36 protein-coding genes and 6 tRNA genes (2 of these 42 only partly in view) are annotated in these 57,671 nt (G+C 37.0%); 25 read left to right on the forward strand and 17 right to left on the reverse strand.

Annotation, left to right across the window (positions count from 1 at the left end; genetic code table 11):
* Positions 1-743 carry the 3' portion of a hypothetical protein gene (locus K4L44_14330; GenBank protein ID QZE13727.1) on the forward strand. It extends 373 nt beyond the left edge of the window, so only the last 743 of its 1,116 coding nucleotides appear in the window; its start codon lies beyond the left edge, outside the window; the stop codon is at positions 741-743.
* Positions 744-1,144: 401 nt separating this feature from the next.
* Here K4L44_14330 and dnaK read toward each other — a convergent pair whose 3' ends face one another.
* Positions 1,145-3,043, reverse strand: a complete 1,899-nt coding sequence (dnaK, locus tag K4L44_14335; GenBank protein ID QZE13728.1) for a molecular chaperone DnaK — start codon at positions 3,041-3,043, stop codon at positions 1,145-1,147.
* A gap of 358 nt (positions 3,044-3,401) precedes the next feature.
* Between dnaK and panB the strand changes: the two genes are divergently transcribed.
* Entirely contained in the window at positions 3,402-4,217 is an 816-nt protein-coding gene (gene panB / locus K4L44_14340; protein ID QZE13729.1) for a 3-methyl-2-oxobutanoate hydroxymethyltransferase, read from the forward strand.
* A 77-nt stretch (positions 4,218-4,294) separates the two neighbouring features.
* On the forward strand, positions 4,295-4,975 hold the full coding sequence (locus K4L44_14345; GenBank protein ID QZE13730.1) for an RNA pseudouridine synthase: 681 nt from the start codon (positions 4,295-4,297) through the stop codon (positions 4,973-4,975).
* Here K4L44_14345 and cdd read toward each other — a convergent pair.
* Positions 4,972-5,460: a cytidine deaminase gene (gene cdd, locus K4L44_14350; protein QZE13731.1), complete on the reverse strand. Its 489-nt coding sequence runs from the start codon at positions 5,458-5,460 to the stop codon at positions 4,972-4,974. The two genes, K4L44_14345 and cdd, sit on opposite strands and share 4 nt — an antisense overlap.
* A 281-nt stretch (positions 5,461-5,741) precedes the next feature.
* Here cdd and K4L44_14355 point away from each other — a divergent pair, with 281 nt between their 5' ends.
* The 3 genes from K4L44_14355 (at position 5,742) to K4L44_14365 (ending at position 13,291) form a co-directional block, all read left to right on the forward strand.
* Positions 5,742-6,869 carry a hypothetical protein gene (locus tag K4L44_14355; protein QZE13732.1) on the forward strand — a complete coding sequence of 376 codons (1,128 nt, stop codon included), beginning with the start codon at positions 5,742-5,744 and terminating at the stop codon, positions 6,867-6,869.
* A 445-nt stretch (positions 6,870-7,314) separates the two neighbouring features.
* On the forward strand, positions 7,315-11,832 hold the full coding sequence (gene gltB / locus K4L44_14360; protein ID QZE13733.1) for a glutamate synthase large subunit: 4,518 nt from the start codon (positions 7,315-7,317) through the stop codon (positions 11,830-11,832).
* A 49-nt stretch (positions 11,833-11,881) separates the two neighbouring features.
* A complete protein-coding gene (locus tag K4L44_14365) occupies positions 11,882-13,291 on the forward strand; it encodes a glutamate synthase subunit beta (GenBank protein QZE13734.1) in 1,410 nt (469 codons plus the stop codon).
* 468 nt (positions 13,292-13,759) lie between these two features.
* Here K4L44_14365 and K4L44_14370 read toward each other — a convergent pair whose 3' ends face one another.
* From K4L44_14370 to K4L44_14380, 3 genes are all read right to left on the reverse strand, one after another.
* Positions 13,760-14,131 carry a PEGA domain-containing protein gene (locus tag K4L44_14370; protein QZE13735.1) on the reverse strand — a complete coding sequence of 124 codons (372 nt, stop codon included), beginning with the start codon at positions 14,129-14,131 and terminating at the stop codon, positions 13,760-13,762.
* A gap of 938 nt (positions 14,132-15,069) precedes the next feature.
* Positions 15,070-15,531: a hypothetical protein gene (locus K4L44_14375; GenBank protein ID QZE13736.1), complete on the reverse strand. Its 462-nt coding sequence runs from the start codon at positions 15,529-15,531 to the stop codon at positions 15,070-15,072.
* A 726-nt stretch (positions 15,532-16,257) separates the two neighbouring features.
* Entirely contained in the window at positions 16,258-17,562 is a 1,305-nt protein-coding gene (locus K4L44_14380; protein ID QZE13737.1) for an NCS2 family permease, read from the reverse strand.
* Positions 17,563-17,990: 428 nt separating this feature from the next.
* On the opposite strand from K4L44_14380, the gene K4L44_14385 reads away from it, so the two are divergent.
* Both K4L44_14385 and K4L44_14390 read left to right on the forward strand, forming a co-directional pair.
* Positions 17,991-19,103, forward strand: coding sequence for a carboxypeptidase-like regulatory domain-containing protein (locus tag K4L44_14385; protein QZE13738.1), 1,113 nt, complete (start codon positions 17,991-17,993; stop codon positions 19,101-19,103).
* A 165-nt stretch (positions 19,104-19,268) separates the two neighbouring features.
* Complete coding sequence (locus K4L44_14390) at positions 19,269-20,033, forward strand: hypothetical protein (GenBank protein QZE13739.1); 765 nt, start codon at positions 19,269-19,271, stop codon at positions 20,031-20,033.
* A gap of 123 nt (positions 20,034-20,156) precedes the next feature.
* Here K4L44_14390 and K4L44_14395 read toward each other — a convergent pair.
* Both K4L44_14395 and K4L44_14400 read right to left on the reverse strand, forming a co-directional pair.
* A tRNA-Gln gene (locus K4L44_14395) sits at positions 20,157-20,229 on the reverse strand.
* Between the two features lie 137 nt (positions 20,230-20,366).
* Positions 20,367-20,439: transfer RNA gene (locus K4L44_14400), tRNA-Gln, on the reverse strand.
* A 140-nt stretch (positions 20,440-20,579) separates the two neighbouring features.
* On the opposite strand from K4L44_14400, the gene K4L44_14405 reads away from it, so the two are divergent.
* Positions 20,580-23,612, forward strand: a complete 3,033-nt coding sequence (locus K4L44_14405) for a DUF2723 domain-containing protein (GenBank protein ID QZE13740.1) — start codon at positions 20,580-20,582, stop codon at positions 23,610-23,612.
* 69 nt (positions 23,613-23,681) lie between these two features.
* Here the strand turns inward: K4L44_14405 and K4L44_14410 are convergent, their stop codons facing one another.
* Positions 23,682-24,566, reverse strand: a complete 885-nt coding sequence (locus tag K4L44_14410; protein ID QZE13741.1) for a hypothetical protein — start codon at positions 24,564-24,566, stop codon at positions 23,682-23,684.
* A 246-nt stretch (positions 24,567-24,812) separates the two neighbouring features.
* Here K4L44_14410 and K4L44_14415 point away from each other — a divergent pair, with 246 nt between their 5' ends.
* The 10 genes from K4L44_14415 to K4L44_14460 all read left to right on the forward strand — a co-directional run bounded on the left by K4L44_14415 (position 24,813) and on the right by K4L44_14460 (position 40,218).
* On the forward strand, positions 24,813-27,929 hold the full coding sequence (locus K4L44_14415; protein ID QZE13742.1) for a DUF2723 domain-containing protein: 3,117 nt from the start codon (positions 24,813-24,815) through the stop codon (positions 27,927-27,929).
* Between the two features lie 1,253 nt (positions 27,930-29,182).
* Positions 29,183-29,890 carry a polysaccharide deacetylase family protein gene (locus K4L44_14420; protein QZE13743.1) on the forward strand — a complete coding sequence of 236 codons (708 nt, stop codon included), beginning with the start codon at positions 29,183-29,185 and terminating at the stop codon, positions 29,888-29,890.
* Positions 29,891-30,041: 151 nt separating this feature from the next.
* On the forward strand, positions 30,042-31,313 hold the full coding sequence (gene purD, locus K4L44_14425; protein ID QZE13744.1) for a phosphoribosylamine--glycine ligase: 1,272 nt from the start codon (positions 30,042-30,044) through the stop codon (positions 31,311-31,313).
* A gap of 96 nt (positions 31,314-31,409) precedes the next feature.
* Positions 31,410-32,411 carry a hypothetical protein gene (locus K4L44_14430; GenBank protein QZE13745.1) on the forward strand — a complete coding sequence of 334 codons (1,002 nt, stop codon included), beginning with the start codon at positions 31,410-31,412 and terminating at the stop codon, positions 32,409-32,411.
* A gap of 12 nt (positions 32,412-32,423) precedes the next feature.
* Entirely contained in the window at positions 32,424-34,091 is a 1,668-nt protein-coding gene (locus K4L44_14435; GenBank protein ID QZE13746.1) for a hypothetical protein, read from the forward strand.
* Positions 34,092-34,499: 408 nt separating this feature from the next.
* On the forward strand, positions 34,500-35,201 hold the full coding sequence (locus tag K4L44_14440; protein ID QZE13747.1) for an ABC transporter ATP-binding protein: 702 nt from the start codon (positions 34,500-34,502) through the stop codon (positions 35,199-35,201).
* Positions 35,198-36,439: an ABC transporter permease gene (locus tag K4L44_14445; protein QZE13748.1), complete on the forward strand. Its 1,242-nt coding sequence runs from the start codon at positions 35,198-35,200 to the stop codon at positions 36,437-36,439. Before K4L44_14440 ends, K4L44_14445 begins: the two co-directional genes overlap by 4 nt.
* 20 nt (positions 36,440-36,459) lie before the next feature.
* Complete coding sequence (locus K4L44_14450) at positions 36,460-37,722, forward strand: ABC transporter permease (GenBank protein QZE13749.1); 1,263 nt, start codon at positions 36,460-36,462, stop codon at positions 37,720-37,722.
* A 25-nt stretch (positions 37,723-37,747) separates the two neighbouring features.
* Positions 37,748-38,839, forward strand: coding sequence for an efflux RND transporter periplasmic adaptor subunit (locus K4L44_14455; protein ID QZE13750.1), 1,092 nt, complete (start codon positions 37,748-37,750; stop codon positions 38,837-38,839).
* A gap of 35 nt (positions 38,840-38,874) precedes the next feature.
* Positions 38,875-40,218, forward strand: a complete 1,344-nt coding sequence (locus tag K4L44_14460; GenBank protein ID QZE13751.1) for a TolC family protein — start codon at positions 38,875-38,877, stop codon at positions 40,216-40,218.
* Between the two features lie 525 nt (positions 40,219-40,743).
* On the opposite strand, the gene K4L44_14465 is transcribed toward K4L44_14460, so the two are convergent.
* The 8 genes from K4L44_14465 to K4L44_14500 all read right to left on the reverse strand — a co-directional run bounded on the left by K4L44_14465 (position 40,744) and on the right by K4L44_14500 (position 52,924).
* Positions 40,744-41,727: a type IX secretion system membrane protein PorP/SprF gene (locus K4L44_14465; GenBank protein QZE13752.1), complete on the reverse strand. Its 984-nt coding sequence runs from the start codon at positions 41,725-41,727 to the stop codon at positions 40,744-40,746.
* Positions 41,728-41,747: 20 nt separating this feature from the next.
* Entirely contained in the window at positions 41,748-43,184 is a 1,437-nt protein-coding gene (locus K4L44_14470; GenBank protein QZE13753.1) for a gliding motility-associated C-terminal domain-containing protein, read from the reverse strand.
* Positions 43,185-43,211: 27 nt separating this feature from the next.
* Entirely contained in the window at positions 43,212-43,943 is a 732-nt protein-coding gene (locus K4L44_14475) for a hypothetical protein (protein ID QZE13754.1), read from the reverse strand.
* Between the two features lie 22 nt (positions 43,944-43,965).
* Positions 43,966-44,937 (reverse strand): hypothetical protein, encoded by a 972-nt coding sequence (locus tag K4L44_14480; GenBank protein ID QZE13755.1) that lies wholly within the window; start codon positions 44,935-44,937, stop codon positions 43,966-43,968.
* 94 nt (positions 44,938-45,031) lie between these two features.
* Entirely contained in the window at positions 45,032-46,099 is a 1,068-nt protein-coding gene (locus tag K4L44_14485) for a hypothetical protein (GenBank protein ID QZE13756.1), read from the reverse strand.
* Between the two features lie 32 nt (positions 46,100-46,131).
* Positions 46,132-46,854: a hypothetical protein gene (locus K4L44_14490; GenBank protein ID QZE13757.1), complete on the reverse strand. Its 723-nt coding sequence runs from the start codon at positions 46,852-46,854 to the stop codon at positions 46,132-46,134.
* A 907-nt stretch (positions 46,855-47,761) separates the two neighbouring features.
* Positions 47,762-49,315, reverse strand: a complete 1,554-nt coding sequence (locus K4L44_14495; GenBank protein QZE13758.1) for a PglZ domain-containing protein — start codon at positions 49,313-49,315, stop codon at positions 47,762-47,764.
* Between the two features lie 66 nt (positions 49,316-49,381).
* Positions 49,382-52,924: a tetratricopeptide repeat protein gene (locus tag K4L44_14500; GenBank protein ID QZE13759.1), complete on the reverse strand. Its 3,543-nt coding sequence runs from the start codon at positions 52,922-52,924 to the stop codon at positions 49,382-49,384.
* A gap of 218 nt (positions 52,925-53,142) precedes the next feature.
* Between K4L44_14500 and cysS the strand changes: the two genes are divergently transcribed.
* On the forward strand, positions 53,143-54,612 hold the full coding sequence (gene cysS / locus K4L44_14505; protein ID QZE13760.1) for a cysteine--tRNA ligase: 1,470 nt from the start codon (positions 53,143-53,145) through the stop codon (positions 54,610-54,612).
* Positions 54,613-54,731: 119 nt separating this feature from the next.
* On the opposite strand, the gene K4L44_14510 is transcribed toward cysS, so the two are convergent.
* A complete protein-coding gene (locus K4L44_14510) occupies positions 54,732-55,712 on the reverse strand; it encodes an adenosine kinase (protein QZE13761.1) in 981 nt (326 codons plus the stop codon).
* A 139-nt stretch (positions 55,713-55,851) separates the two neighbouring features.
* Here K4L44_14510 and K4L44_14515 point away from each other — a divergent pair.
* From K4L44_14515 to K4L44_14535, 5 genes are all read left to right on the forward strand, one after another.
* A tRNA-Asn gene (locus tag K4L44_14515) sits at positions 55,852-55,925 on the forward strand.
* A 35-nt stretch (positions 55,926-55,960) separates the two neighbouring features.
* A tRNA-Asn gene (locus K4L44_14520) sits at positions 55,961-56,034 on the forward strand.
* 45 nt (positions 56,035-56,079) lie between these two features.
* Positions 56,080-56,153: transfer RNA gene (locus K4L44_14525), tRNA-Asn, on the forward strand.
* A 35-nt stretch (positions 56,154-56,188) separates the two neighbouring features.
* Positions 56,189-56,262: transfer RNA gene (locus tag K4L44_14530), tRNA-Asn, on the forward strand.
* 945 nt (positions 56,263-57,207) lie between these two features.
* Positions 57,208-57,671 carry the 5' portion of a PorT family protein gene (locus K4L44_14535; GenBank protein ID QZE13762.1) on the forward strand. It continues 58 nt past the right edge of the window, so the window shows 464 of its 522 coding nt (coding positions 1-464); the start codon lies at positions 57,208-57,210; the stop codon falls past the right edge of the window.

Consider the following 57,671-nt stretch of genomic DNA (forward strand, 5'->3'; position numbering starts at 1 on the left):
GTTTCTTTTTAAATGTAGGTACCGCAGAGCAGTCGTATAATCCTAGTGATGTTCCAATGTATAGTGTGATTGGAAATAATCTAGGTGTTTATAAGACGGGTGCTACTTTTCAGTATACCACCAATACAAAACAGTCTTTTGGGCTTCAAGTGGTCAATGCTGATAATCCCGATTATGAGCAAAATATGGAGTATAACATATATTGGTATGGGCATATTTTGCCTGATAAGATTTTAACCTATATGAGTTTTACTACGATCCAAAACAGCGAGGTTTCTAGAACTCCATATGCAGTAAACCTTGGATTACAGTGGCTATTTGGGGATATTGCTATCGATACAGATTATGCAAGGGTAAAGAATATGACCAACTTCTATACTGATGCAACCTATACCAGTGTACCTATCAAACTTGCTTACAATGGTCGTCATTTTAGGCCTTATTTAAAGTATATTTATAATGAAGTAGATTTTGGGGATGAATCTTTTGATATTGAGCTAGAGGATGGAACAAGCCAGACCATCGTAAATACAGCTGCACATACTATTGAGCTTGCACTTCAATATTATCCTTTCGATAATAAAAACTTTAGGTTTCATCTAGTGGGTGGATATACTTCTGATGGTAATATCTCAGTATCTGCTCCGGAAGGATCTGCAAATAACTCTCGTCAGCACTATAATGCAAAATACCAGATCTTGGCAGGAATATGTGTTAATTTCGATCTTCTCAAAGGATGGTAGTTTTCTTGTATTGTCTTTTAGAATAAAAGAGCTATATCTCCATCTCTCTATTGTATGAAGGTGATTGCATAATATCAAATTAAATGTGTTTATTGGATAATAATATGGAGTAGATCAATATTCTTGACAAGTCTATTTAAGAGAGCCTTTCGAAATCTTCATAAAGTTTTGTTGATGAGGGGATCTATGGGCTTTAAGACAATACTAATACTTTGTCTAACTTGAAGTAGGAGTCTAGTTAAACCACAGATGTTACTCCTCGTAAATGCAGGGAAGATTTTTATCCATAGAAGTGCCCGTAATTCCAAGTAAAAATGTATGATAACAAAAGGAGCGTAATTCACAGAATTACGCTCCTTGTATATTTAAAATAGTCGTTAGACTATTGTAAGATCTGTATCTTACTTCACCTCCTCAAAGTCAACGTCTGTTACCTCGTCATCTTGTGCCCCTTGGTTTGGTTGCGCTTGTTGTGCCCCAGCATTAGGATCTTGACCAGCCCCAGCATTATACATGTCTTGAGATGCTGCTTGGAAAACAGTATTTAACTCCTCAGTTGCTGCATCTATCGCTGCAACATCCTCTGCTTTGTGAGCCTCTTTCAATTTCTCTAGAGCAGCATCAATTGGCGCTTTTTTATCAGCAGGAATCTTATCACCAAACTCTTTTAGTTGTTTTTCCGTTTGGAAAATCATACTATCTGCTTGGTTTACTTTATCGATTTTCTCTTTTGCTAATTTATCTGTTTCAGCATTTGCTTCAGCCTCATCCTTCATTCTTTGGATCTCCTCATCACTTAGACCAGAAGAAGCTTCAATCTTAATTGACTGCTCTTTACCTGTTGCTTTATCTTTTGCTGAAACACTAAGGATACCATTTGCGTCAATATCGAAAGTTACTTCAATTTGTGGCTCTCCACGACGTGCTGGTGGAATATCAGCCAATTGGAAACGTCCAATTGTCTTGTCATCTTTTGCCATTGAACGCTCTCCTTGAAGAACATGGATATCTACTGCAGGCTGGTTGTCTGCTGCTGTAGAGAATACCTGTGATTTCTTTGTAGGAATGGTTGTATTTGCTTCGATCAATTTTGTCATTACTCCACCCATCGTCTCAATACCAAGAGATAGAGGAATTACGTCTAATAGAAGTACATCTTTTACCTCTCCAGTCAATACACCACCTTGGATTGCAGCACCAACAGCTACTACCTCATCAGGGTTAACCCCTTTAGATGGAGCCTTTCCGAAGAATGACTGAACTTTCTCTTGAATAGCTGGGATACGAGTAGATCCACCAACAAGAATTACTTCATCAATATCAGAAGCACTCAAGTTTGCATTTTTCAATGCATTTTGACAAGGAACAATTGTTCTTTGAATTAGGCTGTCAGCCAACTGCTCGAATTGTGCACGAGTAAGTGTTCTTACCAAGTGTTGTGTTACATTATTTACAACGAATATATATGGTAAGTTGATCTCAGTAGATGTACCACTAGACAACTCAATTTTTGCTTTTTCAGCAGCTTCTTTCAGACGTTGGTGAGCCATAGGATCTTTGCGGATATCTACCCCGTGCTCCTTTAGAAACTCATCAGCCAACCAGTTAATGATCACATCATCAAAATCATCTCCACCAAGGTGTGTATCACCATCAGTAGATTTTACTTCGAATACACCATCACCAAGCTCAAGGACTGAGATATCGAATGTTCCACCACCAAGGTCGAAAACCGCAATCTTTCTATCCTCATCTTTTTTATCCATACCGTATGCAAGTGCTGCTGCAGTAGGCTCGTTGATGATACGTCTTACTTTCAATCCTGCAATTTCTCCTGCCTCTTTAGTTGCTTGACGCTGTGCATCATTGAAATATGCTGGAACTGTAATTACTGCTTCACTAACCTCTTGTCCTAGGTAGTCTTCTGCAGTTTTCTTCATTTTCTGAAGCGTAATAGCCGAAATCTCTTGTGGAGAATATTTACGGTCATCGATTACCACGCGAGGAGTGTTATTGTCTCCTTTTACTACGTTGTAAGGTACGCGATTGATCTCTTTTGCAACTTGATCAAAAGTCTCACCCATGAAACGCTTGATAGAGAAGATAGTTTTCTCAGGATTAGTGATTGCTTGACGTTTTGCTGGATCACCGATCTTTCTTTCTCCATTCTCTACAAATGCAATTACAGATGGTGTAGTTCTTTTACCTTCGTTGTTGATGATTACAACTGGTTCGTTACCTTCCATTACAGAAACACAAGAGTTTGTTGTTCCTAAGTCAATACCAATAATCTTTCCCATTATATTTATTTTTTAATTTGTTTCTAACCAATACGGTTCAGTAAAATACCAAAACCTTTATATTTAATTTGAATGCTATATGTTTTTGCGATGTCATTCTACATTATTGCATTCGATAGGATAAATATCAAATGGTGTGCCAAAAATAATTTCCCCTTAGAATATGTAATATTGGCAGAAAAAAATGAAAGAGTCCAAATGTCGGCCTATTTTTAGATGTCAAAATGACTTATCTTACTACTCTTGCGGCATTGTGTCAGCTATCTCTAACTTCTGCCAAGATATTATCACTCTTTTTATGATGATTAATAAAATCTTATTTCATAATTTTGTGGCTCTATAATCAAAAATATAGGTAATGTCTGTACATAAAGAGATAAAAAAGGTTACAACCCATGTGCTTTCAGAAATGAAGCTTAAAGGGGAAAAGATTGCGATGCTTACAGCATATGATTATAGTATTGCAAAGTTAGTTGATCAAGCTGGAATCGATGTTATTTTGGTTGGGGACTCTGCTTCCAATGTGATGGCAGGTAACGAAACAACACTTCCAATTACTCTTAATCAAATGATCTACCATGGTAGTTCTGTCGTAAAAGCAGTGAACCGTGCTCATGTAGTGGTTGACCTTCCTTTTGGATCATATCAAGGAAATTCGAAGGAGGCTCTCTCTTCTGCTATTCGTATTATGAAAGAGACTCATGCTGATTCTGTGAAGATGGAAGGTGGAGAAGAGGTTATTGAATCTGTAAAACGTATTCTATGCGCAGGAATTCCTGTGATGGGACACTTAGGATTGATGCCTCAGTCTATTCATAAATATGGTACTTATACTGTTCGTGCGAAGCAGGATGAGGAAGCAAGCAAACTTCTTGCTGATGCAAAGCTACTAGAAGAAGCTGGTTGTTATGCGATTGTACTGGAGAAGATTCCTGCATCTTTGGCTGCAAAGGTTGCTGCTGAAGTGAAAATACCAGTAATTGGTATTGGAGCGGGTAGTGACGTGGATGGTCAAGTATTAGTTGTCCACGATATGCTTGGGATCACTCAAGAGTTCTCTCCAAGGTTCTTACGTCGTTATCACAATTTGGGTGCTGAGATTATTGGTGCTGTTGGAAATTATGTAAATGATGTGAAAGCCGTTGATTTTCCAAACGAAAGAGAACAGTATTAATATATCCATGTTATGCATGGTATAAATTAAGGACAATCAGATCATCAAAGATTTGATTGTTCTTTTATTTTAGTCTTATGTATCCAATTCTATTAGAAGACAATCATCTTATTGCGATAAACAAACCTTCTGGTGCTATCGTTCAAGGAGATCAAACGGGTGATACGCCAATCACTGATGAAATGAAAGAATTTATTAAGAAACGTGATAATAAGCCTGGTAATGTATATCTTGGTTTGCCTCATCGTTTAGATAGACCTACTTCCGGGGTTCTACTTCTTTCAAAGACATCGAAAGCATTAACGCGTCTGAATAAGATGTTCCAAAGTAAAGCGGATATTCAAAAGACTTATTGGGTTGTTGTAGATAAGAAACCCAAAGTCCTTGAAGCCACTTTGGAGCACTATATGGTAAGAAATACCAAGCAGAACAAATCATATGCTTATCCTAATAATCGAACAGATTCCAAAAAGGCTTCTTTGACTTATCGTTATCTGGATGCATCCCAAAAATATTTCTTGTTAGAGGTGGAGCTACATACAGGAAGACACCATCAGATACGTGCCCAATTGGCAGCTATCGGATTACACATAAAAGGAGATTTGAAATATGGAGCTTCTCGTTCTAATGAGAGTGGAGGAATCCATCTTCATGCTCGCAAGCTCCATTTTGCTCATCCTGTTACAAAAGAACCAACAACGATTATCGCTCCAACTCCTGAGGATCCTGTTTGGAACTATTTTGAAACAAGGAGCTAAATATTTTTTAGTTCTTCCCCTGAGAATCTAAATGGGAGTAGATTATTTACTCCCTCAATAACCTCAATCTGATCTTGTCCATCTAAGATGACTGTCATGATGTTTTTACTTCGTTTTTCGACCTCTGATAGTACTTGACAGCATGCACCACATGGTTTAATGGTCTCTTGTGTTAAGTTGTTTCTAAAGAACGCGGAGATAGCAATGACATTAACCGCAACATCTGGGTGTTGACTTTGTGCATAAAAAAGGGCTGTTCGTTCTGCACATAATCCAGAAGGATAAGCTGCATTTTCTTGGTTGTTTCCGCCAAAAACTGCGCCATTTTCTAGAAGTAAAGCTGCGCCTACTCTAAATTGAGAATAGGGTGCATATGATTTCTGTGTCTCTTCTCTTGCGCGAAGCACTAGTGCTTTATAACTATCTGGTAACTCCTCTATGTTGCAATATATTTTATATTGTAGTTTTTTTTCTGCTATCTTCATAAAATGACGTGGGTTTATCCTGTAATGTTATTTTATTGTCGTTAAAATTAATTATTATATGATTGCCCCGACAAAACTACTTCAAATTCTTACGGAACCGTGATATTACATCATATTTTGCAATAAAATGGTGAGTATTGTCAACTTAGCTAAAAAGCTTTCATTTTCTTGAACTGAATCTTATAGAAGTATGTTGTAATTAGTAGCCCCTATGATTAAGTTATGGCATATATATTGTATGCGTAATCTAATTCGCATATTATTATTTCAATTTTCGTATAATGAAGTACAGTTTTATATTGTTTTTTATGTTGCTTGTTTCTGGATGTTCTCTCCTTAAAATTGAAACAGAACAAGTACCCTTAACTAATTATGAAGTGAACATTCGAGAGTTATTACAACGACAAGGGGTTACCTCGATCGAATTGTTTAATAACCATTGTGATTCTCTGTTATATGCCACAAATTCCATTCAAGAAAAGCAGTCTCTGATAAGATTAAAACTTAATTTTCTCTCTGGAATAGAGTCCTCAATGTATCAAAATCCTCCTATCTATGCTTTAGTGGACACATGGATATTTATAGGTCAAGTGGATGAACTGTTGTCTTCAGACAGACTGAAATATGATGGAATAAATCATAATATGAAATTAGACTCTCTCTATCGTGGTTTTTGTGAATTCTCAAAGAGTACATTAAGAAGAGCCGATTATAAACAGAAACTTAATTTTGTCTCTGCCTATATAAAAGAGCATAAGATGACATCAATTGAACTTGATAAATCTAGTCCATTGGATGCTTATCTGCAGTCTGAGCAGATTCCAGACACTGCGTTTATTCATACCACAGGAACACTTCCTCAAGTAATGTCCGATATGAACAATAGAATTACATTTAAGAGTGGGGCTGTCACAGATAAACTACGAATGGAATCAAAACTATTAGCACTAAAAGCAGGTGTCGATTCTGTGAATGTTCAAGCGACATTAGATTCTATTCAAATTCAATTTGATCGATTTAATACACTAGTGCAACAAACACCTGATCAATTTCATGAAGAGATGCAGCATCTCATTCAAAATGTATCTCCACTATTGGTACGTATTGATAGGCAGTGGGGAAACACACTGACCCTTATTCATCATGAGCGTGTTGCTGTAGATTCACTCATCGCGCGCGAGCGATTCAATATGGATCAATTGATTGCTCGGGAAAGAGAAATCGCATATCAAAGGATCGATGATATGGCAGTCAATGTAACCAAACAGGCAATGTCTAGTGTTGAAGATATGGTCTCTTCTGTCTTAATCTATGTAATACTATTTTTTATCGTTATCCTAGTTGTTCCTTTTGCTATGGGTTTTCTTTCTGGTCGTTGGTCTGAAAAACATAAAAATAGAAAAAAGTAGACCTTTCTATATTTTTACTGTCTTCTTGCTAATTTCATAATGGGTTTCGAAATGAAAGTATGTATCTTTTATTTCGAAACCCATTTTTGTTTTTTTCTCCTTTTTGTTTAATTATCGAGTATATGTGTCATAAATTAGATGTTTATTCTGACTATTTGTAAGTATTTTATTCTTTTTGTTAACAATAATTTAATGTTGTTATAACTATCTGATTTAATGATAGTTATTATAGTCTAAGGTTGGGGTGTTCTGTGCATATTATCACTTTGATACAGGATTGTGTTTGAAATAATCTGTCTAATATGTATATTTGCTTACATATTCATGGTAAAATAGCCTTATTAGTTATTGATTGTAAGGTTCCCGATTTGTATATCACTTCCAAGAAAATGATTATCATGAATAAGTTACGTTTTCCAAAATTCAAGTAAAATACTATATAATTATGCAGAGAAGATTTCCGAAAGCTCAGGGTCTTTATGATTCTGTCCATGAACATGACGCATGTGGAATTGGTTTTGTTGCCCACATTAAAGGTCAACCCTCCCATGATATTGTTAAACGAGGTTTGGTTGTTCTTCGTAACATGGATCACCGTGGTGCGACAAGTTCAGATAATCAAACGGGCGATGGTGCAGGAATTCTCCTTCAAGTTCCACATAGTTACTATATCTCAAAAGGTTTACTAACATCCCAAAATGTAGGAACATACGGAACAGGCCTTATCTTTCTTCCTAATAATGAAGAGGAGGCTACATTATGTTGTGATGTTATGGATCGTTATGCAAAGGCTGAAGGGTTGTCTCTTCTGTCATGGCGAAATGTACCTGTGGATAGTAGTTGTGTTGGAGAGATTGCATTACGAACAGAGCCGCAGATCAAACAGGTGTTTTATACTGGTAACTTCGAACAAGATGTCATAGAGAGAAAGCTTTATCTTGTAAGAAAGCAAGCAGAAGATGAGATTAGAAAATCAACACTTGCTGAGGCGGAGGCATTTTATGTTTGTAGTCTCTCTACGAAGGTGATTATCTATAAAGGGATGTTAACACCAGACCAATTAAGAGATTACTTTTTAGATCTTAAAGATCCTGATTTTAAGAGTGCTATTGCTTTAGTTCATAGTCGTTTCAGTACCAACACTTTCCCAACATGGGATTTGGCTCAACCTTTTCGTATGATGGCTCACAATGGGGAGATCAATACAGTGAAAGGAAATAGATTATGGATGGGAGCTCGAGAAAGTCTTTTTAAATCAGAAGTCTTTGGTGAAGATATCCAGAAGCTTTATCCTGTTATAGAGCAAGGAAAGTCTGATTCTGCTTCTCTTGATAATACATTGGAATTTTTACATATGACTGGGCGCAGTCTGCCTCACTCTATGTGTATGTTAATTCCTGAGTCTTTCAACAAAAAGAATCCTATTCCTGAGAGTTTGAAAGGTTTTTATGAATACCACTCAACGTTGATGGAGCCTTGGGATGGACCCGCTTCGATTGTTTTCTCGGATGGTCGTTATATTGGTGGTACCTTAGATAGAAATGGTCTTCGTCCTTCTCGATATGTGATTACCAAGAACGACATGATTGTGATGGGATCTGAAGTTGGAGTGCAGACATTTGATGCAGAGGAGGTAAAAGAGAAAGGTCGTTTACGTCCTGGAAAACTTCTTCTAGTGGACACAAAATTAGGAATTATTATTCCAGACCATGAAGTGAAAGCCGATCTATCTCGTAGATATCCTTATGTGAATTGGTTGAAAGATAATCGCCTTATGATGGATCAACTAGAGGTAAAGCAACGTGTACCTTCTAGTATGGGAAATGAGTATCCTATCTATTCAAAGACCTTTGGCTACTCAAAAGAGGATTTAACTCAAGTGTTAAAACCAATGGCAGAAACAGGAAAAGAACCTACAGGTTCTATGGGTAATGATGTCCCATTTGCTGTTTTCTCTGATAAACCACAACGTCTATTTTCTTATTTTAGACAGTTGTTTGCTCAGGTAACTAATCCCCCTATCGACCCAATTCGTGAAGGATTAGTGATGTCGCTTACAAATTATATTGGTGCTTTGAGTACCAATATTCTTGATGATACTCCAGATCACTGTAAACTAGTTAAGTTTGATAGTCCGATTATTACCAATACAGACCTTGGTAAGATCAAAGACTTAAAGCATGACTCTTTTACCCATGCCATCATACCTATGGTATTTCCAAAAGCAGAAGGGGTAGAAGGGCTTAGTAAAGCAATCGATTTGATGCTACAAAAGGCTGAAGAGGCTGTCGATAAGAATAAAAACTTTATTATTCTTTCCGATAGACATATTAGCCCAGAGATGGCTCCAATCCCATCTTTGCTTGCCACGTCTGCCGTTCATCACTATTTGATAGAGAAGAAGAAAAGAATGCAAGTTGGATTGATTGTAGAGAGTGCTGAACCACGAGAGGTAATGCATTTTGCACTACTTGTTGGATATGGTGCTAGTGCGATCAACCCATACCTGTCTTTTGCATCTATCAATGAGATGGTGTCATCAGGAGAGCTTAATAAAGATTATGCTGAGGCTAGAAAAAATTATATCAAATCGATTGATGCAGGACTATTAAAAGTTCTTTCAAAGATGGGTATCTCTACTCTTAGGTCTTACCATGGAGCCCAACTGTTTGAAGCAGTAGGTATTTCAGATGAGATCGTGGACAAATATTTTAAAGGAACACCATCTCGTATTGGTGGGGTTTCGTATAGTGAGATATATAAAGAAGCAGTTCATTTTCATGATAATGCTTTTGAAAATACACAAGACTCTTTTAAACCGAAAAGCAGTGGGGTGTTTTCTTATCGTCAAGATGGGGAACATCATGCATGGAATCCCCAAACAATGGGACTCCTTCAGTGGTCTACAAAGGTTAATGACTATACAATGTATAAAAAGTATAGTAAACTAGTAGATGAAGAGAACTCAAAGCCTGCATTCATTAGAGGTTTATTGAAATGGAAAAAGAATCCTATTGATATAAACGAAGTGGAACCGGTAGAAAATATTCTAAAACGTTTTGTGACGGGAGCCATGTCGTATGGTTCTATCTCAAAAGAGGCTCATGAAGCATTGGCTATTGCCATGAATGCAATTGGTGGTAGAAGTAATACCGGTGAAGGTGGGGAAGATCCTGCTCGCTTTGGTAAAAATACTCGTAGTTCTATTAAGCAGATTGCATCGGGACGTTTTGGGGTGACCAATAACTACCTTGTGAATGCCGATGAACTACAAATCAAGGTTGCACAGGGTGCAAAACCAGGAGAAGGAGGTCAGCTTCCTGGCTTTAAAGTGAATAAAATTATTGCCAAAACTCGAAATTCAACTCCAGGAATTACGTTGATCTCTCCTCCTCCCCATCATGATATCTACTCTATTGAGGATCTTTCTCAGTTGATTTATGACCTGAAGTGTGTGAACCCTCAGGCTAAAATATCTGTGAAGCTTGTGTCGGAAGTGGGAGTTGGTACGATTGCTGCTGGGGTATCTAAGGCACATTCCGATCTAATCGTAATTAGTGGTTCGGATGGAGGTACTGGTGCTTCTCCAATGAGTTCTATTAAGCATGCAGGTCTTCCTGTGGAGATGGGAATTGCTGAAACGCAACAGACTTTGGTGATGAATAACCTAAGAGGTCGTGTAAAGCTTCAAGCAGATGGACAGCTTAAGAATGGTACGGATGTCGTAAAGTTAGCCCTTTTAGGAGCTGAAGAGTTTGGTTTCTCTACCTCTGCGCTTATCGTCTTAGGTTGTGTGATGATGCGTAAGTGTCACTTGAACACTTGCCCTGCAGGTATCGCAACACAAAGTGAAGAGTTAAGAAAGAGATTCTTAGGTAAGTCTCAGAATGTCATCAACTTTTTTACTTTTATTGCACAAGAGATTCGTGAGATATTGGCTGAACTAGGATTCAAAACATTTGATGACATTGTAGGTCGTGCAGATCTTCTTGAAGTAAACGATACGGTGAAGAATTGGAAGATGGATGGCATCGACCTTTCTAAATTGATTCATGTTCCTGCAGAGTCTCAAGAGTTCGATATCCATAATACACATATGATGGATAGAGACTACTCTCAATTGATAGACACGCATATGTTGAAGAATGCTGGTAATGCGATTAAGAACAAGCACAATGTGTGGTTTGATTTACCTATTAAAAATACAGACAGAACTGTAGGTGCACTCATCTCAGGGGAGGTGTCTAAAAAATATGGGGAAGAGGGTTTGCCTGACAATACAATACACTCTATTTTCCATGGTTCTGCAGGTCAAAGTTTTGGGGCTTTCTTAGCCAAAGGAATTACTTTCCGTCTACAGGGAGATTCTAATGACTACTTAGGTAAGGGACTTTCTGGAGGACGTATTATTGTGGTACCACCTTCGGCTTCTACTTTCGTTCCTGAAAATAATATTATTGTTGGTAATACAACCCTTTATGGTGCAACAAGTGGTGAAGTATATATCAAAGGAGTTGCAGGAGAACGTTTTGCCGTTCGTAACTCTGGTGCTACTGCTGTTGTTGAGGGTAGTGGGGATCACTGCTGTGAATATATGACTGGAGGTCGTGTAGTAGTACTTGGTGAAACAGGGAAGAACTTTGGTGCAGGTATGAGTGGAGGAATCGCTTACGTGTATGATGTAAATGGTGATTTTGAATACTTCTGTAATAAAGGACTTGTGGAGTTAAGTTCATTGGATGATCGTACAGATATCAATGAACTGCAGGAGATGATCAGTAATCATATGACTCATACACATAGTGCTTTAGCTGCGAAAATATTGTCTAATTGGGATGAACATTTGCCAAAATTTGTCAAAGTGATTCCATTAGAATATAAGAAAGTTTTAAATGAGATGAAGCTTGCTGAACTGAATCGAAAGCTTCAGTTAACAGAAGATGATCCTTCTAGACACGAGTAGTGTAGGGTTGTTGAAATGGTGGGTGAAACGAATTTAAATTAAAGTGATCATGGGAAATCCAAAAGGTTTTATTGAAATAGAGAGAAAAGAGGGAGGATATCGTCCTGTCCTTGAAAGAATATATGATTATGGTGAAGTGGAGCAGACACTAGATGCGAAGGATCGCAAGCTGCAAGCTTCACGTTGTATGGATTGTGGTGTGCCTTTTTGTCACTGGGCATGTCCTGTTGGTAGCAAAATGCCTGAGTGGCAAGATGCTATCTATAAAGGGAAACATCAAGATGCTTATGATATCTTGACTTCTACCAATCCTTTTCCTGAATTTACGGGCCGAGTATGTCCTGCATTGTGTGAGAAGTCTTGTGTCCTTGCGATTCATGATGAGGCTGTAACGATTCGTGAAAATGAAGCGTCGGTCGTAGAACGTGCTTTTGATGAAGGCTATGTGATTCCGAAGAAGCCCTCTTTTCGTTCTGGAAAAAAAGTAGCAGTGATCGGTTCTGGTCCTGCAGGTCTTACTTCGGCTTATTGGCTGAACCAAGCGGGACATGAAGTGACAATCTTTGAAAAAGATAGCAAACTAGGTGGTCTGTTGAGATATGGAATCCCTGACTTTAAACTGAATAAGAAAGTGATTGATCGCAGACTTTCAGTATTGAAAGCGGAAGGAATTCATTTCAAGCCAAATACGCATGTTGGTGTCGATATCAGTAAAGAAGATCTGAATCGTGATTTTGATGCCATATTGCTAGCATGTGGCGCAATGAAACCTAGAGATCTTGTTGTGGAAGGCCGTGACCTGGATGGAGTACATTTTGCGATGGACTTTCTTTCCCAACAAAATAAAGTGGTAGGAGTTGAGTCACTTAATACAACCCAGATTTCGGCTAAAGATAAAAAGGTATTGGTCATTGGAGGTGGAGACACTGGATCGGATTGTGTGGGTACATCTATTCGTCAAAAGGCCCAATCGGTAATGCAGATCGAGATCATGCCTAAACTATCAGAGAGTAGAACAGAGAATAACCCTTGGCCTTATTGGCCTAACGTTTTGAGAACCTCTAGTTCTCATAAAGAGGGGTGTGAGAGACGTTGGAGTTTGTCTACCAAAAGATTTATTGGAGAACAAGGTGTGATCAAACAAGTGGAGGTTGTTCAAATTGAATGGCAAAGTGTAAATGGTCGTATGACTCCTATTGAGGTCGAAGGAACTACTGAAATTATAGATGTAGACCTAGTGTTTTTATCAATGGGATTTGTGAGTCCTGTGCAAGAAGGCTTATTAGACTCTCTTATGGTGGATTATGACCCAAGAGGGAACGTGTTGACAGAAGAGAACATTACGAATGTAAACAAAATATTTGCTGCTGGAGATGTTACCACTGGTGCTTCTCTTGTGGTGAAAGCGATGAGAAGTGGAAGAGATGCAGCCGAGAAGATCGATGCCTTTTTCAAATAACTAACTAAGCACTTTTACTTCTAATTTATATTTCCATATAAAGGGTTGTCAAAATTATTTTTGACAACCCTTTTTGTTGATGATTTATCGTAAGAAAATGGATATTAAATCATGATCTGTTCTGTAATTTTTGTTTTCAATCATATTATCCAAAAATTATGCGAAGTGCTCTATCATGTATATTCTTTAATTTTCACAAAACAGGGTGAATGAGAATATTATTGAATCAATTTGACAATATATTCTATATGGATTTTTTCTGAAAACTAAAAATAAGAGCACTTTACTTGGCAACATAATCCATAAAGTGATAGACCTCATAAAAGGCCACAATAAGTGATCCCTTTTAGAGGTCTATAAAAAGTAAAATAATGATAGAATATTTGAATTGGTTGAGGAACCATACTCTAATTTACATACAAAGTCCTCTATTTTTAGAGAGCCCTTGTATGAGAATAATCATTTAGACTATTTTTTTTCAAGATCAACACAGATATTGCTATTCTCAAATTTCTTCCATGCTCCTGTTGTTGGATCTGTTAAGAATGCAAACCAGTTTAGACATACATCAAAGACAACCCATCCAGCTTGAACATGTGATTTTATAAGCATGTTTTCAGACTTGTATCCTTCCTTTTTTACTGTAATTGTATGTCCTGTTCTTCTTGTTACTTTTGTAACTGCATTATTTTCCCCTACCAAATTTCCATCTACATAAATCTTAGATCCATCTGTTAGAGATGAGATGTTAATGGTTTGTTTGCTTCCGTTGAATAGAAGTGCACACGATGATAGAGAGTTTAACAATAGAAAAACTACCAAGATCTTAATTAATTTCATGATTTTAGATATTAAAAGTTAAATAAGGTGCAAATATAAAAATAATAGCAATTATTAACATATAAATATAACAAATTGCATCAAAGTGTTAATTTGGTGTATTTATCATTTTACAAATAGATATTCTACCCATTATATGGAGTATGATCTTGAAAAAATTTGATATTCAGTAAACTCGGATTGATTTATATGTGAAAAACGATATTCTACTTTATGGAAATAGTTGTTCTGTATGTAATAAAACAAATGTTTGAAAAACACGAATTAGCTGTAGATCTATATAAGCCTCTTGTCTTTACCTTAGAATGGATTAGTGTGATGGTAATTTTTAGATAATTATTTTGTTTTAAGAATGATAGGATTGCTGTAATTTTAATTAGAACGGACTTTAATGGTTAAATAGAAACTTGTCATCAGATTGATTTAAGACCTTAAGTTGTATAAGATAAACAATGTGATGAGAATCTTACAATAGACTTCATAGATATGATGGAGAAGAATAGAAGTGCACAATGTTCAGCACCATTTTTTTATTAAAAGTGCTCTTTATTATAGATCTCGATTATTCTCCCTGTAATGATATGATAGTGAATTGTAATGGATGAAACTAGTTATAGATCTTTTTCATCATTTTTTTGAAAACTCAACCCATTAAATACGTATAGAGTTTATTCAAATCATAGACCTCATATAAGACTAGAAACGGTAATCTTACTGAGGTCTATAAAATGCTTTATCTGGGAAAAGAGATTTTATTGTTTGCTTTAAAATTCTTATAATCTAAACAACATGAATGTCCATTTAGATTCGGAAGGAGTAAAATATGCCTCTTACTATTTGGGCAATGTGAATCCAATTTGTAGGTCCAACTTAGAAGAGAACCCCTTGTTATAAATTTTATTTAAATCTGTAAAATACCATTGATTCTGTACTCCTGCTCAGAACTCGAAGCTAAACCGATGATAAACTCTTCGTATTCCCCACTGGCAAACACAAGATATGCGATAAGGATCACTTAAGAGTCTATGGTCTATCACAACCCCATCACTGGCAGAAAGGATATTCTGAAATCGATAGCCTACGTTGCATAAAAAGAAGTCTGCACTATTTAACTTACTTCGTTTTTCCTGATGTTCTCTTCTCAAGATATTATAGTAATATCGATACCCTGTTTGTATCTCAGGAAACAGATACCACGCACTGTAGGAGTAACTGTAATTCATCAAAGCTTTCAGTTCTACGACATCTCTTAATCCTAATTTTCTCTCCACCCCAATCGATGGATCCCGTAGTAACATCAACTTAACAATATTTTCAGTACCAATGTCTTTCTTTTTCTCTGTTGCCAATGACAGCATGGAAAGAGACAATAGTACGATTAAAATGCAATTCTTTATCATAGAAATGTGATTATTTAATATAATACAATCGTAGTTAATAAAACAAAAATAACAAGTCGAGTCTGAATTGTAAATTGATCCCTATTGTTAGGTAGTAGATTGAAATAGATTTGTTCCTATCTTGGAAGTAAGGCCGTGAATAGTCAAAAGCTTAGGCTTTCTATGCAGTTGTATGGTCTCTGGCTATCAATTTTTATGATGTTTTCATTGAAAAGTATAGGCCTTTTTAATAATAGTCTGTAATGATATGTTTTAATGATGTTATCTACTGTTATACAAGATTATACTTCTTCTTGCAATGTCATCAAATATTTTAGATCTCTTTTAAATATCTATAGCTCCCTAGTCTGTTCCTTAGATCATTTAGGGATTCGTTACCCCTTCTTTACCCTTTGGTTACCCCTAGAGTAACTAAAGGGTAACTAAAGGGTAAACGAAGGGTACGGGAAGGTAGAATGAAACCACATTAAAAAGAGCACTGAAAACAATACGATTTAAGGAGTGAAACCACAATCATATTCTCTTGAGATAAGGATAGAAATACAAGATTCGTAACGATTTACACACCTTTCATAAGTCATGTATAAGTAGTATGCGCATACAGCCACATATTTTACTGAGTTCACAAGTCTTCAGTCTACAATCCTTTTTAATGAAATAGAGATGAGCCGGCTTTCCAACGAAAACACGGCTCACCTCTAGATAAATAAGTTTATGATATTTTTTCTATGTGAATATAATCTTTAGAATAAAGACAAATGCTAGAACCCACATTGAAATAGTAGTCTCCTTCTGTCTTCCTGTAAACAACTTGATAAATACATATGAGATCACCCCAAGCATAATACCATTTACGATAGAGTAGGTTAGTGGCATCAACATAAAAGTAAAATAAGCAGGGACGGCCTCAGTAAAGTCTTTAAAATTAATCTTAGACATCTCTCCCATCATCATCACGCCAACAACAAATAGTGCTGGAGTTGTAGCTGCAGCAGGCACCATTAGAAAAAGTGGTGAAAGAAGAAGTGCAACTAATAGGAAGGTTGCTGTAACGATAGATGTCAAACCAGTTCTACCACCCTCTGCAATACCCGCAGCACTCTCCGAAACGGTAGTGACGGTTGAAACACCGAGTAAAGATCCACATACTGTTGCAATAGAGTCAGCAGTTAATCCCTTTTTAAGATTTCGTATTTCTCCATTTTCATCTACCATATTTGCACTATTTGAAACTCCAACAAGGGTTCCGATTGTGTCAAACATATCGATAAATAAAAATGCAAATAGGACAACAAGTATATCTAATGTTTTATCAAGACTACCAATCCAACTAAAATCTAGATGAAAAGCAATGGGTGCGATAGATGGGATCGAGAAGTCCCAATTGTGAGGAACTTTAGTGACACCTAAAGGCAGACCAATGATTGTACAGAGAACCATTCCAATCAAAATTGATCCTGGAACTTTCTTATAATACATCGCACCGGTGACGATAATTCCCAAAATGGCAATGATTGCAGACGGTTCAGTAAGATCCCCTAAATTCACTAAGGTCGCTTTACTATCCACAACAATACCAGCTCCTTTTAGTCCAATAAGAGTGATAAACATACCAACACCTACTGTAATCCCTTGTCTTACAGCGAGAGGTATCGCTCCAATAATCTTTTCTCGAACATTAATAAGTGTCAAAATAATAAAGAAAATTCCTTCTAAGAATATCGCAGTTAAAGCGACTTCCCAACTATAGCCCATACCAATACATACAGTAAAGGCAAAAAACGCAGTGGTACCCATTCCTGGGGCAAGTGCATAAGGTAAGTTTGCTATAAGAGCCATTAATAATGTTCCAATCACAGAAGTCAGAACAGTAGAAGTGAACAGCGCTCCTTTGTCCATCCCTGTTGCCGACAACATGCTAGGCGCTACCGACAGGATGTAGGCCATGGTCATGAAAGTTGTTAATCCCGCAAGAATCTCGTTTCTTACGCTTGTCCCGTTTTCTTTAAGCTTAAAGAGTGTCTCAAGCATTTTCTGTTAGATTTTAAAGTGGCAGTTGTAAACTTTCCCCCTCTTTAGATTTTAAAATAAAAAATTTCGGCAAAAGTAGCATTTTATAATGGGATATTAGAGTAAAATATCAATTTAGTAACATCTATTGTAAATATTTTAATGAATACATTTCGCAATAAAGAAGAACAAGCGCTTAGGATGAACGTGAGAGATTCGTCGCATCCCATGCCTTAATGCAAAAGCACAAAAAAAAAGAAATAACATAAATTACAAAAAATCAAATCAACATTAAAACAATCTCTATTTATACGATGTTGAATAGATGCCACATATAGTAAGTTGAAATTAAATTGGGATACCATCCATTTTCTTTTTTTACTTTCATCGACTCTTTGTAAATTTATCAAAATTATATTATCAGTTACGTTACTAAACAGTAGAGTAAAATGCAGAGATTCATCACACTTTTGACACTAATAATATTTGTACTTCCTGCACTAGCGCAAGAACAAATTACAATTAAAGGAACTGTAGTAAATCAGAAAACTGAAGAACCAATCCCTTATGCAAACCTAGGAATGTTAGGTACCACCACTGGAGCTGCTAGTGATATAAATGGAAAATTTGAATTTAATGTACCCAAAGACGCACAACAAAAAGATATGATTGTCTCGGCTATTGGCTACTTCAACATTAAAATTCCATGGAACAAACTAAAAACAGGTGCTATATTAAAAGTTACTTTAAAAAAACAGACTATTTCCATTAGTGGTGTAGATATCCAAGCTCAATCTCTAGTTGTATATCGTATTCTACGAACAGCAGCAAAAAACACGAGTAAATACTTTATCCAAGAACCTTATAGTTTAGATGCACGCTACGAGTATGCCCAAAAAGATAGTACAAGTCTTTTCAGTCATGAAGGAAATATTGAATACACCGACCTCTTAGGATATAAAAATATTTCGGATACAATCTTGTATAAAAACTATGGATTTAAAGTCTCTAATATCTCTTTTAACAAACCTAAAAACAGACAAATAAATCATCGAGCTATTTTTGTCAATGATCTTATTCAGTTTGATTTTGCGAAATGGAAAAGAGGGGTCTTCAACCCAAATTTCACGAAAGAGTTTAAATTAATGCTCAACAACAAAACGACACTCAACAACAACCCAGTATGGATTATCGAATACGAGCTGCCAGAACCAAATTTTGAAGTGACATTAGATCCGTATGCTAAAGACTACAAAGGAAAAGTATACATCAATATGAAGGATACTACCATCATTAAGAATGAAGTGTGGGTCAAAGCAATGAATCATTCACCGATATCAATGAGACACTTTACAAAAGAGCAAAACAATAGTCCAATTCGTTACTACGTGGCAACAAACTATTCAAAGGAAGGTGGCCACTATTTCTTAAACTCGATTCAATACTCTCAGCATATAGAAGAAGAAAGAAGTTCTGAAACAAGAACCAATCTTACGATTACAAACATTACTCTTAGACCAAAATCAAAAACACTAAACAAATACTTTTACAACTGGAAATAAGAGGTACTAGACATCATTTGTTAACAGCAAATGATGCCCCTGAAATTGTTAATATTATACAATACACATGTAAAAATGTTTACTATATTTGTAGCATAATCGACAATTTTGATATTATCTATGAGGAATAAGAATGTAATACATCTCATTTCAATACTTTGTCTCATGATGCCGATTTTGGTATCATGTAAGTACGCACCTATTAATAGCAGATCAACAGGACCTGAATATTCTAGATTAAAGTCGGTTACGGTCTCCATAGACCAAAACAACCAAACGAAGCAAACCAAGGCATTTAACGACTACAATAACGATGGATTGCTTATTCGTTCCAACACCTACGATAAATCAAACGAGCTGATCCACTACAAGTTATATTACTATAATTTAGATGGAAACATTCAAGACATTATCACCTACTTCAAGAAAAATAGCCATCAAAAACATTTTGTTGTAAAAGAGATGATAATCTATGAATACGACAAAAGAAACCATGTTACGGAGAAGATCGTCAATAGCTTAGTTTTAACCAAAAACAGAACGGTTCGTTTCTTTTATGACCAGGATGGACTATTAATCAAACAACAAGTTATTAAAGATAAAAAGATAACGAAAGAGTCAGCATACACCTATGATCATGAAGGAAAACGAACAAAGAAAAAAATAGATTTTATTTTAACAGATCACACCAATCAAATAAAATACGATTATACAGATGGGGTACTTACGAGCGAGACAACCTATAATGAAGAAGGTAAAGTTATCTCTTGTAGAAATTTCTATTACAATACCATCAACGAGCGAATATTAGAAGAGCACTATATATATAGTCCTAAACACACCTCCACTATTCGTAGACACTTTAATTACGAAGTGACAAATAAGCTATTATCTAATATGAACACAGAAGGAGAAATAGACGAACTTTAAGAAGAAGAGATATTTGTTGATTTATACCTTGTCATCCAAGAATTAGATTCCAATTGTCACATCCTATTCGTTGAATATAATATATCAAAAAAAGCCACCTTATCTTAAGGTAGCTTTTTAATGTTGACCCACCAGGGCTCGAACCTGGACTCTTCTGAACCAAAATCAGATGTGTTGCCAATTACACCATGGGTCAATCTTCATGGAATTGTCTCTTTAATTAAGACAATACAAATATAAAATCTCTTTTAATATTATCCAAATAAATATTTAAATAATTCCCATTCAATGGGATTCAATAAAAAAATCAACAATAAAATAAGAGCTTTATTGTTGACCCACCAGGGCTCGAACCTGGACTCTTCTGAACCAAAATCAGATGTGTTGCCAATTACACCATGGGTCAATCTTTAAATGTCTAATTTGTTTAAGACGGGTGCAAATGTACGCTCTTTTTTTTATTATGCAAACAATTGAATAAAAAAGTAGCGAAAAAAGATCATAAGGCTATCTTTGTGATAGTATCAAAACGAATGGGAAAGATTAATGACAAACAAATGTAAGAATACTCAAATTGGCTGGGCTCTATTCACTTTTAGTCTTATTGTATATCTCCTCACCTTATCCCCTACTGTTAGCTTCTGGGATTGTGGCGAATTTTTAGCATCCGCAAACAAATTAGAGGTGGGTCATCCACCAGGAGCTCCTCTCTATCTAATTATCTCGAGAGTATTTGCCTCTTTAGGGACCAATGCTCATAACTCCACGATTCTCATCAACGCAGTCTCTGCAGTCTCAAGTGCTGCAACAGTAATGTTTCTTTACTGGACGATTGTATTAATCTTAGATTCTGGATGTCTAGAGAATAAAAAGACATATAGAGCAAAACAGATCGGAGCTACTATAGGAGCATTAACCTTTGCCTTCACCGACACGTTTTGGTTTTCTGCAGTAGAGGCAGAGGTCTATGCTCTATCCAGTCTCTTTACGTCATTGGTATTTTGGTCCATTCTCAAATGGAGAGAATCTGGCGATACCATCTACTCAAGATGGATACTGCTCATATTCTACTTTATCGGCTTATCAATTGGCGTTCATTTACTCAACCTATTAGCTATTCCCGCAATTGTATTTGTCGTATATCAACACCATTATGAAGTTCGGTTTAAGAACTCTATCATAGCACTATTGATCTCTGCTGCGTTCGTTTTGTTCGTCAATTATGGAATCATTCCAGGAATTCCACTTATCACCTCTAAACTTGAATTTTTTGCTGTAAACACACTCTCATTACCAAAGCATACAGGTATCTTCATATTTATATCACTGTTTCTGTTATCGTTCATTTTCTTCAATAGATACAGTCTTTCAAGAGATAAGGTTAAGTTGAACCTTTGGTTTAACTCATTTGCATTAATCGTGTTAGGATATAGCTGCTATACCACTATTGTAGTTCGTACAGCAGCCAACCCTCCATTGAATGAAAATGCACCATCAGACATGTTTCGTCTTCAGGAGTATTTAAATAGAGAACAATACGGATCTCGACCACTGTTTTATGGCAATTATTATACTGCTCCCGTTATAGGACACAAAGAGGGTTCCCCTAAATATTTCTATGAATCAGGAAAATATGTAAAATATACAGGAAGTTACACCCCAAAATATGACCAAAGATTCAACACATTTTTCCCTAGAATGTATAGTTCTAGAGGGCAACACCCTAAAGTATATGAATCTTGGACTGATCAGAATGGGAAATGGCTAAACATTACAGAGTCGGGACTCACACGTAAGGTTTATCGTCCATCTCAAATAGATAACTTCACTTTTTTCTCTACCTACCAACTCGGCCATATGTACTTTCGTTACTTTATGTGGAACTTTGTTGGTCGTCAAAATGAGGTACAAGGATACGGTGATGCTCTTTATGGTAATTGGATAAGTGGCATTCCTGCTCTAGATAAACTAATGGTAGGAGAACAATCACTGAGACCAGATAATAAAAACACATCAAAGAGTCATAACACCTACCTCTTTCTTCCTTTAATATTGGGATTAATAGGACTTTACATCCAAGCGACAACGAAGAGTAAAGAGGCAAAAGACTTTAATCCTTTAGTTTTACTTTTCATCGCTACAGGTATTGCCATCGTAGTATACCTAAATCAAACACCTCTACAAGCGAGGGAAAGAGACTATGCTTACGTCGGTTCATTTTATACATTCTCTATATGGATTGGCTTAGGGGCATTTTATTTACTAGAGATCGCAACAAAGACAAAAAGTGTTCTTTATCTGTATATCACTGGCCTTCTTCTTTTATTAATCCCAGCTAGAGTATTGCAACAAAATTGGAATGACCATGACAGAAGCAGACGGTTTTTAGCAAAGAATATTGCAAAGAACACTTTAGCTCTCCTATCTAAAGATGCGATTCTTTTCACTTATGGAGACAACGATACATTTCCTTTATGGTATCTTCAAGAGGTACAAGATACACGCACAGACATACGAGTTTGCAACACAAGCCTATTGTCTACCAATTGGTATATAGAGCAGATGCAACGAAAGGTGTACGACTCCTCTCCTCTCCCAATAATCTTTATGAAAGGCAAAGGGGCTAAAGATATTCGTGATTATATTCCAGTTATTTCTCGCTTAGAAAAGCCTTTCTTGATTGATCCCCTTATGCACCAATGGATTGGATCCAAAGACATTCGTACTAAAGTTAAAATGCAATCAGGCAAACGCATAGATTATATACCATCTAAAACGGTTGCACTCCCTATTAACAAAAACGATATTCTAAAAGGATTTCTTAAAGATTACGTAAAGGGACAAGAGATAAAAGACACGCTTTTCATTCCACTCAAGGGAAATGGAATCATGAAAAGTGACCTAATGATTTTAAATATGCTCAGCAATTATCATTGGGAACGACCACTTGTTTTTGACCCAAGTGCCTTGGAGGGAATACAACTAGATCTAAAAAAACTAGTGCGTTTCGATGGACTAACCTACACACTAGTGCCTTTTAAATTCGACTCTACAGAAAAACTAGTCGGGCAATACAATGAGAAAAATCTCTTAGGAAATCTAAGTAAGTATCAATGGGAACAGCTCGGCGAAAAGGATGTGTTTTGGGATGATACATCTATAAGAACCTTGAAATCGGCAAAAGTAAAACAAGCTTATGCAAATACATTGGTAAAGTTGATGGAAAACAAATCCTCCGCTAGTGTAAAAACACTTTGGTTAGATTATAGAAAATATATTCTTGACACTCCTGGTATGATTGGAGATGAAGATACCCCATTTGCAGCAAAACTCCTTGATAAGGGATATACAGAAGAGGGGGAAGAGTTGATAAATAAAATTTTCAATCATTCTTATCAATGGATTCAATACTACATATCGCTGCCTGATTATCTATCAAATAGTTATCAGGATAGGGTGCAAAAGAACGTATCCACACTATCCAATTGTGTCCAGATAGTCAGACAACAAAACAATCACAGTAAACTTGAAAAAGAGTTAAACATGAAACTAGATTTGTTGATTCAAGAACTTGAATAAAATAAAAAGCGATATATGAAGATCCAAACTCCATATATCGCTTTGTTCTGTTGCTAGTAATCAAACACACTACTTTCTTGACAAAGAACGGTAATAGTTTGAAAGCCTTTTATTGTTGATTCGTGCATATACATTAGAAATATAAAGAGCAATAGACTTCTCTTTCTTAACTTTATATACGGATTTTAACTTTGTAAGTGCATAATTATAGTTCTTACCACTTTTCTTCAGCTCTTTCAAAAGAATCGCATAATTACGTCTTGTTTTATTTTTATTATAAGCATTCATCACTCGACTATAATGAGACTCTGCACGATTATAAGCATCCATAGCCATAATCTTTTTTGCATCATACGAGTTTGGATCTGATTGTAAGATTGTCTTTGCGACAGCCACAGACTTTTTCTCTTTTTTTAGACTAGTGCAAACTTTTAAGTATGCATTCAAAGCCCTCCCATCACTCTTGAAGGTTTCAGGAAGAGATGTCCACATAGAGTCTGCTTTTTCATAAAGTTCTGCTTCTACATTCAAAAAGAAATATCTCTCGCTCTTTTCTTTAGCATACTGACTATCCGAGTGCTTCATCAAATCATTAAGAACACGCATCTCGCGCGACATTTGATCCTCTTTCTTATATATCTGAGAAAGGTCGAATAACATCTCAGGATTATTAGCTCCCAAAGAGTATGCTATTTCGTAGAACTTTTTTGCTTTCTCCATATCAGCAGAGTGAGATGCAGCTCGACCCGCCATAAGATAAGTTTGTACCGGCACTTCTCCTCCATCTTTCCCTTGGGCTTCAATTAGAGACTCTGCATAAGTTAACGAAGCCCCATAATCTCCACTTACAAACGAAGTATCATATTTCTTTTGTAGTCCAGCAATAGGAGAACATTGGACAAAAGCAAGTGACATCAAGATCAGTCCAATGCAATAAACAAACAGTTTATTCATAAATAAAATATTAACATATTCAACACACATACAAAACAACCTCAAAAAAAAAGATCTACAAAGAATAATTTCACTATTCTTGATAAAAAGAATCTTTTTGAGTTCTTTGAGTTTATTAGTAATTGTAATTATTCATATTCGTCAATAAATTTTTTTATTTTCGTGGTGAGATGGTTTATCACAGAATAAACACGTCTAAACAAATTGAATAAAAATCAATCCATTATACTTTTTTATACAAAAAAGATGAAGCAATATAAATTTTACAATAAGATCATTGGATGGATCGTATTTGCAATCGCAGCAACGGTCTATCTCATGACTATAGAACCGACAGCAAGTTTTTGGGATTGTGGAGAATTTATAACCACCTCCTACAAATTAGAGGTAGGCCATCCACCAGGAGCTCCATTTTTCCTTCTCTTAGGTAGATTTTTCACCCTCTTTGCTTCAGGGCCATCCCAGGTAGCTATGATGGTTAATGCAATGTCTGCACTTGCAAGTGCTTTTACCATTCTATTTCTTTTTTGGACCATCACTCATTTGGCTAAAAATATTATTACAGGAAAAGAGACCCCTAGTAAAAGTGATATGATTGCAATATTTGGATCAGGAGCCGTTGGAGCACTAGCCTATACATTTTCTGATACTTTTTGGTTTTCTGCAGTAGAAGGAGAGGTATATGCAACTTCTTCACTGTTCACAGCAATCGTATTTTGGGCCATTCTTAAATGGGAAAATGAAGCCGATGACCCACACTCTAACAGGTGGCTTGTGTTCATCGCCTATATGATTGGACTTTCTATTGGAGTTCACCTATTGAATCTACTAGCCATTCCAGCAATTGGACTAGTTTACTACTTCAAGAAATATAAACCAACATGGAAAGGTGGAATAATTGCATTACTCATTTCAATGGTAATTTTAGGAACCATCATGTGGGGTATTATTCCAGGTGTTATCAAATTTGCTAGTTGGTTTGAACTTTTTGCAGTAAATAGTCTTGGACTACCATATAATACAGGAGTCATTCTTTACTCTATTCTTCTCATCGGAGGACTAGTATATGGAATACTATATACAACAAAAAAGGAGATGCCGTGGACAAACCTTATTCTTGTATCCACAACGGTTATTATTATCGGGTACTTCTCCTATGCAATGATCGTAATAAGATCGTCTGCAAATCCTCCAATGGATCAAAACAATCCGAATAATGTATTCTCTCTTTTAGACTATCTAAATCGTGAACAGTATGGTGATCGTCCTCTTTTCTATGGACAATATTACAACACTCCTTTAGATCAAGAGAAACCTTATAGCGATGCCAAGCCTAGCTATATACAAGAAGGAGAAAGATATAAAGAAGCGAAAGTAAGACAGTCACCAAACTATCAAAAAGGTGCTTGTACTTTCTTTCCAAGAATGTATAGCAATCAACCAGCACACGTCAATCAATATAAAAGTTGGGCAAATATCAAAGGTACTCCTGTTGCTGTAGATGGCGATAGAGGACAAAAGGAGCAGATAATGAAGCCTACTTTTGCTGAGAATCTCTCTTTCTTCTTCAAGTATCAAGTAAACTACATGTATTTCCGCTATTTTATGTGGAACTTTAGTGGTAGACAGAATGATATTCAAGGAAATGGGGGCATCACCCATGGAAACTGGATAAGTGGAATTCCATTTATCGATAATGTTCGTTTAGGTGATCAAACGAACCTTCCTTCTATTTGGAAAAACAATAGAGGTCACAATAAATATTATATGCTACCATTCCTTCTAGGCTTGCTCGGAATGTTCTTTCAATATAATAAAAGTGAAAAAGGAAAATACGATTTTGCTATAGTAATGATGCTTTTCATTATGACAGGATTGGCAATTGTGGTCTATCTTAACCAGACGCCTTTACAGCCAAGAGAGCGCGACTACGCATATGCAGGATCGTTTTATGCTTTTACTATATGGATTGGTTTAGGTGTACTTGGTCTAACAGACATACTTAAAAAAGTGGCTCCTTCCACAACAAGTGCTATCGTTGCAACCATCGCATCCCTAATATTAGTTCCAGGAATTATGGCTTCAGAGAACTGGGATGATCATGATAGATCGAATAGATATACTTGTCGAAGCACTGGATTTAACTACCTTAATACTTGTGATAAGAATGGGATTATCTTTACCAATGGAGACAACGATACATTCCCTCTTTGGTATTCACAAGATGTAGAAGGAGTTCGAACTGATATGCGTGTATGTAATTTGAGCTACCTACAAACTGATTGGTATATTGATCAGATGAAACGTAAAGCGTATGAATCAGAACCACTTCCTATAACATTTAAGAGAGAACAATATGTTTTAGGAACCAATGATTATTGTTATATATATGAACATCCTTCTTTCAAAAACCGTAGACTTGAACTTCGTCAAGTAATTGATGATTTCATCAAATCGACAAATAAAGCAACAAAGCTTCAAGATAATATCGCATTCTTCCCAACAAGAAAGCTCAAAATTACGGTGAATAAAGAACAGGTGATTGCTAGTGGACTTGTGGCAGCAAAAGACTCAGATAAAATTGTATCTCAAATAAATATTGACTTAAAAGGCAATATTATCACTAAAGATCAATTGATGCTTCTGGATATGATTGGTCACACAGATTGGAAAAGACCTTTTTATTTTGCAATCACCGTAGGTAGTGACAAATATCTAGGCCTTCAACAGTATTTCAGAACTGAAGGTTTTGCTTATCGTCTTGTTCCAATTAAGAACGAAAATATGCCATCAAACCAAGAGGAAGTAACCATGGTAGATACAGATAAAATGTACTACAATATGATGGAGAAATTCACTTGGGGAAATATGAATGATCCTAAAGTATATATTGATGAGAATAATGCTCGAATGGCAATGAATATCCGAAATAGTTTTGTTCGTTTAGCTGAAGCACTTCTTAACGATAGTACCAAAATGAATACAAATATTAATCAAGGAACCGAAATTGCAGTTCTTGACAACCGTTTAAAGGCTATCAAAGTATTGAATCGTTGTGAAGAGGTAATTCCATCTTCTAAAGTTCCTTATGATTATTTTGGTTTATTGATGGCACAATCTTACTTTAAAGCGAACTCTCATGAAGAGGCTAAAAAGATCTTCAAAGAGATGCTTATCAATTATACCGAGCAACTGAACTTCTTTACCAGTTTAAATGATAATGAAAAAGTTGCACTTCAGACAGATATCCGAAGGGCTTTATACATATTAAAAGAGATGAGTGATACAGCAAAACAGCATCACGAAGTTCAATTACAGGAGTCTATTGACACCATCTTTAATAGCTCGTTAAAAAGATTATAGTCATATATTTAAATCAAAAAAAAGACTCATACGGGACAGCATGTCTTGTATGGGTCTTTTTTATTTAAACGAAATAAAATAATCTACTTAAATAAATTGTCTACTGCTAGTTTAAGTTTCAAAAGTGCAAGAAGGGTATTATGGAATTACATAATACCCTAAACATATTAGAATCTTTATAATATACAATTTCTGAATATTCTGTCTTGCATATCAATTCCATCGATTCTAATATCTCTTATGATCATTCATTTTAGCTCCCCCCCACGAGAGTTCGAAAAATCTCATCGATGGAATAATCATAAAATACAACTACCTTCTACTAAATAGGTATATAGAGTATTGTGATAATGATATATCGAGAAAGATCATAATGATATTTCCTAAGATATAAGGGACAAATTCCAAGACTCATTACTTTGTTAAAACGCAAGATTCAAGGAATTTTCCTATCCTAAGAATAATATGAGGTTACTATAATTTTCATAATTATTTCTCCTAAAGGGTTCTACACCATCTCTGAAATCACACTATCATTATGATAAAAAATTCAAATCTGTCTACCACATAGTTGTCAAACAAGAATTATCAAGAGGTGAGGTCAAATTGACCTCACCTCTTTAGTAAAGGGGAAATCATTAGACTCATTACATTGTTGGCAAGTAAGAATCTAAAAACATTGGTAAAGTATTAATTTGAGGTTACTTCCATTTTGTTTAATAATAACTTTATACAAAGTTTAAATCATCACAAATATCGATAGATATCCTAGTCTGATTAATTATAAAATTACACATTACTCCATCTCAATGCAAACGCGATATGTGCAGATTCGAGAATCCACACAAAAACAGAAAAATCAACCATAACACAAAACACTAAACACCAATAGATTAACAGCAAAATGTCTTGATTCATACTTAAAATAACACATTGTATCAGGTCATCAAATGTCATAGCCTTTTATTCAAAAGAAACACTTCATTTTAATTTAGTGCAACATGAATAAGACAAGTTTTCACACACTATGACTGAATAAAGAGCTCAATTAGATATGCCTATTAGAAAGAGGTCAAAAACCCACTTTTTTGCATATAAAGTTAGAATCGTTACCTTTGAACCGTAATTTTACAGTTAAAGTCTATTAAACATCAAAATATTTTGGTCTGATTTTTGTTGACACTACCAATGTTTATCAACAAAAAATTGAACCATTAAGAGTGTTTGTGCATCTGCCAAACTCTCATTTGTGTATGAAATTTAAACTACAAGTACATCTACCAGATACGTTAACCAAATGGTTTCCAGAAGCCATTTGGAGAATGGAAGAAGAGGATAAGTGTTGTTACCTCACCTTTGACGACGGCCCTATTCCTGAAGTAACCCATTGGGTACTTGATCTTCTCGCACAATACGACATCAAAGCAACTTTCTTTGTTGTAGGGGAAAATGTATATAAATACCCCGATCTTTACAAAAGAATATTGGATGAAGGACATGCTATAGGAAACCATACCTATAACCACCTACAAGGATTAAAAACCCCCAATAAAGAATACTTCAAGAATGTTGAAAAGTCAGATAGACTTATTGGTTCCAATCTTTTTCGTCCACCTCATGGTTTAGTAAAAAGAAGCCAATATAGATACCTTAAGCAGAAGTATAAAATTATAATGTGGGATGTCATAAGTTGTGATTACAACAGAAACATATCCAAGATAGAAGTACTTCGAAATGTTTTAGACTTTGTAAGGCCTGGAAGTATCATCACTTTCCACGACTCTATTAAAGCAGAAGAAAACCTGAAATATGCACTTCCTTTGGCTATTCAAGCACTCAAAGGGGAAGGTTACGAATTCAAGAAAATAGAATTTCCTAAAATTAGACCTCTTTATATCAAGCCAGCTATCGACATTATCGATCGCTTGAAAGAAAGGATACGTAAAATATCACGAGCATAATCAAAAGCCACTCTGTTTTGTAAAGATTATGTGAACAATCTTTATTGCATTCGCATTATTACGATATATAAGTGAATTAAAACTAATTTTGTATAGGTGATGATCCAAAACCATCATTATTTATACTCATAACCCTAATTTCATCGTCATAATGAGAACCTTAATAATTGGCTCCGGAGGTAGAGAACATGCTATCGGATGGAAAATATCTCAAGATATTAAAAGAGACGAACTTCTTTTCCTTCCTGGAAATGCAGGTACTGCACAAATTGGACACAATATTGCAGGAGATATAATGGACTTTAATCATATCAAAGAGGTGTGCCTAGCAAATCAAGTAGAATTGGTTATTGTAGGACCAGAAAATCCTCTTTGTGAAGGAATTGTCGATACTTTTAGAAATGACAAAGACCTTCAAAAGATAGCCATTATTGGTCCTTCTAAAAAAGGTGCACAACTCGAAGGGAGTAAAGACTTTGCAAAAGAGTTTATGCAGAAATATAAGATTCCTACTGCCAGATATCAAACATTCACGAAAGAGACTCTTAAAGAAGGAAAAGCGTTCTTAAAGACACTTAATGCTCCATATGTTCTCAAAGCAGATGGACCAGCAGCAGGTAAAGGGGTCGTCATTCTAGAGAAATATGAAGAAGCAGCCGAGGAACTTACAGAAATGCTCAATGGTAAATTTGGGGCCTCCTCATCAAAAGTAGTTATCGAAGAGTTCCTTTCTGGGGTTGAATGCTCTGTTTTTGTAATAACCGATGGCAAGAACTACAAAATCTTACCCGTAGCCAAAGACTATAAGCGAATTGGAGAAGGAGACACAGGCCTCAACACAGGAGGAATGGGTGCGATATCTCCAGTACCATTTGCAGACAAACAATTTATGGACAAAGTAACCCAACAAGTGGTACTTCCTACCCTTGAAGGGATTCAAAAAGAGGACATTGATTATAAAGGCTTTATATTCTTAGGCCTCATCAATGTTTCAGGAGATCCATACGTTATTGAGTATAATGTTCGACTAGGAGACCCTGAAACGGAAGCCATCATGCTTCGTATACAAAGCAGCTTATTAGAACTACTTCAGGGAGTTGCTAATCAAACTTTGGATCAAGTCGATTACAAAGAGAATCCACAAACAGCAGCTACGGTGATGTTGGTATCCAAAGGATACCCAGAACAATACGAAAAAGGTAAAACAATAGATATTGCTCCGAATAATAATGAAGACATTGTTATTTTTCATGCAGGGACGAAAAATACAGAGAATACATTTGTAACCAATGGCGGACGTGTTATATCCGTAAGTGCAATAGGAGAAAACATGGAAGAGGTTTTGGAGAAAGCATATGCCGCAACAGAAAAAGTTTCTTATGACGGCAAATTCTATCGTAAAGATCTTGGATTCGACCTGTAGTTTTTTAATCTTCGTATAAACTCTCCATTTGGTTACTTTAATTGGTATCTAAATGGAGATTCTATCTATACTGTAAATTAAATTTGTTCCGATACCATGTTGATCCGTATACTCAAAACAGACCACTACTCCAATTTCTTTATCCTGTTTTTTACTACCATACTCTTATGGACTTCAGCATGGTTAGACCCTATCGAATTTTATTTTTTCCCTGGAGAAGCATCCATGCCCCTCTACCATCCTATTGACAATCTTTTCTTAGGAACAACATCTCTCGTTGTTGCCATTGCAGGAGCCATCATGACTTTGATAAATGCACTTTTCATATATCTGCTCAACTCAAAGTTTCTGTTTATGAAAACACGGACCTATCTACCAAGCTTTCTTTACATTGTCTTCACGAGTTCAGTAAAAGAATATAACACCTTACTCCCATCTCAATTTGCAACGTTTATTATTATTATTGGAATATATTACATATTTAAGACGTATCAATCAGAAGGTGCTATTGGCTATATATTAAAAGCATCCATTCTACTTTCACTCGCATCCCTATTTTATCTTCCGGCCATTTTATTTTTACCAATCATATGGATATCTATACTAGTTCTTCGACAGAAGTTTAATTGGCGCCATTTGGCTATCCCAATAATCGGAGTAATAATACCGTGGTACATATGTGTGTCGATATACTACTTACAAGACAACCTCTATTCTTTAAAGAATATCCTTAGGCTCAACACGCTAAGCACAAATATTTTCCTTTCTCACAAAGCGATTATATTCCAACAAGGATTCATTATTGCACTATTTGTTATTTGGGGGATACTTAGTGTAATAAGACGTTACGGACTAAAAAAAGAGGCATCTCGGAAATATCTAAATATCTTGATATGGATGATACTTTGCTCTATCTCAATCTTTTTATTGGTACCAACCTGCTCCTATGAACTAATCACAATAGCAGCAATACCATTATCATACTTAACTGCCCATATATTTCAATTTAACACCTCTAGTTTCTGGTATAATATTCTTTTCGCACTATTTGTTGCGACGATTGTAGCCTCACCATACTTTCACGTTATCACCTTATAAATGAGGGATCTCATGCAAAAATTATCACTAAATACTACATATCCAACATTAGCGATATATGGAATACAAGATTGCGTAGACAGCAAATATCCTGGTTTCATTCATGACCACAACATAGCCTTGTTTTATCAAGGAAAGGTAGAGAAGATGTTACAACTGGAACGTATATCCCGAAACAAAAGGGACAACAAATTATCACAACAGATTACTTCTCTTCTCAGAGAAGAACGACTTATTGGACAACCGCTAGACATTGTATTTGTAGATCACGAAATAGGCAGAGCTTTTATAAGTAGCGATGGACAAATTCGTTTCGAAGCACCATTACGTCAAACTCTTACTCCCTATCCTGAAAAAGGAATGCTGAGATGGTACGACACTCAAAATCAAGGATGGTGCCTCAATCATGAAATGGCTCATATTGGAACTACTCTTCCTTTTTGTGGGCAGTGGAAAGAGAACAGTTTAATGATTCATTATGACGGAGGAGCTAGCTGTTCCAATTTCAGTGTATGGAAATTTAATAACGGAAAGCTCTCTTTAGTCGATGCACATTGGAAAAACAAACGCATCACCTCTCTTCATAATGCCAATGCACTAACTTTTGCAATTGTAGGAGCCAAACAGTTTGACCAAAATTCAGTCCCAGGTAAGATAATGGGATTTGGGGCTTTTGGAGAAGATATTCCTGAAATCAGGAATTGGCTTCATCAACATAACTTCTTTAAGGATATATGGAAATCAAAAAAACTTTTCTTTCATAAGTCCAAAGAAGAGATGGGTATTGAACTCAATCATTTTGACTTACATCACCCTTTTATTCAAAACATTGCAGCTTCGATACAAGCCGAATTCGAAGAACAACTTCTACAGGATTTAAACTATTACCAAGAGAAGACAAAAACAGAAAATCTCTACTATTCAGGAGGATGTGCTCTCAACATCAAAGCAAACTCTAAAATTATCGAGTCAGGACAATTTAATGAGGTCGTTATTCCTCCTTGTTGTGAAGATTCAGGTTTGGCTCTTGGAGCAGGTGCATGGGTTGAGTATCTAAAACATGGAAAGTTATTTCAACATTCTGCATACCTTAATAATTGGGGGTTAAATTCTTCGAAAGAGCATTACTCTAAAGAACTTATACAAAAGATTGCTAAGGAAATAAATGAAGGAGCAGTATTTGCTACCTGCATTGGTAATGGAGAGGCAGGACCAAGAGCATTAGGAAACAGAAGTATTATTGCAAAAGCAAGTAGTAAATCTCTTGCCCAACGCGTCAGTGAATACCATAAAAAAAGAGAATGGTATCGACCTATTGCTCCAATTATGCTTACACGGAACGCCGTAAAAGTAAGTGAGTCCCCGATCCACTCTTTATCTAAATACATGTTACTTGACTACAAAATCAAAAGAGAGTATAGAGATAAAATGGCTGGAGTAGTTCATGTAGATCACACATCTCGAATCCAAACTATCACCCATAGGGAAGAGAATCCTTTTCTATTCGACCTATTAAAAGAGATGGAGTCCTCTTATGGAGAAATTGCACTTATCAACACCTCCTTTAACAAACAAGGTGAACCAATAGTACATTCATTTGAAGGCGCATTACACTCCGCAAAAAAACTAGAAATAGATGGTGTTATTGGAAATAGTCGACTAACGTTAATTGATCTTTAAGAAAAGAGAAATAAGTGGTAGCCTCCCCCAAAACATAGAACAATTAAGCTACATTTATAGTGCCTTTTAACCAAAACACCTTTTTTTAAACACATTGTTTAAAAATCAACTAAATGACCACAGCTCCCAAAACCTCGCTGTGGTCATTTTTATTTTTACCCCACAACCTCAGGTTTACATATTTCACAATATATCTCAAACTACTCTTTTAGGAGCATAAAAAACACTTTATCCCATCTCTTATATCTCTTTAAAATAGATCTATTTTCGACCATTTACCAATGTAAAGAATCGACCATTATTCAATAGAGTTCAAAAAAATACAAAATAATCATTACGAACTGTAACTATTCGCATACTTTGAGCGTCTAATAGGATGTATAACACAGACAATCAAACAGACGAAATATGCTTAGATTGAACAATATTCACAAATCTTATCCTACAGGTGACACTTTTTTACATGTGTTAAAAGGGATCAATCTCCACATCCGTGAAGGAGAGTTTGTCTCCATTATGGGATCTTCTGGGTCCGGAAAATCTACACTCCTAAACGTTCTTGGTATTCTAGATAATTATGATGAAGGAGAGTATCATCTCAACAATACTTTAGTAAAAGATCTATCAGAAAATGATGCGGCTGACTTTAGAAATCATACGATTGGTTTTGTATTCCAATCATTCAATTTAATCTCTTTTAAGACAGCATTAGAAAATGTTGCACTTCCTCTTTATTATCAGGGTATAAGTAGAAAAAAAAGAAATAAAATTGCGTTAGAGTATCTTGACAAGGTAGGATTAGCACCATGGGCAGACCATCTTCCGAATCAGCTATCTGGAGGACAGAAACAACGTGTCGCAATAGCAAGAGCTCTAATTACACAACCCAAAGTAATTTTAGCAGATGAGCCGACGGGTGCTTTAGACACAAGCACCTCTTATGAAGTGATGGAACTCCTAAAGGATATCAACAACCAAGGAATTACGGTAATTATCGTAACTCACGAGCAAGACATTGCAGAGATCACCAAAAAGATCATCTACCTAAAAGATGGATTAATTGATCATATTCAAGATAATACTCTTGTTAAAGAAAACCAAACTCTATGAAATCACTCTTTGATATAGATGCGTGGCAAGAGATCTTTATAACAATCCAGAAAAACAAATTAAGATCTTTTTTAACCAGTTTCTCTATTGCATGGGGAATATTTATGCTCATGATTCTTCTTGGATCAGGTAATGGACTTCAGAACGGATCGGCAAGTATGTTTGAGGATCAAGCAAAAAACACCATTTGGGTATGGTCATATAGAACGAGTAAAGCGTTCAAAGGTTATCCCAAAGGACGAAGGATTAATTTAGATAACAAAGACTATCATATCATAAACAATGAGGTCGGAAATATCAAAAAATCCACTGCAATTAACTATGTAGGGTCTGTCACGATAGCTTACAAATCTGAATATTGTAATGCCTCATTAAAATCGTGCTATCCAGCAATGAAGGATATTGATAAGTTGGATGTAACGGATGGGCGTTTCATTAATGAGATGGATATTAAACAAAAGCGAAAGGTCGTCGTTCTTACGAACAAAGAGGTGGCTTCACTTTTTAAAAAAAGAGATCCATTATCGAAGAATGTTATTATTGCAGGGATACCTTTTCGAGTGGTTGGAATAATCAAAGGAAAGAATGAAGATACTGAACCACTAATTCCATTAACCACCCAACAATTTGTATTCGGAAAGAGCAGTAATGTCAATGATATTGCCTTAATCACAAAGGATATCACTTTAGACGAGTCTAAAAAGGTAGAGTCGGATATACGAACACGGATGGCACACAAATACGAATTTGATCCTAAAGATACTCGTGCACTTGGCACCTATAATAATTTTGAAGACTACAAAAGAACCATGCAGATATTCTCTGGAATTAAATTCTTTATCTGGATTATCGGATTTGGAACATTAATGGCAGGGGTTGTTGGTGTAAGTAATATCATGCTTATCATTGTGAAAGAGCGGACTCGAGAGATTGGAATACGAAAAGCACTTGGGGCAAAACCTAGAAGTATCATCGCATTAATCCTTCAGGAGTCGATATTTCTGACCACACTAGCAGGTTTTATTGGAATGGCACTAGGAGCAGGAACCATGAAATTAGTAACCCTTATTATGAAGTGGCAGAATATTGAGAGTGAAACTTTCGTCAACCCGACTGTAGACATCAGTATTGCCATCTCTGCAACGATTGTACTAGTTATCGCTGGGGTCATTGCTGGTTATATTCCTGCAAGAAAAGCTGCAAAAGTAAGCCCAATTGAAGCACTTAGATATGAATAGTAGAAACAAAAAGATAGAACATGTTCGATATAGATAAATGGAAAGAGATATGGGCTGTACTCTCCCGAAACAAGCTTCGTACTTTTTTGACTGCTCTCGGAGTCTTTTGGGGTGTCTTTATGTTAGTGGTTATGATTGGTGCTGGCTATGGATTCGAAAGAGGCATATTTGGTCAGATTGATGGAGTAGCTACCAATTCCGCATTTATGTGGTCACAAAGCACCACAAAGCCTTATAGCGGTCTCAAAAAAGGTCGATATTGGAATATTGATATCAATGATGTCAATATCATTTCAAAGAATGTGAAGAATATTAAATATTTAGCCCCTAAGTTACGATTAAACAAGAAGTTCACCGATGGGATGAATATTTACTATAAAGAGAAAAAGGGGAACTACTCTATCTCTGCAGAGATGCCAGTTTACCAAGAGATTGACCCCTTTAAGATTGTTAATGGACGTTTCATCAATGAATTTGATATTAAACAGAATAGAAAAGTATGTGTCATAGGTAAAACGGTAGCAAAGGATCTTTTTGGTCGAAAAGAATCTCCTATTGGCAAATTTGTAAATATTGTCGGAGTCTACTTCCGTGTGATAGGGGTGGTAGATGCTGTGACTCAAATGAGTTTTGGTCCTCGTAAAGATAAATCCATATATCTTCCTTTCACCACAACTCAGGTTGCTTACAATTTAGGTATTAACATTAACTTTTTTGTCCTCACGGCCAAAGACGGTGTAGATGTTGAGCCAGTGAGCAAAGAGGTGGCACAAATACTTCGTAAAAGACATAAAGTCGATCCCACAGATGAAGAGGCAGTAGGTTCTTTTAACCTACAAAAGGAGATGAAGAAGTTTAGCAACTTAATGACAGGAATTAAAGTACTTATCTGGATTGTAGGAATTGGAACACTCCTAGCTGGAGCCATTGGAATTAGTAATATTATGCTGGTCGTTGTAAAAGAGCGGACCCAAGAAATTGGAATACGTAGGGCTTTAGGTGCACGAACCCATCAAATATCCTCACAGTTAATCCTTGAAAGTGCTGTCATCACAACCATTGCTGGGCTCCTAGGGATTATGCTCGGAACACTTGTCCTCGGAGGCGTAAGTACTGTCATGGCAAGTAATCCTGAAATTTCCTTTATGTCTAATATGGTAATTCAATTTGATCTAGCCATCTACTCCCTATTGATGATTATTGTAATTGGAATACTAGCGGGAATCATCCCTGCACAAAAAGCACTATCAATTAGACCAATTGAAGCATTAAGAACAGAATAATAGAAAATACATAGATACCATTGTTATGAAAAAAGTTATCAAAATAGTCCTAATAATTCTTGTTGTACTTGGGGTCTTCGGCACATTCATGTACATATACCAAAAATCTCAACCAAAGCAGGAGAATTATGAAAAAATAGAAGTGAAGCGCGACACGATCATAATCAACACCATTGCGACAGGTGCAGTAGTTCCGAAAAAAGAGATTGCGATCAAACCTCAAATTGCAGGTATTATCAGTAAGATCTATGTAGAGGCTGGAGATACTGTGAAGCAGGGAGATGTGATTGCCAAGGTTAAGATTATTCCTGACATGGTGAGTCTGAACAATGCGAAATCACGTATTAAGAGAGCACAGATTGATCTAGAGATGGCTAAAAATAACCATGAAAGAAATGACAAACTCTTTAAAAAAGGGATTATATCTGAGGCAACAAATGTTCAAACAGAACGCAGTTATAAATCAGCTAAAGAGGAGTTAAAGGCAGCTAAAGACAACTTAGACCTTATCAAAGAAGGGGTAACGAAATCGAGTATCACCCAAACAAATACCTTGATTCGTTCTACTATCACAGGTATGGTACTAGATGTACCTATCAAAGAGGGTAACTCTGTAATCCAAAGTAACTCCTTTAATGACGGAACAACCATTGCTACTGTAGCCGATATGAGGGATATGATCTTCGAAGGAAATATCGACGAAACAGAAGTTGGAAAAGTCAAATTGGGTATGCCGATGAAACTAACTATTGGTGCGATGAGCGAAGAGAAGTTTGATGCAAAAATCACGCATATCTCTCCTAAAGGAACCAATAATGGAGGTGCAGTACAATTTAAGATAAAAGGTACTATTGCTCTTGTTCCTGGTCAATTTATTCGTGCTGGATATAGTGCTAATGCAAGTATTGAAGTGGAGCGTAAAGAGAATATCCTTACTATTCCTGAATCGACAATATTCTTCGAAAATGACTCCAGTTATGTATGGATCACGAAAAAAGATGCAGAAGAAGTAACTTATGATAAGACAAACGTTTCTTTAGGTCTTTCTGATGGTATCAATGTAGAGGTCACCAAAGGGATTAAAGAAGGGGAAGAGATTAGAGGAAACAAAAAATAAGGGTGTAACTCGTAGATAACTAAAGACATTACATAATGAATGAGATATATAGAAGAGGGATGCTTTGTTTACTAGCACTGGGCATCTATAGTGGTGCTTTTGCACAGGACTCCACCACCCAAAAATGGAGCCTAGAGCAGTGCATTCAACACTCACTCGACCACAACACAGACTTAAAAAAGCAGAATTTAGCCATCGAAGTAGCAGACAATAATTTGGAGACAAATAAACTTTCTGCACTCCCTTCTCTATCGGCTGGAATCAACAATACCACCTCTTGGGGACGTACACTTGGAAACGAGAACACTTATGTCGACCGTAACTCGAACTCTACGGGATTTAATGTGAATGCCAATGTACGTCTATATCAAGGAGGAGCTTTGAAAAATCAAACCAAAGCAGCCAAACTAGATGTAGCGTATCAGAAAGAGATGCTAGAGGTAAACCAATCCAACTTGACCATCCAAGTAACCCAAGCATATCTAAATATATTGGTTTCACAAGAACTTCTAGATCTTACCAAAGAACAAACTGCAATCACTCGTAAACAACTAGAGATTACAAGAGCGAAGGTAGAGGCTGGCTCTATCGACAAAGGGCCCCTATTAGAGTTAGAAGCCCAACTTGCGAACAATATTTCAGAAGAGGTGACTAATCAAAACAACTTTGAACTTGCAACCCTAAGGTTGGCTCAGATGTTAGAACTAGAAGACCCTTCAGTCCTACAAATACAGAATCCAGAATTGGCAACTGTAAGAGCACAGATGCAACTAAATGGGGCGGAGATGTATTACCAGAGTGCCCTTACTTTAAGACCTGAGATTAAAGCGGCAAATACCATGATCGAAAGAGGTAATGCTAGTGCAAAGGCTGCCAAAGGGGGACTATATCCAACAATTAGTGCGGGTGCAAACTACTCTAATGGATACTACCACTACTCTGGAACTGACAATGCTAGTTTTCAAGACCAGATGAAAGGCAATGCACGTCAAAGTGTAAATGTCAATCTATCTATTCCTATCTTCAATGGGAAAAGAGCAAAGAACAGCTATAAGAACGCCAAGATACAAGTGATGCAATCTAAGATTGACATGATTAAGGCAGAGAAGCAATTACGTTCTGATGTTACCACTGCATTGACGCAAGCCAAGGGAGCACAACAGAAGTATCAATCGGCTACAGTACAAGTGAAGACAAGCAAAGAATCATTTGATTTCTCACAAGAGAAGTTCAACGAAGGAGCCATGGATGTATACAACTACAATCAAGCAAAAAACTCTTTCATTCGTGCTAAATCACAAAAAATACAAGCAAAATATGAGTTTATCTTTAAAACCAAAGTATTAGATTTCTACATTGGCAAAGAGATTAAACTATAATCAATGTTTGTTCTACATATAGTGAATATAAAAGGAGCCAATTAGGCTCCTTTTTTTATTTGTATACGACCATATTATGGTATTCTCAAATAATAAGATTAGACAAGGCAGTACCTACTCTCTACGACAGAAGCACGATGAAGTGAATATTACAGCCCTTCGACAAGCTCAGGGACCATTCAGCAACAGGGTTCAAACAATATAAATAAAAAGAAATTATTAAAAGAAGTAGTCGACTCTATGACGTTGTTTCGTAAGTTTATTTAAATTTATTGAATCGAATCACCACGTCAATCAAATAAAACTCGATACCAATAATATATAATTTGCATAGCTCTGATACTCCTAGACAAGGCAGTGTCTTGTCTCTAACGCTGAAGCAACACTCTTACTCTTGATATCGATAGATTATATTACAGCCCTTCGACAAGCTCAGGGACCATTCAGCAACAGCATACGAAGCGACAGATTGCAAAACAACAGATTACCATACAACGTTGTGCAGACAATATAGATAGTAACAAATTAGAAGAAATAGTCGGCTCTATGACGTCGCCTACGATATCTACTTCGTCTACCTGAAGGGATATCATAACTGACCATGATCTCATGCGTACTTGGCAACGTGGTCACATCTTTCAAGGAGGTCATATCGTAAGCATACCCCAGTCTCAACTGGTCCGTCATATTAAACTGCATACTCATTCCATAAGTATTTCTAGAGGTATACATCAAACCTGCAGTAAAATTGTCTCTATAGGTAACCATCACATGAAGATCCACTCCAGTACTTGTATTTTTAATATACTGAACCATGGTAGCCAGCTTCATCACCATATCCCGATCCATTCTGAATTTATATGCACCCAAGAAATATATATGCATCATATCCTTGCTGATAGAGGTAGTGGTAATCTCCTCTAAAGTGACACGACTTTGAATCAACTTAGGAACAGAAATTCCAATTAAGAACTTTGGATCACGATACATGATACCCAATCCAAAGTTTGGTAATATCTTATTGGTTTGATCACTCATAAAGACAGGGTCATCTTTCGACTCTCCAATCCCCTCAATATTTGCAGAAAATAGATTAAAACCTCCGGAAATACCAAAACTAAGAAAACGACCTCGCCTATAATCCAAGAAGAGATGGTAGGCATAGTCTACATAAAAACCTGTTTGTGTAATCGGACCATATCGATCATACACAATACGCCCTCCAAATCCCATCTGGTTATTCATATAAGGCATTGTAAAAGCAGTTGTCATCGACATGGGTGCTCCCTCAAATCCAGTCCACTGCATACGCGTAAGCAACTTAATATTCATGGCATCTTGGGCACCAACATAAGCTGGATTGATCGTAGCCAAGTTATTCAGATACTGAGTAAAGAGGGGATCCTCTTGTGCAGATAGCTTTAAGCTAAAAAGAAAGACACAAAGAGTCAATAGAAGCGATTTAAAACACCTATTACATCCTCTTAATATATTTGTCACTATTCTCATAAAAGCCCTTTTAAACACATCTATCTGCTTATATAAACATACCCCTTCTTCACAGGATATTTGTCTGTTTTCAAAATATAGTAATACGTACCAGGATTCACTTCAGAACCCTTGTTCTGTCCCTCTGTAGCAATACCATCCCACCACGAAGTCTCTCCATCCAATCCATAACGATTGTTTTGGTATACCAAGTCTCCAAAACGGTTATAAATATGAATCTCCGACTTCTCACATGCGGTGATGGCTTTCACTCTAAAACGATCATTGATACCATCATTGTTTGGAGAGAAACCACGCACTACAGTCAAGTGACCTGCTTTGGTTAGAATCTTCACAAATTCAGTAGAACAGTTTCCTAGTAGGTCACAAATTTCATACTCAAACTGATCCTCTCCAATATAGTATTCATCCGGTGTATAACGAATCAAGTTTTTAGATATATACTCGGCCTTACCATGTAGTGGTTTGTTATAGATCTTCAGAGAGGTTGTATCCATATCGTTCTCCAAGTCATAATCATTATTCAACACCTGGAAATCAACATACTCCATCTCTCTTGTCGTTCCAATATCCTCTTTGGTAATCGGAGCGGTACCATTAGAGATCACATCATACTCCACTTCGCTCTTACAGCCATTGCGATCCACCACTCTTAGCACATAGGTTCCTGCATTATAAACGATTAATTTAGACGGATCCGTCGCATCCACTTTGCCCTTTGCATCAGCTTCAGGATCTTTGTTCGACCAGAAATAGAGAAGGTTATTCCCTACCGAACTGCTTCCATCTAACACAATCCACGAATCAGGGAGTACCTTGCTAGCTCCTTCCACACGTACTTCAGGCTCTGGGTCAATCACCACATCCTTCTCTTCACGATCTCGAGAACCATCTTTATCTACCACTTCCAACCATACTTTGACAGTACCAGTGGTATTTCCTTTGATAAAGCTCACCTTCGATTGGTATGGATTACTAAAATACTTTTTAGGTCCCCATTCATAGCGAAGATGTTCCCCGCTAGATTTAGAACCATCAAGCTCTATAGTCTCCTCGCAACTACCCATAAAGGCATTTCTAAAGCCATCTTGTTTGCTTGCAATAATCTTTGCTTGGGTAACCATACCCACCTCTACTACGATCGTAGTGGTCTCCCCCAAACAGCCATTATTTCGTTCTGTAGGGGTCACACTGATCTCATAGGTTCCATCATTATAGAAATAGATTAGTTCAGTAGTCTCGTTATCAGAAGTGATCTTATAATTCATATCCTTCCCTTCCAAGGTGCGAATACTCCACTTATAAGTATACGAAAGTTCTGCTACCGCCGCCTTAAAACGATGCACCGATCCTCTCAAAACAGTGACATCAGGAGTGGGCGTCTGTGCACGACCAACTCCTAGTGTGACTATCCAAAGGATACACAAGGTCCATATTTTAAAACAAGATAATTTCAAACTTCTACGTTATTAATCATTTAATTACTACTCCACAATGGTAATCTTACCAGCACGTGGACGTTTTTTCACTAAGAAAGTGGCACGACGTTTCGACGCATCCACTGCAACAGGCAAACCATTCTGTGTAGTCACCCCTAAAATATCAACCACATACTCGTGGTCTGTCTCAAAATCTGACTTTGGAAATTTGATCACCAACTCCGTAGCATCATGCTCCACCAATATCTCTTGGGTTCGAACCTCCGAACCACTATCTGACATTCGTACCTTAACTCGCAAAGGATAGTATGATTTAAAGTGAGTCGACTTTGGCTCAATATGTTTTTTAATAGGAATCAATAGTGGCACTTCGTCTTCGAATGAAGTCGAACAAGCTTCTCTATCCGAAACAGTAAAACCCAAGTTCATATCATTTACAATCACCTGAACCATGGTAATTCTACTATTCAAACATCCTGCCTCTTCTGTGTCGATACGAAGCACATACTTCCCCTGCTTCATAAACATACAAGAAGCTACAGAGAGCTTCGATGAACCCAAAAACTTCGCTTCATCAGAAGAAGAGGCAGTAGAAATCATGCTATAACCAGCGTAAAGGGTCCAGTTATAGCTTCTATCTACCACCTCATCCATACTAAAACTCTGTATCTCCCCTTCATAGAGGTACAAAGACTCCTGTCCCCACACTTTCGTGGAGACATTACAAAAGCACCACATCAAAAGCAATGGGTAAATATGTCGAAGTCTTCTATACATTAATTCGTTTTAGTAAACAATATTATCTTTCAACAGTAATAGCACCGTTCTGATGACGATTAATTGTAATATTAGTCTTATCGTTCGCTGCATCAACCTCCGCAACAGATTGCTCTACAATCGTTTGATTTGCAAGTTTCAAGACAGGAACAATCTCTGCACGACTATCATACTTATCATTATCTACATATCTAATACGATTATCAATCACTGCGTTCAACTTCACATCCGTCACAGGACCAGTACCTTTAATCTTATAGGTATTATCCCCAAAAGCCTCAATCGTAACTTTATCCGTATAGCCAGTTGCAGCTACCAAACTAGTCAAATAGATATCGCCATTAGTTTTTGGTTCTGCTTCATCTGTAGCACCTTTGACTCCAACATAAGAGATTGTCGTTTCCCATGCATCAATGTCATTGACTCCAGTCACAGAGAAGTTGTAAACAATATTGGCAAAACCTTGGTCATAAACCACAGTTGTATTACCCTCAATAATAGGCGCAACTTGCTCTGCATAACAGTATCTAGTTCCAACCACAGCCAAGTTCATATCGAATGTACTCTGTGTTATCTGAATAGGCAACATACGAAGGTTTTTACAACCATCTTTAACAGTCTCTACTTGGACATAGTAGTAATTTGCAACAGGAGCTTCAGGATTCCAATCAATCTTTACCTTTCTTAGCTTTCGATCAGCAGCAGTTGCTGCATCATTCTCGTCTGCATATACAGCCACAGGAGTCGTTTCTCCTTTGGCATTGGTAAAAGTTGCATCCACCCAAGCAGACCCACTCAACATCTTTACAGACCAACTCTCAGTTGCAGTCTCCTCAGTAGTAATACTATAGATATGCATTGCTCCTGGAAAAGGAGCGGTTCCCGTAGAAGTTACAGTAGACTTAGTTGTAGCATCCGTTCCTGCAGGATCTTGTGCAAAAACAGATCCTGAGATCAATAGAACAATAATCGAACTTGTAAACAATCTCATCATAATTCAACGATCAAGAAATTATATTGAAATATTAAGATTCTATAGAATAGAGCTAGTGTAAAAACACTAGCCCAAACTTGAATCTATTAAATTATTATTTTGATGTTCCGATAGTTTCTGCTGCTGCTTTACCAACTTTAATATCAGAAGTATTAGCAAGACCAGTATAAGTTACAACATCACTAGTTTTAGCTGTATTATAAGCAACAGTAAAATTACCAGAACCAGTTAAATCTGTATTTGTAATATTAGAGCGATCAACTGTAATAGAGTTTGTTATCGTTTTATCTAAAAGTACTTGATTAACTCTTACTCGTACATATACATTTTCATTAGTCAACACATCAGCTGTTCCATCATTAGATATAAAAAGATATTTATCTCCAACTAGGTTGATTGTTCCAAACTCAGTTGTAGAAGTAAAAGAACCTGCATCTTCTTTTACAATAGTAACTTCTATAGTAGAAAAATCAGTTGTTTTAAGAGCTGCAAAAGTTTCATCTGCTTGCTCAATTGTCATGTTATTGGTCATTGAAAACTCCCAAACACCTCCTACATAATTTGTTTTTACATCATAGATAAAATCAACATAACCTTTAGCACCATCGATACTTACTTCACCAGACTGAGTCTTACAGTATTGTGTAGCCATTGCAAATGGGTTCGTTATCAATGCCAACAAATTCTCTTGAACAATAATTGGAAAATCTCTATGAGTGGTACAACTTTCTTCTGAAGTTTCAGTATACACAACGATATATTCTCCCGCAGGCAATTGGTTACCAAATGTAAAAGTTCCTGTACGCTTTGTCGCAGTAATATCTGATGCATCAGGATCGACAACGGTATACCCAACACCCTTATTAGCCATTGCTATATTAGTAATTAATCCAGCATCAGGAATCAATGTATTCACAACAGCAGAGCGATCGGCTTTATTGACAAGAGACCAAGCTCCTGTTGTACCTTCCTCTTTTATATCTACACTATAAGAATAAACACCTCCTTGAATAGGCTTATCACCACCATAAGAAGTAATATTATACTCCATTGTATGTGTAACTTCAGTACCAGCAGGTGTAGTTGGAGTAGGTAATTTCTGTGCTTTTGCAGCCAAAGCGCAAATAAAAAGGGTTAGAATTAATGTAACTTTTTTCATCATAATTGTTTGTATTAATTGTTGCTTGTAAAATTTTAAATATAAATTTCGCTTGGTGAAGGTGTTTTATGAATAACCATTGTATAGATGACACTTTCTACTGTGCAAAATGGATCTTTAACCACAAGAATCACACTATAGCTACCGACAGGATAAGATTTCGTTGGGGCACTAGACAAGTCTGTCACTGTCTCGACCAAATTTCCACCTGCATCCTCTATGCGATAGCTCATCTCTAAGGCATCTCCATCTGCATCATTTACAGGTACAGAAGAAAAATCAAACGTTTCTGAGTAGGGTTTCCAATTTTCACCTTCGTTAGAACACTTTACTAAAACCACCGACGCTGTTGCTGTAATCGTTGGTTTTGTATTCAACTTAATATGAATCCTGGACGTTACTGAATTACAATGTTCCTCTCCTCCACTATCACGACTAGTTTGGGTCACATCCAACGTCACTTCTGTATGGCCACTACCAGTTGATGATACGGGCCACTTCACCTTGACACTAGACTTAGAGCTCTCACCCAGAATTTCCTCTTTACTAGAAAGAGTTTCATCTGGCATAAAAACACCATCACCTGAGACTTCCCACTTAATCTTGTCGAATTTATAATCATTCGCATCAACATCATAAGCAGTAGAGGCATCGACAGAGAAGGGGAATTCAACTCCACGATGACACACTAAAGGATTCGATTTCGAACCCCTTTCACCATCAGGTAATTCATTTACAGTCTGACCAAACAGTAGCATAGAGGAACACATGATTCCCCCCAAAAATACAAGCCTTATTTTTTTTAAACAACACATCAAACACCTATAAGCTTAACAACTTTTACCACTATTTTACGTCAATACACAAACACAACACTAGAGGCGATGCCCTACTAGCGATGCTACAAACATAGAATTTAAGTAGTTATCCACAAAGAGTTTCAGACATGTAAGTCTTATTATGGCACTTAGACGCAAAGGTCAACTCTAAAAATGATTGCTACCCCAATCTATAATAGGCTAATACATAGTTCTTAAAACAGTGAATAATATATCACAATTTAACGTTTACAATTTGTCACCATTTTTAAAAATCATGTCATAGATAAATAGTATTCCACTAGCAAGTATTTTAAGCCCAAACAAAGAAAATAAAATTAAAAACACAACAAACTTCACTACACTATATCTCTATTTATCAACATATTACAAACACACAGTAATCCATAATGACAAACAACAAAAAACCATTAACATAATAATTAAGATCTACATATTTTTTATATGTCATACTAATTTTAGATCATAATTTACTTAATTGATTAAAAGAAAACCTATGACATTTAAAGATCGAAAGAAGCAAAAAGGAGTGAACAAAATGTGTTAAAACATTTTGTTAAATATTGTTAAACATTATTATGTACACCTACAAATCGATCATTTTAACATAAAATGGTCTTTTAGAACATGATAATTAAAGACAATAAAGCACATTATTATACATAAGAATAGTGCCAATTATTCACACAATATTTGTTAATACATCACCCTCAAAAACACGGCAAGAATAGGGTAATGCTCTAAAAAAATCCCTGTCAAATATACAGTTTTACATAACTATAAATTCACAGGGATAATTTATAAAAAGTATAAGTTTAGCGAATCACTACTTAGGTTTCAACACAACAAATGGGATCAACATCTCTTCCATAGAGATCCCGCCATGTTGGAATGTATCGAAGTAGGTTGCAGAAAACTGGTTATAGTTGTTCTTATAAACGAAGTAATCATACGGTTTTGTGAAGATATACTTGGTGGAGACTTGAGGATGAGGTAAACCAATATCATTAGGACGTCCAACCTCAAACACTCCCTTAGAAGGATATTTCAAATTCCTACCCAACTTATATCTCAAGTTGGTATTGGTATTTCTTTCCCCTTGGATCTTCACAGGATTCTTCACACGAGTCGTTCCATGGTCGGATGTGATCACCACATGAATATCTTCGGAAGCCAACTTTTCTAGAAGGCCTTTCAACTGGGAATGCTCGAACCAACTCTTAGCCAAAGATCTAAAAGCAGCCTCATCGCCAGCAAGCTCTTTTATCATATCCATATCGGTGCGTGCATGAGAGATCATGTCAATAAAGTTAATCACCAAAACCGAGAAGTCGGCTTGGGTAATCTTTGCATAATGATCCATCACCTTCCCTCCTGTATGGGCATTCGACGCCTTAATAAACTGTACTTTCTCCTTTCTACGATAGCGTTCACACTGGCGCATAAGAAGGGTCTCTTCATGGAGGTTCTTAAACCCATCCTCCTCTTCGCCAACCCAGCAATCTGGATACATCGTAGCAATTTGATTTGGGGTAAGACCCGCGAAAAGACTATTTCTTGCATACATCGTAGCGGTAGGAAGGATACTGCAACACACAGCTTCTTTCACCACACTATAGTTCATTAGAATCAACTCTTTCAGAGCCAGCCAATGATCGAAGCGTAAGTTATCTATCACCAACATAAAGACCTTCTTTCCTTGATCCAAGATTGGAAATACTCCTTTAGATATTGCATTCACTGAATTCAGGGAGAAGTTCTGTATTCCGCTATCGTGCCAATCGTGGTAGTTGTTCTGGACAAATTTAAAGAAAGCTTGGTTGGCCTCTCTTTTTTGCATAGACAAAATCTCATCCATTGCATCATCCTTGCTATCTGAGAGTTGTAATTCCCACTGCTCAAGTTTTACGAAAAGACGTTTCCAGTCTTCTATATCACGACAATCCCCAATCTCTTGAGATATCTGCATAAAAGACTCACGATACCTCGTCGTCACATTTTGCGAGACTAGTTTCTCATTGTCCAACACCTTTTTTAGACACAAAAGAATCTGTGCAGGGCGAACAGGTTTAATCAAATAATCCGCAATCTTAGACCCCAAAGCCTCCTCCATCACATTCTCCTCTTCACTCTTGGTCACCATCACCACAGGCAAAGAGCTATCCAACTCTTTAATAAGAGGAAGCGTTTGCAATCCGGTTATACCAGGCATGTGTTCATCTAAGAAGACCACATCATAGTGATTATCACGAATAAGATCCAACGCATCGTGTCCGTTGGTAGCCTCTTCCACCTCATATCCTTTAGTATTCAAGAATATAATATGTGGTTTCAACATCTCTATCTCATCATCCACCCATAAAATTTTCATCGTATCCATACATTTAATCCTTCCATAATCTTCACAACAAGATAGGAATCGTTGGGGGGATACTCAAGAGAAAGGCTATTTTTTTATCACAGGATACCCCTCTTTTATATAGAACGCTCGATAATACTCCATCTCTTTCCCCTTCAGCAGGCGTCGTAAGTTCTCTTCAGAGATCATCCAAGCATCCTCTATTAGTGGAACAACCGCATCCTTCATGCGTTGGGTTTGTTGTAATTTCTCTAGATACCTCTTTGCATCTGCCATATTTTGGAGTCCTCGAACAAATATCAAGCTATGAGAGGCATCATAATCCTCGGCAGTCACCTTGAGATCTCTTCGTTTCACATCCTTGATATTGACAAACATCATCTGTTGTCGCACCTTGTTCACCGTTCTCACCTCTTTGTCAGTCACGAGCATCAACACGAAACGAATATCTTCTCTTTTCGTAAAGAGATCCTTTGGTACAGGAGCTGGAACAACAGCAGGTTTAGATACACTATCCACCCCCGCAACAGGAGCTTCTTTGGAGACGGTATTCTTGTCAGTCACTACAGCTGCTGCAGCCACTTCTGGAATCCCAATAGATTGACTCTGTTTAATGATCTCCTCTGTAGACATTGTATTTACCTTTTCAGGAGCACTCTTCTGAGAGGCTGTAACCTCTGAAGAAGATATCTCCGAACCAATCTCTTTCGTCTGTGATGTCGTGGTAGATTCAGGCTGTACAGAAGAAGCTTCCGTTTGCGTCACCACGCTCTCTGTATCCACTGCTACAAAATTGCCACTAGGCTTAGTCTGGCGTTTTTCATTCTCCATCTGTTTTATCAAAGCCATCGGATCGGATACTCTATTTTGTGAAACCACATCCGAGATATGGGTAGAGAAGTTTGCCATAAAGAACTTCTGATACTCTCTAGAACTCTTCTCTTCGACCACCGTGCGATAATTCTTAGAACTAATGACGTAATTCTTAAAAGGGGCTCCGTTGAGAGAAGCAAACACTCTAGACTGATGAATAATGGCATCAAAATATATCTTTGCAAACGAGCGATTCGGAAAATTTCTTACCACCACCAAAGCACGTTTCTCATTCAATTTCTCTACATCTACATCAAAATCATCCTCAGGGAAAAAGTCGATATTAAAATGAGCCACATCAAAACGCAATCGATTCAGATCGATCACCTTATTTGCAGTCACTTCAAGAACATAATAGTAGAATGTCTCTTCTGTCTTCTCAAATTTCTCATTCTCAAACTCACTCTGAATCTCCTCTCCATTTTGAATCTCTGAATGGATATATCCATTCTGCACCATTGTGGCAAAATCCTTCAAAGACTGTTCTGCTACCAAACCTTCAAGCTTAACAACTCTTGCCATCAAAGGGGAATTAGGGTAGTTCGTTTTATACGCTTTGATCAGAGACTCTAATTTTATACTTCCCTCCTGTGCTCCTTGAGATACCATTTGAATATAGGCAACTTTGGGCACCAAAGTAGTATCTTGTGGATTTGCCAACACTTTAGAACTTAGATCAAATGCAGTAGCATAGTCTGCTCTATCCAAGGCGATCACTGCATCTGCATACTGCTTCTCTTCCATTCGTTTTGCTGCAAGGAGTTCATCAAAAGCAGTAGGATCTTTCAAATATGCAGCCACTCGAGAATCTGGATACTCCGAAAGAATGCGTCTTCTATAATTTTGTGCTTCGACCGTTTTTCCATTTTTATCGGCAATATCATAAGCATAATATAACGCAGTCAATTTCAATGCACGATCTTTTGTTTTACGGATATAAAGATCAAACATCTCCAACGATGCTGGAATATCTCTTAAGTCTTCTCCATACACACGAGCAGCTCGGTAGGCAGCTCCTGCAATCTTATGATCAGAAGCAAGAAGCATGGAATCGCCTCGAGGTATATTCACCGTATAATAGGTTCGATCTATTGGAGTCAAGACGACCTCTTTTTTCTGTTCTTTCTCTTCAGCACCTTCAGACTGTGAGTCATCTGCCTGCTCCTCCCCTTGCATGTTCATCTCAGTATCTATCTTCGACTTATCGGTACGACGCCAGTTGTCTGCCAACTTTCGTTTTCCCCAGATATTTTGGAAATTACTTTTTCCAGTAGCTACAGTAGAAGGATTATAAAAATACCATCCCCCCGAAGAGGAATTTCCCGTTCGAGAGTTATTCCGATAGAGATCTGATTGGGTTCTATTTCGAATAAAATCGTTGTTCGACATCTCCTTCTGTTCGGCCTCTTTACGAAGCATCTCTTCTCTTTGACGACGACGCTCCTCTTTTATCCAACCATTAATTTTTTCATTCAGCACCTCTTTAGGAAGACTTGCCATATTCTGCAAACTATCTTCAGTCTCAATAATCTGAAGATTTTCGGTCAGAACAGTCAAAAATTTAGTCTTACGACGAATCTCTTTTGCATTCGGATAACTATCCTGGATCACTGCCACCGCAGTATCATAGTAACATTGACTTTTTCTATACTGTTTCTGATCAAAGTAGATATCTGCCAATCGTAGCGACGACTCCACTCTTTGGGTAGGATTGGTAGAAGAAAAAGATACCGATTTCATATAGTACTCCATCGCTAGATCCTGTTCTCCATGATCCCAATAGATATTTCCTAAGGCGAAATATATACGATCTTGGAAGTCTTCATTTTTCTCATCCCTCAAAAGACGACTTAAAATTCTTTTCGACTTCTTTAATTCCGTGCCATTATTATCAAGTTCATAGATTCCAATTTTAGCATAGAAAGCCATACGGTATGGAGTATTCAATCCCAACACCTTTTTGTAGTTCTCCGCAGCTTTCTCCTTCTCTCCCATCTCAGCATACAACTGTCCCAAGAGATACCAATACCGACGTTTGTCTCTTCCTGAGGATGGAAACTTCAAAGCCCCTTCCAAACGGGTAATAGCCTGAGAATAATTATCCTTTGTTATATGATAATTTGCCCAAACGAGCGAAATATCTCTTCTGACTCTTTTAGACAATCCTTTGTTTGCCTCTAATTTTTGAAGTATCACAATGGCCTCTTCCTCCTCCTCTTGAGCAAAATAGGAACGGACAATTCCGAGATTCGCGCGGTCAATCACCTCACTATATGGATATTTTTGAATCAATGCTTTGTAAACAAAAATAGCATCATCCAATTTCCCTTGACAGTAAAGCGCATCGGCTTTAAGCAGTGTGGCATTGTCCACCCAATCGTTCCACTCCCCTCTTTTCATAAAAGCGGCATCCCCGCTACCCTTCTTCGGTTTTACTTTGATAGAGTGTTTCTTCACCAACTTATCCGCTTTTGCAATCGCCTTTTTGAAGTTTGCCATTCCAGCATTGCGAGCCTCAGGAATATCTTCAATAAAAATAGGAAGAGGAATACTATAGTCTAACACATAGCTTTGTTTCACCCTGTCTAATCCCTCATCGTAAGCCTGTTTACCATTAAAATATACATTATAATGAGAAGTCATATTTTGAAAACGACGAGAAAGCGTTGTGTTGTGTGTAGTACCACACCTCACAAACAGTGCAATAGAAGAGATCGTCCAAAGGACAGTAATAATTTGAAACCTATTTTTAAACATATGTTTTGCGTTACTTCACAAATTAATCATGATACACATAAAATAAACTACTAAAACGATACTTTATTGTTTTAGTGAACCCAAAAGCCCTACGCAAATATTCGGAAAAGTATCTTGGGATACAAAAGGTAAAAACGGACGAATGGAAAATAGCCCTTTTTTACGTCTATTTCCCTAATATTTATAATTTTGTAGGTCTAAAAGTAATTGTCAACGATATGGACAGCAAATTTGTCATTTATAATACGCAATCGCGAAAGAAAGAGATATTCACCCCAATACACCCTGGTGCCGTTGGAATGTATGTCTGCGGACCAACAGTTTATGGAGATGCCCACTTAGGACATGCTCGACCTGCTATCACTTTTGATATTCTATTTCGTTACTTGAAGCATCTTGGACTGAAAGTACGTTATGTTAGAAATATCACCGACGTAGGACACCTTGTAAACGATGGGGACGAAGGAGAAGATAAAATTGCTAAAAAAGCAAAACTAGATGCTCTGGAGCCAATGGAGGTAGTACAACAATACACCAATAGCTACCACAAAAACATGAACGATTTGAATGTGCTCCCACCTAGCATTGAACCTACTGCCACAGGACACATCATCGAACAGATAGAGGTGATATCACAACTAGTAGAGAAAGGGTTTGCCTATGTTAGCAATGGTTCGGTATATTTTGACGTACGTAAATATGCATCGGTACATAGCTACGGAGAGCTTTCTGGTAGAAAAATCGAAGACATGCTCGTCAATACCCGTGAACTCGATGGACAGAGTGAAAAGAGATTTGGGTTAGACTTTGCTCTTTGGAAAAATGCGCAACCTGAACACATCATGCGTTGGCCTTCCCCTTGGGGAGAAGGGTTCCCAGGATGGCACACGGAGTGTACTGCCATGAGCTCGAAATATCTAGGAGATCAGTTTGATATTCATGGAGGCGGAATGGACTTAATGTTCCCTCACCACGAGGCGGAATTAGCACAGGCCAAAGCTTGTCATGGACACAATCATGTGAATTATTGGATGCACAACAACATGATCACTATCAATGGTCAAAAGATGGGCAAATCCTTAGGAAACTTCATCACTTTAGATCAACTATTTGAAGGAAAGCATGCCTTGCTAGAGCAAGCATACGATCCGATGACGATCCGTTTCTTTATTCTTCAAGCACACTACCGTAGTCCTTTAGACTTTTCAAACAGTGCGCTACAAGCAGCAGAGAAAGGGTATCAAAGGTTGATGCAAGCCATACAGAATATCGAACACTTAACGCCAAGTAAAAACGCTACCGTAGATATCGAGGCATTAAGGAACAAGTGTTACGATGCCATCAATGACGATTTAAATACTCCTATTTTGATTGCACACCTTTTCGATGGGGTTAAAACAATTAACTTGATCAAAGAGGGAACACAAAAAGCCACACAAAAGGATATCGATCAACTAAAGGAGCTATTCAACCATTTGGCTATTGAAATATTGGGGCTACAACCTCATATCGAAGGCGATCAACAAGCGGACGTACTATCCAATGTAATGGACCTGCTTTTGGATATCCGTTCTGAAGCAAAAACAAATAAAGATTGGGCAACGTCCGATAAGATACGTGACCAACTGAAAGCAGCTGGATTGGTGATCAAAGACACCAAAGATGGTGCGGAGTGGCATATACAATAGAGATAAAAATATCAGAAAAGAGATTCTGTAAACTTCAAGAGATCACAGACACCTCTTTAAAATAATATCTAAAAAAGGCGATGAAACCACTTCATCGCCTTTTCTATCTTAAAAAAAAACTACATCTCACGCTTTAACTGTTGCCACATCTCTGGCTCCAAATGAGCACCAGAAACAGCAATCACTTTAGAGGCCAAAAGAGCCCCTAGATAGCCACAACGAGAGAGTTCTAAACCATTGGCTACCCCATATAGAAATCCAGCTGCAAAGAAGTCTCCTGCCCCCGTAGTATCTACTACTTGATTCGAAAGGGTTGGGATATGTACTCGCTCCTTCATATGTTGCACATAAGCCCCTTCTGCCCCTACTTTGACTACGACAGTATCCACCATAGTAGACATCTCTTCTAGAGCCTCTATTGGCATCTTATCGGTAAAAGCACGCGCCTCCTCTTCGTTGGCAAAAAGAATATCTACATAATCGACAACAATCCCCTTCAGAAGAGATAAATTTTCCTCTACCACATTAAAGCTAGCCAAATCAATCGCGACCTTCAATCCCAATTGATGAGCCAAAGCTGCAGCAGAGGCAATTAATTCATGATTTTGAACGAGATATCCTTCGATCATAAAGATATCGAACCCATCAAAATAGCTGGGATGCACATCTGCTGCTTCCAAAGTAGCTGCAGCACCCAAATGGGTTGCGAAAGTACGCTCTCCGTCTGGTGTCACAAGCGAAATAGCGACCCCTGTTGATTCACTTCTCTTTTTCAAGAAAAGATCCACATCTAACGAGGAGAGTGATTGAGAAAAGAATGAACCAAAATCATCAGAACCGATGGCACCGATAAAGCCTGTTTTGATACCCATCGAAGCCAAAGCACCAATGACATTCGACACGGAACCACCTGAGGTGATTTTTTTTCTATTTTTTTTTGTCTCCTGATGAATTACATCCGATTGGATACGATCCACCAAAGTCATGCTGCCGCTCTTTAAATTAAATTTCTGTAATACAGAAGGATCCATTAACAATGTAATCTCGTCAACTAAAGCATTTCCTATCCCAATAACCTTGCTTTGCCTCTTTTGATTCATCTTCTTGAAATATTTTTATCTATTTTTTTTGCAAATATATTTTAGATTTCGGAAAAAGCTATTACATTTGCCACGCAATTGAGGAAAACATAACCCCTTTACAAAGGCGGTTTATACACTTCTCAAGACGTAGTTTCACTCCCTAGTAGCTCAGTTGGTTAGAGCGGCGGACTGTTAATCCGTAGGTCGTAGGTTCAAGTCCTACCTGGGGAGCTTTTTTAAAGCTCTGTTCTTTATTTATTTTATACTCCCTAGTAGCTCAGTTGGTTAGAGCGGCGGACTGTTAATCCGTAGGTCGTAGGTTCAAGTCCTACCTGGGGAGCTTCTTATAAAGACGCTTGTCTCTATAAGATCTTACTATATAAATTCCCTAGTAGCTCAGTTGGTTAGAGCGGCGGACTGTTAATCCGTAGGTCGTAGGTTCAAGTCCTACCTGGGGAGCTTTATTGTAAGAACCTCTTTTTTTAATACTAAACTCCCTAGTAGCTCAGTTGGTTAGAGCGGCGGACTGTTAATCCGTAGGTCGTAGGTTCAAGTCCTACCTGGGGAGCTTCTTCAAAGTTGAAACATCTGTTTCAACTTTTTTGTTTTATACCCATCTCTCTTTATTCCTCCATAAAAACAGAACACAGTAAAAACAATCCTCCTCCATTCTCCATTAGAAAAAATCATTTTTTATTGAACTCACTCCTTCCCAATTCCCCATTTTGAATACATTTTGGATAGACATTCCATACCCTTTGGTTACCCTTAGAGTAACCAAAGGGTAAAGGAAGGGTATCCGAAGGGTAAAGGAACCTACTTTAAAGTAGGGATCTAAAAAAATTGGGATCAATCCAGATATCAGGTGAACTAAGCATATATTTTAGTCAAACGATATAGGAAAAAAGGTATATCTGATACTCCTCTATGTGTAGCCCTAAAAGCTTTTATTTTTGCATTAAATGATTCAGCACAAGCATTAGTATCTCTATTCAGGATCATGCATTATTTGTCAACCATGTTATCACGGTATTTGTAGTTGCCAAATTAAGTTTCTGCAGTTAATACAACAAGTTTGAAATAAATAGGTTCATGCCATATTTTTGATGTATATATGTCGTTGAATTTTGTTGTAACAACGCCTGTGATCCTCTGTTTTAGTCAGGTCCCTGAGCTTGTCGAAGGGCTCAGTAATCTATATTCTGACCAGTCCTCCTAAAATACCACCTAATCCAAGGTAGAGGTATAAAAATTACTTAGCACTGTCAGAAAAAGTATGTGACACGATCCAAAACGTACAAATGAAGAAGGTTTCAACCATATTTACGACCACTTAATTGAATCCATAATGTAAAGTTATTTCCGAGTAGGCATCGAAGGTCCATTTTTCTGAAATAATTCACCATCCTAATAAGTCATTTCACCCCATAAAATTAGACTATTCAATAGTTTTCATTCAAAAAAGAGGTGGCTCATAAAATAGATTTGTAACGAATTAATAAACAAATTATAGATGAAAAAGATTTTATTCGTTGCTATCCTATCAATAATGTATGTTAGTACGATCGTTGCACAAGAGAAATATCTAGGAGCAAGAATAGGTTACAATGCAACTTATTTTCAGAATGATGGAAGCAAAATTGGAGAAACACAAGACAACTACTTTGTATCGATATACAAAGATACCAAGATCATTCCTTTTTTGTTCTTCCAAAGTGGTTTAGAGTATACAAAGGCAGGAGGCAGTGTGAATCAGCACGATTATGCAATTCACTACCTAGGAGTTCCATTAGGAATCAAAGCAAAATTGGGCCCGTTATTTGTAACAGGAGGAGCTACTTTCAACGTTCGAATATCAGAGAAAAATAATCTCTTTGAAAATTCTAGTAAATGGTACGATACAAATGTTTTTGCCCAAGCTGGTGTAGAAATCCTATTTTTAACCCTCGATGTGAAATACATATGGGGTCTGACAAA

Source organism: Prolixibacteraceae bacterium, from assembly GCA_019720755.1.
In the GTDB taxonomy this organism is placed as follows: Bacteria; Bacteroidota; Bacteroidia; order Bacteroidales; family Prolixibacteraceae; genus Halosquirtibacter; species Halosquirtibacter laminarini.

Coding starts and splice junctions, on each gene's coding strand:
- gltB (QZE13733.1), top strand. CDS start 7,315: ATGCAGAGAAGATTTCCGAAAGCTCAGGGTCTTTATGATTCTGTCCAT.
- K4L44_14435 (QZE13746.1), top strand. CDS start 32,424: ATGCAAAAATTATCACTAAATACTACATATCCAACATTAGCGATATAT.
- K4L44_14380 (QZE13737.1), bottom strand. CDS start 17,562: ATGCTTGAGACACTCTTTAAGCTTAAAGAAAACGGGACAAGCGTAAGA.
- K4L44_14355 (QZE13732.1), top strand. CDS start 5,742: ATGAAGTACAGTTTTATATTGTTTTTTATGTTGCTTGTTTCTGGATGT.
- K4L44_14370 (QZE13735.1), bottom strand. CDS start 14,131: ATGAAATTAATTAAGATCTTGGTAGTTTTTCTATTGTTAAACTCTCTA.
- K4L44_14415 (QZE13742.1), top strand. CDS start 24,813: ATGAAGCAATATAAATTTTACAATAAGATCATTGGATGGATCGTATTT.
- cysS (QZE13760.1), top strand. CDS start 53,143: ATGGACAGCAAATTTGTCATTTATAATACGCAATCGCGAAAGAAAGAG.
- K4L44_14390 (QZE13739.1), top strand. CDS start 19,269: ATGATGCCGATTTTGGTATCATGTAAGTACGCACCTATTAATAGCAGA.
- K4L44_14410 (QZE13741.1), bottom strand. CDS start 24,566: ATGAATAAACTGTTTGTTTATTGCATTGGACTGATCTTGATGTCACTT.
- K4L44_14445 (QZE13748.1), top strand. CDS start 35,198: ATGAAATCACTCTTTGATATAGATGCGTGGCAAGAGATCTTTATAACA.
- K4L44_14365 (QZE13734.1), top strand. CDS start 11,882: ATGGGAAATCCAAAAGGTTTTATTGAAATAGAGAGAAAAGAGGGAGGA.
- K4L44_14495 (QZE13758.1), bottom strand. CDS start 49,315: ATGGATACGATGAAAATTTTATGGGTGGATGATGAGATAGAGATGTTG.
- dnaK (QZE13728.1), bottom strand. CDS start 3,043: ATGGGAAAGATTATTGGTATTGACTTAGGAACAACAAACTCTTGTGTT.
- K4L44_14475 (QZE13754.1), bottom strand. CDS start 43,943: ATGTATAGAAGACTTCGACATATTTACCCATTGCTTTTGATGTGGTGC.
- K4L44_14440 (QZE13747.1), top strand. CDS start 34,500: ATGCTTAGATTGAACAATATTCACAAATCTTATCCTACAGGTGACACT.
- K4L44_14420 (QZE13743.1), top strand. CDS start 29,183: ATGAAATTTAAACTACAAGTACATCTACCAGATACGTTAACCAAATGG.
- K4L44_14500 (QZE13759.1), bottom strand. CDS start 52,924: ATGTTTAAAAATAGGTTTCAAATTATTACTGTCCTTTGGACGATCTCT.
- panB (QZE13729.1), top strand. CDS start 3,402: ATGTCTGTACATAAAGAGATAAAAAAGGTTACAACCCATGTGCTTTCA.
- K4L44_14460 (QZE13751.1), top strand. CDS start 38,875: ATGAATGAGATATATAGAAGAGGGATGCTTTGTTTACTAGCACTGGGC.
- purD (QZE13744.1), top strand. CDS start 30,042: ATGAGAACCTTAATAATTGGCTCCGGAGGTAGAGAACATGCTATCGGA.
- K4L44_14490 (QZE13757.1), bottom strand. CDS start 46,854: ATGCTACTGTTTGGTCAGACTGTAAATGAATTACCTGATGGTGAAAGG.
- K4L44_14455 (QZE13750.1), top strand. CDS start 37,748: ATGAAAAAAGTTATCAAAATAGTCCTAATAATTCTTGTTGTACTTGGG.
- K4L44_14345 (QZE13730.1), top strand. CDS start 4,295: ATGTATCCAATTCTATTAGAAGACAATCATCTTATTGCGATAAACAAA.
- K4L44_14430 (QZE13745.1), top strand. CDS start 31,410: ATGTTGATCCGTATACTCAAAACAGACCACTACTCCAATTTCTTTATC.
- K4L44_14485 (QZE13756.1), bottom strand. CDS start 46,099: ATGATGAAAAAAGTTACATTAATTCTAACCCTTTTTATTTGCGCTTTG.
- K4L44_14385 (QZE13738.1), top strand. CDS start 17,991: ATGCAGAGATTCATCACACTTTTGACACTAATAATATTTGTACTTCCT.
- K4L44_14375 (QZE13736.1), bottom strand. CDS start 15,531: ATGATAAAGAATTGCATTTTAATCGTACTATTGTCTCTTTCCATGCTG.
- K4L44_14450 (QZE13749.1), top strand. CDS start 36,460: ATGTTCGATATAGATAAATGGAAAGAGATATGGGCTGTACTCTCCCGA.
- K4L44_14465 (QZE13752.1), bottom strand. CDS start 41,727: ATGAGAATAGTGACAAATATATTAAGAGGATGTAATAGGTGTTTTAAA.
- K4L44_14510 (QZE13761.1), bottom strand. CDS start 55,712: ATGAATCAAAAGAGGCAAAGCAAGGTTATTGGGATAGGAAATGCTTTA.
- K4L44_14480 (QZE13755.1), bottom strand. CDS start 44,937: ATGATGAGATTGTTTACAAGTTCGATTATTGTTCTATTGATCTCAGGA.
- K4L44_14405 (QZE13740.1), top strand. CDS start 20,580: ATGACAAACAAATGTAAGAATACTCAAATTGGCTGGGCTCTATTCACT.
- cdd (QZE13731.1), bottom strand. CDS start 5,460: ATGAAGATAGCAGAAAAAAAACTACAATATAAAATATATTGCAACATA.